At 63.2% G+C, this 54,603-nt stretch carries 55 protein-coding genes, 1 tRNA gene and 1 riboswitch (1 of these 57 only partly in view); of the genes, 26 read left to right on the top strand and 30 right to left on the bottom strand.

From position 1 onward, the window contains the following. Positions 1-45: the final stretch of a GFA family protein gene (locus tag ACQ5BM_RS00280; RefSeq protein WP_429806408.1), read on the top strand. 375 nt of this gene lie to the left of the window's left edge; 45 of the gene's 420 nt are visible here — the last part of the coding sequence; the start codon falls outside the window, past its left edge; its stop codon occupies positions 43-45. A gap of 25 nt (positions 46-70) precedes the next feature. Here ACQ5BM_RS00280 and ACQ5BM_RS00275 read toward each other — a convergent pair whose 3' ends face one another. Then, a complete protein-coding gene (locus tag ACQ5BM_RS00275; RefSeq protein ID WP_429806406.1) occupies positions 71-472 on the bottom strand; it encodes an ACT domain-containing protein in 402 nt (133 codons plus the stop codon). A 161-nt stretch (positions 473-633) separates the two neighbouring features. On the opposite strand from ACQ5BM_RS00275, the gene msrA reads away from it, so the two are divergent. Beyond that, a complete protein-coding gene (gene msrA, locus ACQ5BM_RS00270) occupies positions 634-1,350 on the top strand; it encodes a peptide-methionine (S)-S-oxide reductase MsrA (protein ID WP_429807635.1) in 717 nt (238 codons plus the stop codon). Between the two features lie 57 nt (positions 1,351-1,407). Here msrA and ACQ5BM_RS00265 read toward each other — a convergent pair whose 3' ends face one another. Then, complete coding sequence (locus tag ACQ5BM_RS00265) at positions 1,408-2,331, bottom strand: alpha/beta hydrolase (RefSeq protein WP_429806404.1); 924 nt, start codon at positions 2,329-2,331, stop codon at positions 1,408-1,410. 153 nt (positions 2,332-2,484) lie between these two features. Here ACQ5BM_RS00265 and ACQ5BM_RS00260 point away from each other — a divergent pair, with 153 nt between their 5' ends. The 10 genes from ACQ5BM_RS00260 (at position 2,485) to ACQ5BM_RS00215 (ending at position 12,607) form a co-directional block, all read left to right on the top strand. Continuing rightward, complete coding sequence (locus ACQ5BM_RS00260) at positions 2,485-3,393, top strand: LysR family transcriptional regulator (RefSeq protein ID WP_429807632.1); 909 nt, start codon at positions 2,485-2,487, stop codon at positions 3,391-3,393. A gap of 173 nt (positions 3,394-3,566) precedes the next feature. Beyond that, positions 3,567-4,727, top strand: coding sequence for an ABC transporter substrate-binding protein (locus ACQ5BM_RS00255; protein ID WP_429806402.1), 1,161 nt, complete (start codon positions 3,567-3,569; stop codon positions 4,725-4,727). A gap of 246 nt (positions 4,728-4,973) precedes the next feature. After that, positions 4,974-5,972, top strand: a complete 999-nt coding sequence (locus ACQ5BM_RS00250; RefSeq protein WP_429806400.1) for an ABC transporter ATP-binding protein — start codon at positions 4,974-4,976, stop codon at positions 5,970-5,972. Next, a complete protein-coding gene (locus ACQ5BM_RS00245; RefSeq protein WP_429806399.1) occupies positions 5,969-6,919 on the top strand; it encodes an ABC transporter permease in 951 nt (316 codons plus the stop codon). Before ACQ5BM_RS00250 ends, ACQ5BM_RS00245 begins: the two co-directional genes overlap by 4 nt. Further along, positions 6,909-7,724, top strand: a complete 816-nt coding sequence (locus ACQ5BM_RS00240; protein WP_429806397.1) for an ABC transporter permease — start codon at positions 6,909-6,911, stop codon at positions 7,722-7,724. The genes ACQ5BM_RS00245 and ACQ5BM_RS00240 overlap by 11 nt, the downstream gene beginning before the upstream one ends. Before the next feature lie 24 nt (positions 7,725-7,748). Further along, on the top strand, positions 7,749-9,176 hold the full coding sequence (locus ACQ5BM_RS00235; protein WP_429806396.1) for a gamma-aminobutyraldehyde dehydrogenase: 1,428 nt from the start codon (positions 7,749-7,751) through the stop codon (positions 9,174-9,176). A 62-nt stretch (positions 9,177-9,238) separates the two neighbouring features. Then, the gene (locus ACQ5BM_RS00230; protein WP_429806395.1) at positions 9,239-9,733 is read left to right on the top strand and encodes an ester cyclase; all 495 of its coding nucleotides are present in this window, start codon (positions 9,239-9,241) and stop codon (positions 9,731-9,733) included. A gap of 235 nt (positions 9,734-9,968) precedes the next feature. Then, complete coding sequence (gene fhuF, locus ACQ5BM_RS00225; protein WP_429806393.1) at positions 9,969-10,724, top strand: siderophore-iron reductase FhuF; 756 nt, start codon at positions 9,969-9,971, stop codon at positions 10,722-10,724. Positions 10,725-10,765: 41 nt separating this feature from the next. After that, positions 10,766-11,863 (top strand): ABC transporter substrate-binding protein, encoded by a 1,098-nt coding sequence (locus ACQ5BM_RS00220; RefSeq protein WP_429807629.1) that lies wholly within the window; start codon positions 10,766-10,768, stop codon positions 11,861-11,863. A gap of 219 nt (positions 11,864-12,082) precedes the next feature. Further along, positions 12,083-12,607 carry a hypothetical protein gene (locus tag ACQ5BM_RS00215; RefSeq protein WP_429806391.1) on the top strand — a complete coding sequence of 175 codons (525 nt, stop codon included), beginning with the start codon at positions 12,083-12,085 and terminating at the stop codon, positions 12,605-12,607. 118 nt (positions 12,608-12,725) lie between these two features. Here ACQ5BM_RS00215 and ACQ5BM_RS00210 read toward each other — a convergent pair whose 3' ends face one another. Next, positions 12,726-13,310: a cysteine hydrolase family protein gene (locus tag ACQ5BM_RS00210; protein ID WP_429806389.1), complete on the bottom strand. Its 585-nt coding sequence runs from the start codon at positions 13,308-13,310 to the stop codon at positions 12,726-12,728. 114 nt (positions 13,311-13,424) lie between these two features. Here ACQ5BM_RS00210 and ACQ5BM_RS00205 point away from each other — a divergent pair, with 114 nt between their 5' ends. Beyond that, positions 13,425-13,868: an Lrp/AsnC family transcriptional regulator gene (locus ACQ5BM_RS00205; RefSeq protein ID WP_429806387.1), complete on the top strand. Its 444-nt coding sequence runs from the start codon at positions 13,425-13,427 to the stop codon at positions 13,866-13,868. 51 nt (positions 13,869-13,919) lie between these two features. Here the strand turns inward: ACQ5BM_RS00205 and ACQ5BM_RS00200 are convergent, their stop codons facing one another. The 3 genes from ACQ5BM_RS00200 to ACQ5BM_RS00190 form a co-directional block, all read right to left on the bottom strand. Further along, complete coding sequence (locus tag ACQ5BM_RS00200) at positions 13,920-15,464, bottom strand: trimethylamine methyltransferase family protein (protein WP_429806386.1); 1,545 nt, start codon at positions 15,462-15,464, stop codon at positions 13,920-13,922. Positions 15,465-15,730: 266 nt separating this feature from the next. Beyond that, positions 15,731-18,178 (bottom strand): GcvT family protein, encoded by a 2,448-nt coding sequence (locus tag ACQ5BM_RS00195; RefSeq protein ID WP_429806384.1) that lies wholly within the window; start codon positions 18,176-18,178, stop codon positions 15,731-15,733. Beyond that, positions 18,175-20,622 carry a GcvT family protein gene (locus tag ACQ5BM_RS00190; protein ID WP_429806382.1) on the bottom strand — a complete coding sequence of 816 codons (2,448 nt, stop codon included), beginning with the start codon at positions 20,620-20,622 and terminating at the stop codon, positions 18,175-18,177. The genes ACQ5BM_RS00195 and ACQ5BM_RS00190 overlap by 4 nt, the downstream gene beginning before the upstream one ends. 124 nt (positions 20,623-20,746) lie before the next feature. Here ACQ5BM_RS00190 and ACQ5BM_RS00185 point away from each other — a divergent pair, with 124 nt between their 5' ends. Beyond that, positions 20,747-21,619: a LysR family transcriptional regulator gene (locus ACQ5BM_RS00185; RefSeq protein WP_429806380.1), complete on the top strand. Its 873-nt coding sequence runs from the start codon at positions 20,747-20,749 to the stop codon at positions 21,617-21,619. Here ACQ5BM_RS00185 and ACQ5BM_RS00180 read toward each other — a convergent pair. The 3 genes from ACQ5BM_RS00180 to ACQ5BM_RS00170 all read right to left on the bottom strand — a co-directional run bounded on the left by ACQ5BM_RS00180 (position 21,613) and on the right by ACQ5BM_RS00170 (position 25,413). After that, positions 21,613-23,298, bottom strand: coding sequence for an alpha/beta hydrolase (locus tag ACQ5BM_RS00180; RefSeq protein WP_429806379.1), 1,686 nt, complete (start codon positions 23,296-23,298; stop codon positions 21,613-21,615). The two genes, ACQ5BM_RS00185 and ACQ5BM_RS00180, sit on opposite strands and share 7 nt — an antisense overlap. Positions 23,299-23,444: 146 nt before the next feature. Beyond that, entirely contained in the window at positions 23,445-24,734 is a 1,290-nt protein-coding gene (locus tag ACQ5BM_RS00175; RefSeq protein ID WP_429806377.1) for a mechanosensitive ion channel family protein, read from the bottom strand. Positions 24,735-24,954: 220 nt separating this feature from the next. Beyond that, on the bottom strand, positions 24,955-25,413 hold the full coding sequence (locus tag ACQ5BM_RS00170; RefSeq protein WP_057253242.1) for an Lrp/AsnC family transcriptional regulator: 459 nt from the start codon (positions 25,411-25,413) through the stop codon (positions 24,955-24,957). Positions 25,414-25,538: 125 nt separating this feature from the next. Here ACQ5BM_RS00170 and ACQ5BM_RS00165 point away from each other — a divergent pair, with 125 nt between their 5' ends. Further along, positions 25,539-26,822, top strand: a complete 1,284-nt coding sequence (locus ACQ5BM_RS00165) for a cystathionine gamma-synthase family protein (RefSeq protein WP_429806375.1) — start codon at positions 25,539-25,541, stop codon at positions 26,820-26,822. Positions 26,823-26,956: 134 nt separating this feature from the next. On the opposite strand, the gene ACQ5BM_RS00160 is transcribed toward ACQ5BM_RS00165, so the two are convergent. The 3 genes from ACQ5BM_RS00160 to ACQ5BM_RS00150 form a co-directional block, all read right to left on the bottom strand. Continuing rightward, the gene (locus tag ACQ5BM_RS00160; RefSeq protein WP_429806373.1) at positions 26,957-27,547 is read right to left on the bottom strand and encodes a hypothetical protein; all 591 of its coding nucleotides are present in this window, start codon (positions 27,545-27,547) and stop codon (positions 26,957-26,959) included. Positions 27,548-27,870: 323 nt separating this feature from the next. Beyond that, positions 27,871-28,221: a VOC family protein gene (locus ACQ5BM_RS00155; RefSeq protein WP_429806372.1), complete on the bottom strand. Its 351-nt coding sequence runs from the start codon at positions 28,219-28,221 to the stop codon at positions 27,871-27,873. A 111-nt stretch (positions 28,222-28,332) separates the two neighbouring features. After that, positions 28,333-28,938 carry a TetR/AcrR family transcriptional regulator gene (locus tag ACQ5BM_RS00150; RefSeq protein ID WP_429806371.1) on the bottom strand — a complete coding sequence of 202 codons (606 nt, stop codon included), beginning with the start codon at positions 28,936-28,938 and terminating at the stop codon, positions 28,333-28,335. Positions 28,939-29,020: 82 nt separating this feature from the next. Here ACQ5BM_RS00150 and ACQ5BM_RS00145 point away from each other — a divergent pair, with 82 nt between their 5' ends. Further along, complete coding sequence (locus ACQ5BM_RS00145; protein WP_429806370.1) at positions 29,021-29,815, top strand: crotonase/enoyl-CoA hydratase family protein; 795 nt, start codon at positions 29,021-29,023, stop codon at positions 29,813-29,815. 58 nt (positions 29,816-29,873) lie between these two features. On the opposite strand, the gene ACQ5BM_RS00140 is transcribed toward ACQ5BM_RS00145, so the two are convergent. Both ACQ5BM_RS00140 and ACQ5BM_RS00135 read right to left on the bottom strand, forming a co-directional pair. Next, positions 29,874-30,353 (bottom strand): DUF1772 domain-containing protein, encoded by a 480-nt coding sequence (locus ACQ5BM_RS00140; RefSeq protein WP_429806369.1) that lies wholly within the window; start codon positions 30,351-30,353, stop codon positions 29,874-29,876. Then, positions 30,350-31,180, bottom strand: a complete 831-nt coding sequence (locus tag ACQ5BM_RS00135; RefSeq protein ID WP_429806367.1) for an NAD(P)H-binding protein — start codon at positions 31,178-31,180, stop codon at positions 30,350-30,352. The genes ACQ5BM_RS00140 and ACQ5BM_RS00135 overlap by 4 nt, the downstream gene beginning before the upstream one ends. A gap of 98 nt (positions 31,181-31,278) precedes the next feature. On the opposite strand from ACQ5BM_RS00135, the gene ACQ5BM_RS00130 reads away from it, so the two are divergent. The 3 genes from ACQ5BM_RS00130 to ACQ5BM_RS00120 all read left to right on the top strand — a co-directional run bounded on the left by ACQ5BM_RS00130 (position 31,279) and on the right by ACQ5BM_RS00120 (position 33,446). Then, positions 31,279-31,971: a TetR family transcriptional regulator gene (locus ACQ5BM_RS00130; RefSeq protein ID WP_429806365.1), complete on the top strand. Its 693-nt coding sequence runs from the start codon at positions 31,279-31,281 to the stop codon at positions 31,969-31,971. Next, positions 31,970-32,233, top strand: a riboswitch (cobalamin riboswitch). Its footprint overlaps the gene before it by 2 nt. Positions 32,234-32,275: 42 nt before the next feature. After that, entirely contained in the window at positions 32,276-32,452 is a 177-nt protein-coding gene (locus tag ACQ5BM_RS00125) for a CbtB domain-containing protein (protein ID WP_173517316.1), read from the top strand. A gap of 196 nt (positions 32,453-32,648) precedes the next feature. Continuing rightward, on the top strand, positions 32,649-33,446 hold the full coding sequence (locus ACQ5BM_RS00120) for a CbtA family protein (RefSeq protein WP_429806363.1): 798 nt from the start codon (positions 32,649-32,651) through the stop codon (positions 33,444-33,446). Between the two features lie 50 nt (positions 33,447-33,496). On the opposite strand, the gene ACQ5BM_RS00115 is transcribed toward ACQ5BM_RS00120, so the two are convergent. Continuing rightward, positions 33,497-34,342, bottom strand: a complete 846-nt coding sequence (locus ACQ5BM_RS00115) for a (2Fe-2S)-binding protein (protein ID WP_429806361.1) — start codon at positions 34,340-34,342, stop codon at positions 33,497-33,499. Further along, positions 34,343-35,650, bottom strand: a complete 1,308-nt coding sequence (locus ACQ5BM_RS00110) for a glucoamylase family protein (RefSeq protein WP_429806359.1) — start codon at positions 35,648-35,650, stop codon at positions 34,343-34,345. A 157-nt stretch (positions 35,651-35,807) separates the two neighbouring features. Between ACQ5BM_RS00110 and ACQ5BM_RS00105 the strand changes: the two genes are divergently transcribed. The 3 genes from ACQ5BM_RS00105 to ACQ5BM_RS00095 all read left to right on the top strand — a co-directional run bounded on the left by ACQ5BM_RS00105 (position 35,808) and on the right by ACQ5BM_RS00095 (position 37,771). Further along, positions 35,808-36,602 carry a DUF1194 domain-containing protein gene (locus ACQ5BM_RS00105; protein ID WP_429806358.1) on the top strand — a complete coding sequence of 265 codons (795 nt, stop codon included), beginning with the start codon at positions 35,808-35,810 and terminating at the stop codon, positions 36,600-36,602. Positions 36,603-36,692: 90 nt separating this feature from the next. Further along, positions 36,693-37,403, top strand: coding sequence for a GntR family transcriptional regulator (locus ACQ5BM_RS00100; RefSeq protein ID WP_429806356.1), 711 nt, complete (start codon positions 36,693-36,695; stop codon positions 37,401-37,403). 128 nt (positions 37,404-37,531) lie between these two features. Beyond that, positions 37,532-37,771 (top strand): DUF982 domain-containing protein, encoded by a 240-nt coding sequence (locus ACQ5BM_RS00095; protein WP_173517321.1) that lies wholly within the window; start codon positions 37,532-37,534, stop codon positions 37,769-37,771. A gap of 224 nt (positions 37,772-37,995) precedes the next feature. Here the strand turns inward: ACQ5BM_RS00095 and ACQ5BM_RS00090 are convergent, their stop codons facing one another. From ACQ5BM_RS00090 to ACQ5BM_RS00070, 5 genes are all read right to left on the bottom strand, one after another. Next, positions 37,996-39,012: a glycoside hydrolase family 26 protein gene (locus tag ACQ5BM_RS00090; protein ID WP_429806354.1), complete on the bottom strand. Its 1,017-nt coding sequence runs from the start codon at positions 39,010-39,012 to the stop codon at positions 37,996-37,998. A 168-nt stretch (positions 39,013-39,180) separates the two neighbouring features. Next, a complete protein-coding gene (locus ACQ5BM_RS00085; protein ID WP_429806352.1) occupies positions 39,181-39,534 on the bottom strand; it encodes a hypothetical protein in 354 nt (117 codons plus the stop codon). A 1,139-nt stretch (positions 39,535-40,673) separates the two neighbouring features. Next, positions 40,674-42,545 carry an ATP-dependent nuclease gene (locus tag ACQ5BM_RS00080; RefSeq protein WP_429806350.1) on the bottom strand — a complete coding sequence of 624 codons (1,872 nt, stop codon included), beginning with the start codon at positions 42,543-42,545 and terminating at the stop codon, positions 40,674-40,676. Between the two features lie 200 nt (positions 42,546-42,745). Continuing rightward, positions 42,746-43,204, bottom strand: coding sequence for a hypothetical protein (locus tag ACQ5BM_RS00075; protein WP_429806348.1), 459 nt, complete (start codon positions 43,202-43,204; stop codon positions 42,746-42,748). A 118-nt stretch (positions 43,205-43,322) separates the two neighbouring features. Then, positions 43,323-43,398, bottom strand: a tRNA-Ile gene (locus ACQ5BM_RS00070). Between the two features lie 257 nt (positions 43,399-43,655). On the opposite strand from ACQ5BM_RS00070, the gene ACQ5BM_RS00065 reads away from it, so the two are divergent. After that, positions 43,656-44,396 (top strand): SIMPL domain-containing protein, encoded by a 741-nt coding sequence (locus ACQ5BM_RS00065; protein ID WP_429806346.1) that lies wholly within the window; start codon positions 43,656-43,658, stop codon positions 44,394-44,396. A 620-nt stretch (positions 44,397-45,016) separates the two neighbouring features. On the opposite strand, the gene ACQ5BM_RS00060 is transcribed toward ACQ5BM_RS00065, so the two are convergent. From ACQ5BM_RS00060 to ACQ5BM_RS00040, 5 genes are all read right to left on the bottom strand, one after another. Further along, a complete protein-coding gene (locus ACQ5BM_RS00060) occupies positions 45,017-45,403 on the bottom strand; it encodes a hypothetical protein (protein WP_429806344.1) in 387 nt (128 codons plus the stop codon). Between the two features lie 364 nt (positions 45,404-45,767). Then, a complete protein-coding gene (locus ACQ5BM_RS00055) occupies positions 45,768-46,073 on the bottom strand; it encodes a hypothetical protein (protein WP_429806342.1) in 306 nt (101 codons plus the stop codon). Positions 46,074-46,176: 103 nt separating this feature from the next. Continuing rightward, positions 46,177-46,596, bottom strand: coding sequence for a ketosteroid isomerase-related protein (locus ACQ5BM_RS00050; RefSeq protein WP_429806340.1), 420 nt, complete (start codon positions 46,594-46,596; stop codon positions 46,177-46,179). 107 nt (positions 46,597-46,703) lie between these two features. Further along, complete coding sequence (locus tag ACQ5BM_RS00045; protein ID WP_429806338.1) at positions 46,704-47,126, bottom strand: secondary thiamine-phosphate synthase enzyme YjbQ; 423 nt, start codon at positions 47,124-47,126, stop codon at positions 46,704-46,706. Positions 47,127-47,354: 228 nt separating this feature from the next. Next, positions 47,355-47,708: a DUF1428 domain-containing protein gene (locus ACQ5BM_RS00040; RefSeq protein ID WP_429806336.1), complete on the bottom strand. Its 354-nt coding sequence runs from the start codon at positions 47,706-47,708 to the stop codon at positions 47,355-47,357. A gap of 151 nt (positions 47,709-47,859) precedes the next feature. Here ACQ5BM_RS00040 and ACQ5BM_RS00035 point away from each other — a divergent pair, with 151 nt between their 5' ends. Then, positions 47,860-48,312: a VOC family protein gene (locus ACQ5BM_RS00035; protein WP_429806334.1), complete on the top strand. Its 453-nt coding sequence runs from the start codon at positions 47,860-47,862 to the stop codon at positions 48,310-48,312. A gap of 49 nt (positions 48,313-48,361) precedes the next feature. Here the strand turns inward: ACQ5BM_RS00035 and ACQ5BM_RS00030 are convergent, their stop codons facing one another. Further along, a complete protein-coding gene (locus tag ACQ5BM_RS00030) occupies positions 48,362-48,931 on the bottom strand; it encodes a hypothetical protein (protein ID WP_429806332.1) in 570 nt (189 codons plus the stop codon). Between the two features lie 87 nt (positions 48,932-49,018). Between ACQ5BM_RS00030 and ACQ5BM_RS00025 the strand changes: the two genes are divergently transcribed. Next, complete coding sequence (locus tag ACQ5BM_RS00025) at positions 49,019-49,834, top strand: DUF2066 domain-containing protein (RefSeq protein WP_429806330.1); 816 nt, start codon at positions 49,019-49,021, stop codon at positions 49,832-49,834. A gap of 27 nt (positions 49,835-49,861) precedes the next feature. On the opposite strand, the gene ACQ5BM_RS00020 is transcribed toward ACQ5BM_RS00025, so the two are convergent. Both ACQ5BM_RS00020 and rpoD read right to left on the bottom strand, forming a co-directional pair. After that, complete coding sequence (locus tag ACQ5BM_RS00020) at positions 49,862-50,155, bottom strand: GYD domain-containing protein (RefSeq protein ID WP_429806328.1); 294 nt, start codon at positions 50,153-50,155, stop codon at positions 49,862-49,864. A gap of 234 nt (positions 50,156-50,389) precedes the next feature. Further along, positions 50,390-52,447: an RNA polymerase sigma factor RpoD gene (rpoD, locus tag ACQ5BM_RS00015; RefSeq protein ID WP_429806327.1), complete on the bottom strand. Its 2,058-nt coding sequence runs from the start codon at positions 52,445-52,447 to the stop codon at positions 50,390-50,392. Positions 52,448-53,128: 681 nt separating this feature from the next. Here rpoD and ACQ5BM_RS00010 point away from each other — a divergent pair. Continuing rightward, positions 53,129-53,587 (top strand): hypothetical protein, encoded by a 459-nt coding sequence (locus tag ACQ5BM_RS00010; RefSeq protein ID WP_429806325.1) that lies wholly within the window; start codon positions 53,129-53,131, stop codon positions 53,585-53,587. Between the two features lie 36 nt (positions 53,588-53,623). On the opposite strand, the gene tdh is transcribed toward ACQ5BM_RS00010, so the two are convergent. Further along, positions 53,624-54,603, bottom strand: a 980-nt coding sequence (gene tdh / locus ACQ5BM_RS00005) for an L-threonine 3-dehydrogenase (protein WP_429806323.1), incomplete at its 5' end; no start/stop codon positions are given.

Here is a 54,603-nt window from a genome sequence, read left to right as displayed (position 1 = left end):
ATCGACGACTATGTCAATCCGCCGGCCGACACGCGTTTCATGTGACCGTCTCGAAACAGGCGCCAGGACATCAGGCGATCGTGAGTGCGCGCAACGCCGCCAGCGCCCGCTCCGCATCGGCCTCCGGCACGAAGATATGATCGTGATAATAGGCCGCAATCACGTTGGCGCTGATGCCCTCGCGCGTCAGCGCCGCCGAGACGGCCGCAGTCAGGCCGACGGCTTCAAGCGCGGAATGCACGTTGAGCGTGATGCGCCGGAGCAGCGGACCGTAATCGAGCCCCGCCTCGTCCGCATCACTGCGGGCAAGCACCAGCGTCAACCCTTCATCCTCGCGATAGGTGGCCAGCGGTTCCAGCGCCTGATAGCGCGCAATATCCCGATAGGCGACCGTGCAATAGACGTAGGTCTGCGGAAACAGCACGGGGCTCATCGTTGCCAGCAGCTTCGCGAGATCCGTTTCTCCGGCCATGACGTTCCCCTGTTTCGAACCGCTGCTTCGAATGACGTGGTAGCGGATCGTCACGTTGGCGTGAAGCACGCGATCGCGATTTGACCATTGTCATTCCCGTGAAAACATGAGGTCATCAAGCGCCCGAAGCCGAAAACGGGTGGCGGAGGAAGATGAAAATGATGACCTACAGCAAGTCGAGACACACCTCGGGCGGACTCGTGATGCTGGCTGCTGCCTTCGCCGCGCTGCTGGCCTCAGCGCCGATCGCCGCCGCCCAGGAACCGGCCGTCGTCATCCCGCCGCCCTCGCTCGATGAGAAGGTCTCCGGAACGACGGAGATCGCCGTCTTCGCCGGCGGCTGCTTCTGGGGCGTCCAGGGCGTTTTCCAGCATGTCAAAGGCGTCAGAAACGCCGTCTCCGGCTATTCCGGCGGCAGCCGCGAGACCGCCGATTACGAGACGGTGAGCGGCGGCAAGACCGGCCACGCGGAATCGGTGGAAGTGACCTACGATCCGCGCGAGGTGACCTATGGGCGGCTGCTGCAGGTCTTCTTCTCCGTCGCCCACAATCCGACGCAGCTCAACTACCAGGGACCGGATCATGGCACCCAGTATCGATCGGCCGTCTTCACAGTTACCGCTGAGCAGAAGCGCCTCGCCGATGCCTATATTGCCGAACTCGGCAAGTCAGGCGCGTTCCCGGCAAGGATCGTCACGGAGGTCACGCCGTTCAAGGGCTTCTACGCCGCCGAGGACTATCACCAGGACTTTCTGACCCGGAACCCGACGCATCCCTACATCGTCTATAACGACCTGCCCAAGATCGAGAACCTGCGGGCGCTCTTCCCGCAAGCTTTCAGGGCAAATCCGGCGCTGGTGTTCAAGGCGAAGAGCTGAGCATCCCCGACAATCCTGAAGCGGTGGGCCGCAAATGCGTCGTACCGGATAGCGACGTCAGCGGGTACCGACGAGAACCGCAACGCCCTCGGCCAGCCGCCGGAACCCCTCGCGTGCGCCCTCGCTCATGTGTCGCGCCCGCAGCCAGGCATGGATCATCTGCGGTTCTTCGCGGAAGGTCACGTTGACGCCCGCCGCGATAAGGCGAGCCGCATAGATGCGGGCGTCATCGCGCAAGGGGTCGAAGAAGGCGCCGGTGATATAGGTGGGCGGCAAGCCAGAGAGGTCCTTTTCCGCCAAGGGCGCCGCGAAGGGATTGTCGATGGGCGCCTGCAGGATCTTGCGATAGTAGCGGGTGTCGGCGGTCGTCAGCCCCGGCGCCTCGGCCATTTCCACATAGGAGCCGGAGACCAGATCGCCGCCGAGCCCTGGATAGATCAGCACCTGGCCAACGATACCTTTGAGCCCTTCGGCCCGAGCCTTGAGCACGATGCCTGCCGTCAGATTGCCGCCGGCGCTGTCGCCGGCAACGACGACCGGGCGACCGCCGGACAGGAGCTCGCGGAGCACCGCGTAGCAATCCTCGAAGGCCGCCGGCCAGACATGCTCCGGCGCCAGGCGGTAGTCGATCGATACCAGTTCGGCCTGGGCAAAGTCGGCAAGCTCGGCACAGATGGCGTCGTGGCTGTCGAGCGAGCCGACGACGAAGCCGCCGCCATGAATGTAATAGATGCGCGTCTCAGTCGAGACCGTCGCCGGGCGGGAGCGCCGGATCGGGATGCGGCCGTCGACGAGTGTGTCTTCGCGCGTGAGACCGGCCGGGCTCGGCGCATCGAATTCGGCGCAGAGCGCATCGTACCATTTGCGCTGCTGCTCGATCGAGGCATCGACCGCGTCGGCGGGATAGAAGTCCTCGCAGCGGCGGTGAAACGCGAGGATCCCCTCCTCCGTCGGCATCGGCCGCTTGGTCGCCTGGTCCATGTCTTCCTCCCACTGATCCCGCTCTTGCGCGCAAGCTTATCACCGCCGCCCCGGCTCCCTGTCCGAAAACCGACATGGGCGGAAAAAATGGCCGATCGATCCGCATGCGTTTCGCCGCTTGCCAGCCCCGCCCCGCACCTATTAACTCGCGCCATGGCCTTCACATTTCGACAGTTGCAGTATTTCGTCGCCGTCGCCGAACAGGGTTCGATCACCCGTGCGGCGCAGAACCTTTCGATCTCGCAATCCTCGATCACCGAGGCGATCAAGGAGCTCGAAGGCGATCTTGGCGTCGAACTCTTCGACCGGCATCCGCGCGGCCTGTCGATCACCCACAACGGCCACCAGTTCCTGCGCCATGCCACCAAGATCCTCGCCAATGTCTCGGACGCCAGGCGCAGCTTTTCCGAGAGCCGCGAGGAGACCGGCGGCAAGCTCAATCTCGGCGTCACTTCGCTGGTCGCCGGCTATGTGCTCTCCGATCTCTTGGCCCGCTATCGCCGCGCCTGCCCCGGCGTCGAGGTCAGCGCCATCGAGGACAACGGCTCCTACCTCGAACATCTCCTGATCGGCGGCGAACTCGACGTCGCCGTCATGGTCATCTCCAACCTGCGCGACCGCATGGCGCTGCAGGCGGAAATCCTCGAAACCTCGCCCTATCGCCTGTGGCTGCCGATCGGCCATCCGCTGGTCAGCGCCGACATCATCTCCGTCAGCGATATCGCCAGGGAGCCGCTGATCATGCTGACGGTGGATGAAATCGAGGAGAACACCGGCAAGCTGCTGACCGCGCTCGGGGCCCGCCCGCATGTGGCCTTCCGCACCCGCTCGGTCGAAGCGGTGCGCAGCCTCGTCGCGACCGGTGCCGGTATCGCGCTGCTGCCCGATCTCGTCTACCGCCCCTGGTCGCTTGAAGGCGACCGCATCGAAAGCCGCGACGTCTCGGGCGCACTTCCCGTCGTGCAGGTAGGCATGGTCTGGCGCAAGGGTTCGAGCCTGCCGCAATCGGCCCGCGATTTCGTCGGCATCGCCGAGGCGCTCAGAAGCGCACGTCCGCGCTAATCATCTGCTTTTTCAAGAGTTTTACGCCTGGATGCCACACCTTCGGAATAAAGATATCGGAAAAACCGAAAGCGACATTCTGATTAATGAATTTGCGAATACGGAGAAATCAAGGCACGCTTCATCCTGGGAACGAAGCCGCAAAATGCGGCTCAAAAACTGGGAGAATTCAGATGAAGCAGATGCTCAAATCCTGCACGGCGTTGACCCTGTCGCTCGGCCTTGTCGCCCCGGCCTTCGCGCAGGAGCCGCTGAAGGAACTCGGCAAGGGGGAAGGCGAGCTCTCCATCGTCGCCTGGTCCGGCTACATCGAGCGCGGCGAAACCGACAAGAACTACGACTGGGTCACGGATTTCGAAAAGCAGACGGGCTGCAAGGTCAGCGTCAAGACGGCAGCGACCTCGGATGAAATGGTCGCGCTGATGAACGAAGGCGGCTTCGACCTCGTCACCGCCTCGGGCGACGCCTCGCTCCGTCTCGTCGCCGGCAAGCGCGTCCAGCCGATCAACACCGACCTCATCCCGAGCTGGAAGACGATCGACGAGCGGATGCAGAACGCACCCTGGCACACGGTCAATGGCGTTCACTACGGCGTGCCCTATGTCTGGGGCCCGAACGTGCTGATGTACAACAAGGATGCCTTCAAGGGCGAAGCGCCGAAGAGCTGGAACGTTGTGTTCGAGGAAATGACGCTCCCCGACGGCAAGTCCAACAAGGGCCGCGTTCAGGCCTATGACGGCCCGATCCATGTCGCCGATGCCGCCAACTACCTGATGAAGCACAAGCCGGAATTGGGCATCAAGGATCCCTACGAGCTGAACGAGGACCAGTACAAGGCAGCCCTCGATCTCTTGCGCACCCAGCGCACGCTCGTCGGCCGCTACTGGCATGACGCGATGATCCAGATCGACGACTTCAAGAACGAAGGCGTCGTCGCTTCCGGCTCCTGGCCATTCCAGGTCAACCTGATGGAAGCCGAGAAGCTACCGATCGCCTCGACCATTCCGGAAGAAGGCGTCACGGGGTGGGCGGATACGACCATGCTGCATGCCGAAAGCCAGCATCCGAATTGCGCCTATATGTGGATGGAGCACTCGCTGTCGCCGAAGGTCCAGGGTGACGTCTCCGCCTGGTTCGGCGCAAACCCGTCCGTTGGTGCTGCCTGCAAGGGCAACGACCTTTTGACCGATGCCGGCTGCAAGACCAATGGCTACGAAGACTTCGACAAGGTGAAGTTTTGGAAGACGCCGGTGACGAAGTGCGCAAGCCAGGGCGAATGCGTGCCCTATCACCGCTGGGTCTCCGACTATATCGGCGTGATCGGCGGCCGCTGAACCGTCGCGACATATCGCAAGCATCGCCCCTCACCCTGGCCCTCTCCCCGCACGCGCGGAGAGGGAACGCCTCCGGCCAAGCATCGCGTGACCTTGAGGCAAGACGCCGGCCACGAGTCCCCTTCGCCCCGCCTGCGGGGAGAAGGTGCTCGGCAGGCGGATGAGGGGTACTTCCCCTCACCGCGGGGATGAGGGGTGCTTCCCCTCACCGCGGGGAATGAGGGGCTGGAATCCTGGAGCAGTTTGATGACCACCGCCGTTCTCTTCGACAATGTTTCCCGCCACTTCGGCGCCGTGCGCGCCGTCGATGGCGTGAACCTCGAAATCGCCGAGGGCGAGTTTTTCGCCATGCTCGGCCCCTCCGGCTCGGGCAAGACCACCTGCCTGCGCCTGATGGCCGGCTTCGAGCAGCCGACCGGCGGCCATATCGAGATCTTCGGCGAAACGGCCGAGGGCGTGCCGCCTTATCGCCGCAGCGTCAACACCGTCTTCCAGGACTATGCGCTCTTCCCGCATCTCTCGATCCTCGACAACGTCGCCTACGGGCTGATGGTCAAGGGCGTCGGCCGCGAGGAACGCCGCAAGGCGGCCGAGGACGCGCTCGCCATGGTCAAGCTGCCGGGCTATGGCACCCGCCGCCCCGGCCAGCTCTCCGGCGGCCAGCGCCAGCGCGTTGCGCTCGCCCGCGCGCTGGTCAACAAGCCGAAGGTGCTGCTGCTCGACGAGCCGCTTGGCGCACTCGACCTGAAGCTGCGCGAGCAGATGCAGGAGGAACTGAAGAGCCTGCAGAAATCGCTCGGCATCACCTTCGTCTTCGTCACGCATGACCAGGGCGAGGCACTGTCGATGGCCGATCGCATCGCCGTCTTCAACGATGGCCGCATCCAGCAGCTCGGCCGCCCGGAAGATGTCTACAAGCAGCCGAAGACGCGGTTCGTTGCCGATTTCGTCGGCTCCTCCAACGTGCTGCCGCAAAAGCTTTGCCAGCGGCTGGGGCTGAAGACGCCCTTTGCCAGCCTGCGGCCGGAGGCGATCGCCATCGCAGCACCCGCCGATGGCGCACTCAGCCTCTCCGGCACCGTCTCCGCCCATAGTTTCCTCGGCGCCGTCAATCGCGTCGTCGTCGATGTCGACGGCGCCCGTGTTGCTGTCGCCAGCCCCGCAGCGCTCGCCGTGCCTGCGGTCGGCAGCCCCGTCACCATCAGCTTCGCCGCTAACGAGCTGCACCCGATGGAGGACGCATGACCGCCTTTGCCGAACCCCTCGTGCTGCCGGAACGCCGCGGCCCCGCCGGTCGCCTGTCGGACTTCTTCTGGCGCCACCCGCATCTGCTTCTGATGGTGCTGCTCGCCCCGCCGCTGCTCTGGCTCGGCATCGTCTATCTCGGTTCGCTCTTTGCGCTGCTTCTCCAGAGCTTCTTCTCGATCGACGACTTCTCCGGCCTCATCAATTACGAGTTCACGCTGGCGACCTATCAGCAGCTTCTCAGCGAAACCAATCTCGACATCATCCTGCGCACCGTGCTGATGGCGGCGACCGTCACGCTCGCTTCCGCCGTCATCGCCTTCCCGATCGCCTATTATGCCGCCCGCTATGCGCAGGGAAAATGGAAGGTGCTCTTCTATCTCGGCGTCATGCTGCCGCTGTGGTCGAGCTATCTGGTCAAGATCTACGCCTGGAAGCTGATCCTCGCCAAGGAAGGCATCCTTACCTGGATCTTTGAAAAGCTGCACCTGCTCTGGCTGCTCGACGGCTGGCTGTCGCTACCCGTGGTCGGTGGCAACTCGCTCTCGGTCAGCTACACCGGCACCTTCATCGTCTTCGTCTATGTCTGGCTGCCCTTCATGATCCTGCCGATCCAGGCAGCGCTGGAACGCGTGCCGGGCAACCTGATCGAGGCCTCCTCCGACCTCGGCGGCACGCCGGTGCAGACCTTCCGCTTCGTGCTCTTCCCTCTGGCTTTGCCCGGCATTGTCGCCGGCTCGATCTTCACGTTTTCGCTGACGCTCGGCGACTACATCATCCCGCAGATCGTCGGCTCGTCGCGCCTGTTCATCGGCCAGGCGGTCTATGCCCAGCAGGGCACGGCCGGCAACATCCCGCTCGCCGCCGCCTTTACCGTCGTGCCGATCGTCATCATGGGTGCCTATCTCTTCATGGCCAAACGCATGGGGGCCTTCGATGCGCTCTGATCGCCTGAACCGCTCGCCAATGGGCCTGAAGATCGCGGCCGCCGCCGGCCTCGCCTTCCTGCACCTGCCGATCCTCTTGATCTTCCTCTATGCGTTTACGACGGAGGAGAAGAGCTATCAGTTCCCGCCGCCGGGACTGACGACGCAATGGTTCGCCGTTGCCTGGAACAGGCCCGATGTCTGGGCGGCGCTGACCCTTTCGGTCAAGGTCGCCTCGATCGCCACCGCCATGGCGCTGGCGCTCGGCACGCTCTGCGCCGCAGCCGTCAGCCAGACGCGCTTCTTCGGACGGGAGGCGATCTCGCTGCTCGTCATCCTGCCGATCGCCCTGCCCGGCATCATCACCGGCATCGCGCTCCGCTCCGCCTTCTCGATGGCCGACATCCCTTTCTCCTTCTGGACCATCGTACTCGGCCACGCGACCTTCTGCATCGTCGTCGTCTACAACAATGCGGTTGCCCGCTTCCGGCGGATTTCCGGCTCGCTGATCGAAGCGTCGATGGATCTCGGCGCCGACGGCTTCCAGACCTTCCGCTACATCATCCTTCCGAACATCGGCACGGCGCTACTCGCCGGCGGCATGCTCGCCTTCGCGCTGTCCTTCGACGAGGTGATCGTCACCACCTTTACCGCCGGACAGCAATCGACCCTGCCGATCTGGATGCTCGAAGAGCTGATCCGCCCGCGCCAGCGGCCGGTGACCAATGTCGTCGCCATGGTCGTAGTGCTCGTCACCTTCCTGCCGATCCTCGGCGCCTACTACCTCACCCGCGACGGCGACCAGATCGCCGGTGCCGGCAAATAACTCGACTTTCAAGGGAGAACAGACATGGACACCCAACTGCTGATCGGATCGCGCTTCGAGGCCGGCACCGAGGCCGACGAACACATCCTGAACCCGCGGACGGGCGGCAAGATCGTCGACCTGGCGGAAGCCTCGCACACCCAGGTCGAGGCGGCGGTCGACGCCGCCGAAAGCGCCTTCACCGCCTGGTCGCAGACGACACCTGCGGAGCGCTCCAACTATCTCTTGAAGATCGCCGACGCGATCGAGAAGGAGGCCGACGGCTTTGCGGCGCTCGAAGCGCTGAACTGCGGCAAGCCGATCAACGCCGTGAAGAACGACGAGCTTCCGGCGATCGTCGACTGCTGGCGCTTCTTCGCCGGCGCCGTGCGCAACCTGCACGCACCGACCGCAGGCGAATATCTGCCCGGCCACACCTCGATGATCCGCCGCGACCCGATCGGCATCGTCGGCTCGATCGCACCCTGGAACTACCCGTTGATGATGATGGCCTGGAAGCTGGCGCCGGCGATCGCCGGCGGCAACACGGTCGTCTTCAAGCCTTCCGAACAGACGCCGCTGACGGCGCTGAAGCTCGCGCGCCTGCTCGCCGATATCCTGCCGGAAGGCGTCGTCAACGTCATTACCGGCCGCGGCGAAACCGTCGGCAATGCGCTGATCAACCATCCGAAAATCTCGATGGTCTCGATCACCGGCGACATCGCCACCGGCAAGAAGGTGCTGGCGGCGGCCGCCAAGACCGTCAAGCGCACCCATCTCGAACTCGGCGGCAAGGCCCCGGTCATCGTCTATGACGACGCCGACCTTGAAGCCGTCGTCAACGGCATCCGCACCTTCGGCTACTACAATGCCGGCCAGGACTGCACCGCCGCCTGCCGCATCTATGCCGAAGCGGGTATCTACGAGAAGCTCGTCGCCGACCTCACATCGGCGGTCTCGACGATCCGCTACAACCTCGCCGACGACACCGAAAACGAGATCGGCCCTCTGATCTCGCGCCGCCAGCGCGACCGTGTCGCGAGCTTCGTCGAGCGCGCCGCCGACCAGAAGCACATCGAGATCACCACCGGCGGCAACGCCGGCAGTTCGGACGGCTTCTTCTTCCAGCCGACGGTGGTCGCCGGCGCAACCCAGGACGACGAGATCGTCCGGCGCGAAGTCTTCGGCCCGGTCGTCTCGGTCACCCGCTTTGCCGGCAAGGACGATGCGATCGCCTGGGCGAACGACAGCGATTACGGCCTCGCCTCCTCCGTCTGGACCAAGGATATCTCCAAGGCGATGAAGGCCGCCTCGCGCCTGCAATATGGCTGCACCTGGATCAACACCCACTTCATGCTGACCAACGAGATGCCGCACGGCGGCGTCAAGCAGTCGGGCTACGGCAAGGACATGTCGGTCTACGCGCTCGAGGACTACACCGCTGTTCGCCACATCATGATCAACCACGGCTGAGGCTCAGCGCATCGCGAGCCACGATTCCGCATGCAAACAAAAACAAACGGGAGGAGTTTGCCATGTACCGTCGTCAATTGCTTCTTGCCGCTGGGGCCCTCGGCCTCAGTACCCTCGTGCTCACGCCGGCGGCCCTTGCCGCCGACGCGGCGCCGGATGTGGTCGCGGCCTATGTCGCAGCCTGGAACGCCCACGACCCGGGCAAGGCGGCCTCCTACTTCGCCGATGACGTGACCTATTACGACGCGTCCGTCGGCAAGCCTATAACTGGGAAAGATGCCGCCAAGACCGGCGTCATCGACAATTTCCTCAATGCGGTTCCGGACGCTGTCTGGACCATGAAGGGTGACCCCATCGCCGCCGGCGACAAGGTGTCCTTTGAATGGGAGTTCTCCGGCACCAATTCGGGCGCCTGGAGCGACGGCACGGCTGCGACCAACAAGAGCTTCAAGCTCACCGGCGCCTCGGTGTTCACCGTGAAGGATGGCAAGATCGCTACCCAGAGCGACTATTACGATGCGCTCGGCTTCTACAAGCAGCTCGGGTTGATGCAATAGGCGGGCCTGCGTCTCGACGCCTCGACGGCCGCAAGCTCCGGCTTGCGGCTTCTCGCATCTTTTGCCGACAAATCATGACTGCAAAACTCATAAATGACTTGCGCCGGCAAAAATCTTGAGTAACACGATCACCTTATGAGTTTCTGACTGCGCTCATAAGGTGTCGCATGCTTGCAGGACGGCGTTCTTTCACGGCTGTGTTTCCGATCGGGCGTACCCGTGCGCGGGTGGCGCCATGACGGGTGGCGTTTGCGAACCGGTCGTCGCGACCGGCGGTCCCAAGGCGCTGTCGGCGGCCTTTGCCGGCACCCATGCCTGGTGCAACGAAAAGATGGTGCTCTCGGACGAGCTCTCCGACGGCATGGCGCTGCCGGACTTCTTCGCCTCCGGCGCCTTCGACAGGGCGCTCGACGTCTACACCGAAAAATCCGGCGCCAGCGATAGGCGCGCCGTCGCCTCCATGTGGTCGCTCTATTATTTCTCGAGCCTCACCATCCCCTATCTGGTGGCACGCGTGCTCGATCATCAGGTGCTGCCCGTTGCTTTCGACGAGATGAAGATGGCGCTCGCTGAGGATGGCCTGCCCCGGACTTTCGGCGTCGCGGCATCTGGCAATTGGCAGGAAGCTGACGATAGCGACGTTTTCGCCACGCTTGGCCCCCTGATGCACGGACATTTGCGCGAGGTGGTCGGCTACCTCAAGTCTGTCGGCGGCATCGCCCCGAAACTCGCCTGGAACAATGCACTCGTCTATATCGACTATGCGCTGCGCGCCTCCGGCATCGAACCGCTGAACGCCCAGGCCGACGCGCTGATCGGCAACAAGTCGATGCCGGATGGTTCGCCCAATCCCTTCTTCGATTGCCTGCGCCACGAGGAGGAAGACGGCGCCCGCGTCTGCCGCCGCAAGATCTGCTGCCTGCGCTACCTGCTGCCCGGGGTCCCCAGTTGCGGCAGTCTCTGCGCCCTCCCCAGCCAAAGGAACCAATAGGCTTGCTTCATCGCTGCATTCTCCCGGCCGCCCGGCGGCTCATGCTCGTTCTCTTCGCCGCTCTGGCCGCGACTGCAGCCCGCGCTGAAGGCCAGTGGCCGATGACCGTCACCGATGCGGTCGGTCGCGAGGTGACGATCCCGGCAAGGCCGAAGGCGATCCTTCTCGGCAGCGGCTTCAACCTCGTGGCCCTGTCGCTGATCCATCCGGATCCCGTCGGCCTGCTCGCCGGCTGGTCCGGCGACATGAAGGGCGACAATCCGGAAATCTACGAGAGCTTCCGGCGGAAGTTCCCAGCGATCGCCGACGTGCCGCAGATCGACGACGGCACCGGCCCGGGCCTCTCCTTCGAGACCCTGCTGACGGTGAAGGCCGATCTCGCGCTCCTCAACAACTGGCAATCCGATACCGAGTCCGGCAAGCGCGCCATCGAATATTTGACCGGCATCGGCGTGCCGGTGATCGTCGTCGACTTCAACAACGACGCCCTGACCGGCACGCCGCGCATGATGCGCCTGCTCGGCAGGATCCTCGAACGGGAGGAACAGGCCGAAGCCTTCGCCCGGTTTTACGAGGACAAGCTGGCGCTGATCCGGTCACGCATCGCCGCCAAGCCGGAGCCGCGCCCGCTGGTGCTGATGGACGCCTTCCCCCAGGCCGACCGCTGCTGCTGGGCCTATGGCACCGGCGGCCTCGGCGAGTTCCTGACGATGGCGGGCGGCCGCAACATCGCCGAAGGCGTCCTGCCGCGGCCGGGCGGCACGGTCAACGCCGAGGCGATCATGGCGGCAAACCCTGATATCTACATCGCCACCTCCTCGCCCGGCGGCAAATACGGCACGCTGTCGATCGGCCCCGGCGTCAGCGAAGACGAGGCGCGTGAGACGCTCGCCCGCACCATCGAGGCGCCGGCGCTCGCGAGCATCCGCGCCGTGCAGGAAAAGCGCGTTCACGGACTTTGGAACTTCTTCAACGCCATCCCGCTCAACATCGTCGCCGCCGAGGCCTTCGCCACCTGGATCCGGCCGGACCTCTTCGGCGATCTCGACCCGAAGAAGAGCCTTGCCGAAATCAACGAACGTTTCGCCGCGGTGCCGTTCGAGGGCAGCTACTGGGTGGACCTGAAGCCGGCGGACTAGCATCCGCTTTGTCCTCCCCCGAAACATGACCCATCCCTGGTTCGCAGGAACCGGCGGCTGCTGCCTATGGTCGCGTGTTGTCAGCCGTCGGGCACCTTATATAAGTGTCGTCACGGCCTTGCCTCGTCACGGCAAGGCCGTCTAACGCTTTGATCGGCTGCATGGTTTCCCTCTTGCATCGAACCCGATTCAAGGAATGATGCGGTGAGGAGGATCTGGATGCTTTGGTTGGTCGCGTTACCGCTGTGTCTTGTCGTTGTGTATCTGGCCGCGCGCTTCAGCCGTTTTCGCCAATGGGCGGAACCCATCCTCTCGGTTGCCGTGGCGGTCGGCCTGCTTGTCGCCTTCATCATCTGGTTCGGCGATCGCGACGGCCGCAAGCCCGTAGCACCCGAGCCGACCCAGACGGCGCAGCCCGCGAGCCTGACCACCACCGACATTGCATTGGATGGACTGACCTTCGAGCAAAGCCAGCCGGAACGAAGCTTCCGGCTGCGCGGTACGGTGACGAACAAGGGCCAAACGCTGCTCGAATATTTCCGCCTCTCCGTCACGCTGGAGGATTGCCCGGGTGACGCCTGCCAGACGATCGGCGACGATGCGGCCCTCATTCTCGCCCGGGTGCCGGCCGGCCAGAGCCGGCCATTCGAGACCTTCCTCACCTTTCCGAACCGCGAAGGCCAGAGCCTGACGGCGCCGAAATGGACGACCGAGATCGTCGAGGTCCGCGGCACAAACCGGTGAACAGCGCGTCCGGTGCCCGGAATGCGACACAATTCCGGCGGAAACCCGCTTCACAGTTTTTCAGGAATCGCTTGTGAACAGCGCGCGCTCGGCGATTTCGACAGGAGAGTGGGATATTCTAGGCGGCGTCCGGGCGGCGTAAGGCTTCGACGAAGGCAACCGTCGACGTCACCTCGGCAAACTCGGCGCGCAGGGTCGCGACATGGGCCCGGTGAATGTCCCGGGCAGCGATTACCGTTCCGTCTCCATCCGGTTGATCGAAGCAGTCGCACGCATCCTCGACGAGGATCATGCGGTAACCGAGATTGGCGCCGACGCGCACGGAGGTGGAGACACACATGTCGGTCGAAATGCCGAAGGTAACGACTGTATCGACGCCGAGACGCCGAAGCCTGAGGTCGAGATCGGTACCGATGAAGGCTGCGTTGACGCTCTTGGTGACGAGCGGTTCGCCGGCCTGTGGCTCGAAGCCGGGCCTAAAGGCATTGCCGGATGCACCGGGTCCAAGCGTCGAGCCCGGCATGACGCTGTCGTGGCGGACATGGATCACCGGCCGGCCGGCCGCGCGCCAGGCGGCAAGCAGGGTGAGACCGTTCCGGTCGATATCGGCATTCCAGCGTCGCGGCCAGGGGGCACTGTCAAAAGCCTGTTGCATGTCGATCGGCAGCAGCACAGCATTGTCGGGCACGACTGGTATTTTCATGGCAAAGCTCCTTCGTTGCGAGAAGGAAGCTATCTGTCCTGTCGTCCGGTTTCACTGGACAAAATGGCGCCAAACCGGACAATTGTCCGGACTTGGCGCAAAAGGAGATACAATTTGACGGAACTCGACGACAAGGATCGGCTGCTGTTGGCAGCGCTTCGCCAGGATTCGCGCCAGAGCCTGGTAGCGCTCGCCCGACACGCCGGCCTCTCGCGCAGCGGCGTGCACGAGCGCCTGCGGCGGCTCGAAGCCAAGGGTGTCGTCGCCGGCTACACGATCCGCCTTGGCGTCGAGGACAAGAACCCGACGGTCAGGGCGCTGGTCGCCATCTCGTTTCAGTCCGGCAAGAATTGCGACCATATCGTGCCGCATCTTTCCGCCATGACGCCTGTCGTCACCTGCTGGTCGCTCGCCGGTGCCACCGACCTGATGGTGCTCGTCGAGTGCGCCACGAACGGCGACCTCGACACGATCCGCCGGCAAATCTCCTTGATCCCGGGGGTCGCCACGGTGCAAACGCATGTGGCGCTCCGGACCCATTTCGACCGGCGGGATTAGGCGAACCCCCTCGCCCCGAACCGGTGCGAGGATTGGGCCTCTCGACGAAACTCAGCAGTAGATCTGGAATTTCTCCCGGATCGCCCGATCGATCTCCGGCGCGATCACCGAGGGTGCAGCTTCCGCGAGAATGCGGTTCTTCTTCTCGATCGCCTTTGCCACCAGATCCGGGCGGCCGATCTCCACCCATTCCTTCGGGCTCGTGCGGTCGGCGACGGCCGGATAGATGTATTCCGTCTGCATCAGCCCCAGCGTCTGCGGATGGCCGAGATAGTGGCCGGGGCCATCGAGGCAGACCGAGCGCATGGTATCGAGCGAGACCGAGTCCTCGGTGACGTCGATGCCGCGGATGCAGCGCTGCACTTGTCCTAAGAGATCGTCGCCGAGCACCAGCGACTCCAGGCAGAAGCCGAGCAGCGAGGCGTGCATGCCGACGGCCTCGTAGACCATGTTGAGCCCCGAGAGACCGGCCATGACGTTGGAGATCGCCTGTTCCCAGCCGGCCTGCATGTCCGGCAATTTCGCATCGGCAATGCCGGCGGCGGCGCCACCCGGCAGACCGTAGAACTGGTGCATCTGCGCGCAGCCGGCCGTCAGCAGCGCCTGTTCGCCGGAGCCGCCGGACATCGCCCCGGTGCGAAGATCCGAGACGAAGGGCCAGGTGCCGAAGACCGCCGGATGCCCCGGCGCCATGGCATTGACATAGACGACGCCCGCCAGGCATTCGGCCACCGCCTGCACGATCGCGGTCGCAAGCGGCGCCGGTGCGGTGGCCCCCGCCTGGCCGGCCGAGAGCAGGAGGATCGGCATGCCGGCGCGGATGCACTTCTCCATCGTGATGCAGCTTTCCTCGGCGAACTTCATCGGCGGAACGACAAAGCAGTTCGAGTTGGAGACGAAGGGCCGCGCCCGCCACTTGTCCTCGCCGCCGGCGATCATGTGGATGAGATCGAAGCAGCCATCGACATGCGATGGATCGGAGAAGCTCGTGCCGACATGTTTCGTCGTGCCGGCGCAGCAGGCATAGAGCGTGTTGACGTCCATCAGGAAGTTGTCGGCGACATCGCGGCAGACCATGGCGCGCTGGAAGAAATGCACATTGTCGAGATGATGCACGAGCTGCGCGGCGTTCAACAGGTCCTTGGCGGTGGATTCCCGATACTCGCGCTTCTCGACGTCGACGATGTGCACCGCCGCACCAGCGGTGCCGTAATAGACGCGGGTGCCGCTGAGTTCGAGATCCTGCTTCGGGTCGCGGGCGTAAAGCGTGATGTCGCGCGCGGCGATCGCAAGCATGTCCTCCACCAGCGCCCGCGGAAATCGGATGCGTCCGTCATCGCCGAGGACGGCGCCGGCGCCGGTCATGATCTCGATGCCCGATTTCGGCGCATTGGCAAGGCCGATCTGTTCCAGCGCATCGAGCGCGGCCTCGTGGATGCGCCTCACGCCTGCTTCCGTCAGCGGCTTGTACTGCCCGCCGGAAAGACCGGGGCGGACCGGCCGGATATTTTCGGCAAGCGGTGCGGCGCGAAGCGCCACCCGCGCCGCCCGTCCCCCGGACCGTCTCGAAGCCACAACTGCGCAATCGTCAGCCATTGTCTTGTCTCCCAATGGGGCGGGTGTGTTTTTCGCCCCTTATCCGCGCGGTGAGAGAAGCGCCCCTCATCCGCCTGTCGGCACCCTCTCCCCGTTTTGACGGGGAGATTCGCCACTCCCGCTCGTTCCCACCGCTCAGGGAACGAGACCGTTGTTCATTCAGATTGCCGCCTCGCCCAGCTTTGGGCTGGAGGCCGGCCCCGTCTCCTTCTCCCCGTCCGGCGGGAGAAGATGACCGGCAGGCCGGATAAGGGGCAACTCTCGCCCTACATTCGCACCCGCTCGGCCCGCGGGTCGTACATCGGCTTTAGCGACGCCTCGGCCTTCACCCGCGTTCCGGCGATCTCGATCTCGAAGCGCGAGCCGAGCACGTCGCCTGCGCTCTCTCCTTCCGAGGGCACGTAGCCGAGGCCGATTGCGCCGCCGAGGTGATGGCCGTAATTGCCTGAGGTGATCGTGCCGACGATCTTGCCGTCGCGCACGATCGCCTCGTTGTGGAAGAGCAGCGGCTCGGGATCGGCCAGCCGGAACTGCACCAGCCGCCGCGAAAGCCCGCGATTGTGCTTGGCGAGCACCGCCTCGCGGCCGATGAAATCGCCCTTGTCAGCTTTGACCGCGAAGCCGAGCCCGGCTTCGAGCACGTGATCCTCGTCGGTGATGTCGTGACCGAAATGGCGGAAGGCCTTCTCGATCCGGCAGCTATCCAACGTATGGATGCCGCAGAGCCTCAGCCCCAGATCCTGCCCCGCCGCTTCCAGCGCCTCGAACACATGCGCCGTCTGGTCGGTCGAGACATAGAGCTCCCAGCCGAGTTCGCCGACATAGGTGACACGGTGCGCGCGGGCGAGGCCCATGCCGACCTCGATCTCGCGCGCCGTACCGAAGGGATGGGCGGCATTCCCGAAATCGTTGGGGCTGACCTTCTGCATCAGCTCCCGCGCCTTCGGCCCCATGACGCAGAGCACGCTTTCGCCGGCGCTGACATCGGTGATCACCACAAACTCATCAGTGAGATGCTTGCGCAGCCAGGCAAGGTCGCGCTGCAGGGTCGCACCGGGCACGACCAGCAGGAAGGCGGTTTCCGAAAGGCGCGTCACCGTCAGGTCGCTCTCGATGCCGCCGCGGGCGTTCAGCATCTGGGTGTAGACGATGCGGCCAGGCTCGACATTCATCTCGTTGGCGCAGAGCCGCTGCAGGAAGGAAAGCGCATCGCGTCCCTCCACCCGGATCTTGCCGAAGGAGGTCATGTCGAACAGGCCGACGCCATTGCGAACGGCGAGATGCTCGTCCCTTTGGTTCTCGAACCAGTTCTGCCGCTTCCAGGAATAGCGGTACTCGCGCTCCTGGCCTTCTTTGGCAAACCAGTTGGCGCGCTCCCAGCCGGCGACTTCGCCGAAGACGGCGCCGCGGGCTTTCAAGTGCTCGTGCAGCGGCGAGCGGCGCACGCCGCGAGCCGTCGCCATCTGGCGATAGGGGAAGTGGTCGGCGTAGAGCAGTCCGAGTGTTTCCGAGACGCGATCTTTCAAATAGGCGCGGTTCTTCTGGAACGGCTGCGCCCGGCGGATATCTACCTCCCAGAGATCGAAGGGCGGCTCGCCATCGTTCATCCATTGCGCCAGCGCCATGCCGGCGCCGCCGGAGGAAACGATGCCGATCGAATTGTAGCCGGCCGCCACCCAGTAGCCCTTCACCTCGGGCGCTTCGCCGAGATAGTAGCGGTCGTCGGGCGTAAAACTTTCCGGGCCGTTGAAGAAGGTATGGATGCCTGCCGTTTCCAGCATCGGCATGCGGTTGACCGCCATCTCCAGGATCGGCGCGAAGTGGTCGAAATCGTCAGGCAACTGGTCGAAACAGAAGTCCTCGCGAATGCCCTCCATACCCCAAGGCTTGGCCTTCAGCTCGAAGGCGCCGACCAGCATCTTGCCGGCATCTTCCTTGTAGTAGGTGCATTCGTCCGGCACGCGCAGCACCGGCAGGCGCGTGAGGTTCGGGATCGCCTCGGTGACGATGTAGAAATGCTCGCAGGCGTGCAGCGGCACGGTGACGCCCGATTGCCGCGCGAACTCCCGGCCCCACATGCCGGCGCAGTTGACGACATGGTCGGTCTCGATCGTATAGGTCTCGCCGTTCTGCTCGCAGGTCACGCCGGTCACCCGGCCATCCTTCTTCAGAACGGACGTCACCTTGACGCCCTCGATGATGACAGCACCGTTCTGGCGGGCACCCTTGGCAAGCGCCATGGCAATGTTGGCCGGGTCGCACTGGCCGTCGAGCGGCAGATGCACCGCCGCCTTCACATCCGAGGTGTTGAGGTGCGGATACATCGCCTTCACCTCGTCGGGCGTGATCTCGCGTACGTCGACGTTGAAGGCGCGCGCCAGCGAGGCCTGACGATAGATCTCTTCCTTGCGCTCTTCCGTCAACGCGACGGTGATCGAACCGTTCTGGCGCATGCCGGTGGAAATGCCGGTCTCAGCCTCGAGCTTGACGTAGAGGTCGGCCGAATATTTCGCCAGCCGCGTCATGTTCTGCGAGGCGCGAAGCTGGCCGATCAGGCCGGCCGCATGCCAGGTGGTGCCCGAGGTCAGTTGCTTGCGCTCCAAGAGCACCACGTCGGTCCAGCCGAGCTTGGCGAGGTGATAGGCGACCGAACAGCCGGAAACGCCACCGCCGATGATGACCGCACGGGCTTTCGAGGGAATGGGCTTGGTCATGCGCGCAGTCTTTCGTTGGAGGGATCCCAGAGCGGCTGATCCGCCTCGACCGTCGCCTTGAAGCGGTCGCCGAAGATCTCGACCTCGATTTCCTTGCCCGGCACGGCAAGATCGGCGCGCAGCATGCCGAGCGCGATCGACTTGCCGACGCGGTAACCCCAGTTGCCGGAAGTCGTCTCGCCGACAACCTGGCCGTCGGACCAGAGTGTCGACATGTAAGGCGCGTCGCAGCCGTCGGCGGCGACCGTCAGCGTCACGAAGCGCTTGGAAACCCCCTGCTGCTTCTCGCGCTCCAGCGCCGCCTTGCCCTTGAAGCCGGGTTTCGACCAGTCGACGAAGCGTTCGAGCCCGCCCTGCAGGATGGTGTAGTCGGTGGAAAGATCGCCCTTCCAGGCACGATACCCCTTCTCGATGCGCAGACTATCGAGCGCCTCCATGCCGAAAGGCTTCAGCCCGTGCTTCTGCCCGGCCGCCCACACCGCGTCGAAGATCGGGGCCGTATCCTTCACCTTCGTATGGATCTCCCAACCGAGTTCGCCGGCGAAGGAGACGCGCACGAGCTTTGCCCAGCGGCCCGCAATCTCCGTCTCCTGGTGGGTCAACCACGGCATGGAAAGGTCGGCTTTACAGACGTCGGCGAGGATCGCCCGCGACTTCGGCCCGGCGAGGATCTGTGTGGTGTATTCCTTCGTGCGGTCGATTAGCTTGAAGGTGGCATTGGCGGGCATGTGCTTCAGCAGCCACTCGTAGTCATGCCACTGTGCGGTCGCCGCGGTGATCAGCGTCATGAGGTTGTCGTTGTGGCGGACAATCGACATCTCGGTAACAATCCGGCCCTTGTCGTCGGCGAAATAGGCAAGACCGATGCGCCCGGGCTTCGGCACACGGCCGGTGATAAGCGTCGCTAGCCATTCGGCGGCACCCGGACCATCGAGATTGAAACGCGAGAAGCCCGGCAGGTCGAGAATGCCCGCGGCATCGCGCACGGCGAGGCACTCTTCCTCGATGCGCTTGGCCCAGGGCCCTTCGCGTCCCCAGGTCTGCGTCGCTTCCTCGGAGGTATCGTCGCCAGGCTTGGCGTACCACATGGCCCGCTCCCAGCCGTTATAGGGCTTGAACTGGGCGCCGAGAGCGGCAATCCGGTCGTGGATCGGCGAGAGTTTCTTGTCGCGCCCGGCCGGCCAGTAGTGTTTTGGGAAATGCATCGCATATTCGTGGCCGTAGATCTCCATGCCCTTGGCGATGCAGTAATCCTGGTCGGTATAGTCGGTGTAGCGGCGCGGGTCGCAGGACCACATGTCCCATTCGGTCTGGCCCTCGGTGATCCATTCTGCCAGCACCTTACCGGCGCCGCCCGCCTGGCAGATGCCGAAGGTGAAGACGCAGGCCTCGAACGCGTTCGGCACGCCCGGCATCGGGCCGATCAGCGGGTTGCCGTCGGGCGCATAGGGGATCGGGCCGTTGATGATCCGCGACAGCCCAGCCGTACCGAGGATCGGTACGCGTTCGACCGCATCGTTCAGGTACCATTCCAGGCGGTCGAGGTCGTCGGGGAAGAGCTGGAAGGAGAAATCCTCCGGCATCGGATCGTCGGGCGTCACCCAATGGGCGCGGCAGTTGCGCTCGTAGGGCCCGAGATTCATGCCGTTCTTCTCCTGGCGGAGATAGTAGGAGCTGTCGACGTCACGGAGCAGCGGCAGCTTGTGGCCAGCCTCCTTCGACCAGGCGGCAAGCTCCGGAATCTCGTCGAACAGGATATACTGATGGCTCATCACCATCATCGGCACGTCGCGGCCGAACATCTTGCCGACCTCGCGGGCATAGTAGCCGGCGGCATTGACGACATATTCGCAGCGGATCTCGCCCTGCGGCGTCGAAATCACCCACTCGTCGTTCTCGCGCCGCGCCCCGGTCACCGGACAGAAGCGGATGATCTTCGCGCCCATGTCGCGCGCGCCTTTCGCCAGCGCCTGCGTCAGCTGCGCCGGGTCGATGTCGCCGTCATAGGGATCGTAGAGCGCACCGGTCAGCTCGTGGGTTTCGAGGAACGGATAGCGGGCGCGCATCTCGTCGGGCGAGAGAATGTCAAGGTCCATGCCCTGGTAGCGCCCCATGCCGACGACGCGCTTGAATTCCTGTAGGCGCTCTTTGGAGTGGCCGAGCCGGATCGAGCCGGTGACGTGGTAATTCATCGGGTAATCGACGAGCACGCCAAGATCGCGATAGAGCGACGCCGAATAGCGCTGCATGTTCATGATCGACCAGGAGGACGAGAAGGTCGGCACGTTGCCGGCCGCATGCCAGGTGGAACCCGCCGTCAGCTCGTTCTTTTCCAGAAGCACGCAATCGGTCCAGCCCGCCTTGGCAAGGTGGTAGAGCGAGGAAGCGCCGACCGCTCCCCCACCGATGATCACGACACGCGCGTGCGACGGCAAATTCGACATCAATAGTTCCCTCGTTTTGGCCAAATTCTTGCCGGTGAAGCGAGGCGCCATCAAGCGAAGGAAACAGGCTTTATTGATCGACGAATTCGATTAGATTGGAGCAACTGCAACGGGAGAGAATGGCATGCAGGTAGAGCTGATCGAAACCTTCCTCGACCTGATGGAGAGCCGCTCCTTCAACCGCACCGCCGAGCGGCTGAACGTCACCCAATCGACCGTCTCGCATCGGGTGAAGGCGCTCGAAGCGCAGTTCAACCGCAAGCTCTTCACCCGCAACAAGGGCGGCACGGTGCCGACGGCTGCGGGCCTGCGCTTTCTGGATTACGCAAAAGCCCTGCAAAACCAATGGCATGAGGCAACACGCGCGGTCACCAATGCCGGGGCGCTGGAGCGCTCGATGCGCCTCGGTATCCAGCACGATCTGGCGGAGGCTTTCGCCGGCGAATGGATGGCGGCGATCCGCCGGGAAATGCCCGGCATCGAGGTCTACATGGAGGCGGATTACTCCAACCAGATGAACCGCGATCTTGGCGCCGGCAACCTCGACCTCGCGATCCTCTACACCCCCCACTACCTGCCCGATCTCTACTATGAACGGATCGGCGATCTGCATTACGTGCTGGTCAGCACCGAAGCGCGCACCCTCTCCGAAGTCCGCTCCGAGAGCTATATCCGCTCGAGCTATTCGCCGACCTTCGATCGCGCCCACCGCCTGGCCTTGCCGCACCTTTCCGCAGCCCTCCTCTCCGCCGGGCAGAACATGGCGATCACCCGGCTGCTCGCAGCCCTCGGCGGCTCGGCCTATGTGACGGCGGCAGCGGCGGAGCGGATGGCGGCGGATGGATCTGCCGCGCGGGTACCGGATGCGCCGGTCATTGCCCAGACGGTCTATGCCGCCACCAGCCTTCGTACCCGTCACGCTCACCAGCATCGCAAGATCATCGCCGCGATGGGCGCACTGCTATCCGCTCTGCCGGTGCCTTCCGAGCCTCAGTAACGGCCCTTGAGCAGCACCTTCAAGCGCTCGGCGTCCGCCTCGGTGACACCAGGCGGCGCCACCACCTGCATCCAGGCGTCGATGTAGTGTTCCGGCGCATAGACGTGGCCGTAGCCGATCGGCGAGGTTGTCGCGAGCGCCATGTCGGCGAGCAGCTGGAACATCGTGACGACCGGGAACCAGCGCAGCGCCGGAGAGACATCGGCACCGCGCGGCGCCTTCATCCAGTCCGGTTCGCGGTAGAAGGAATGGGGATCGAAGAAGGTGATCGGGTCGCTCGCATATTGCAGGTAGACGATGCGGACATTGCCCCACGCCACGCCGGGGAGGTTCAGTGCGTTCTCCTGGTTGGTGAAGCGGATAACCGAACCGTCGCGATAGAGCGGCCGCCACTCCGGCGAGCCCGGATTGCGGTTGCGCGTGATCTGCAGCCAGGTCTTTGTCGGAAACGGCGAGCCGACCCAGAGGGCCCCCTGGAAGGGATCGCTGATGATGTCGAAGGGATCGACCGACCCTTGCGAGTTCATCGAGCCGAGGCTGAGGCCATAGAGGTAGAGCCTCGGCCGCTTGTCCTTGGGCAAGGTCGTCCAGTAGCCATAGACGGCATCGAACAGCGCGTCCGCGGTCTCGGCGCCATATTCCGGCTCGACCAGCAGCGACAGCCAGCTCGTAAGATAGGAATACTGCACCGCAACGCTCGCGACGTCGCCCTTCAGCAGATATTCGAGCGAATCGAGTCCCGGTGGGTCGATCCAGCCGGTGCCGGTCGGCACGACGATCAGCAGGTTCGATCGCTCGAATCCACCGACGCGCTTCAGCTCTTCGAGCGCCAGCTTTGCCCGCTCCGTGGCGGTCTCGGCCGAGTTGAGGCCGGCATAGACCCGCAAGGGTTCTTTCGCCGCGCCGCCGAAAAAGGCGCCGATGTCCTTGGCTCCTGGGCCGGAGGCGATGAACTGGCGCCCCTGGCGGCCGAGCGCGTCCCAGGTCATCAGCGAGGCGCTGCTGCCGGTCTTTGAGGGATCGGTCGGCGGGGCGACGTCCGGGTCGATCAGGGCGTCGAGCCGCTGGAACGAACTGTCGGCCGCATGCAGCGCGAAGCGGAAGATAACGCCGTCGGCGGCCGACCAGAAGAGCGCCAGCGCCGCGACCACGCCGGCAACCTTCGCCAGCGGTCGGGTCAGCACATATTCGAAACGCCGAGTGAGAAACCGGAAGGTCAGCCGGAACAGGCGCGCGATGAGCACGATTGCGACGAAAACGAGGGCGGCGATCAGCCCGAGCTTGAACGGCTCGGCGCTTTCGACCGGAGCAAGCCCCATGATCTGACGCACGGTGTTCTGCCAGTAGGCGGTGCGCCAGAGGAAGGTGAGTGCGACGGCGATGCAGCCGAAAGCGGCGAGCACCTTCACCATGAGCCCGGCGCGCCCGCGGATTTCCGGCAGGTCGAACAGGGACCAGATCCAGCGCAGCAAGACACCGATCGCGTAGCCCGCGCCGAGCGACAGGCCGGAGATCACCGCCTGCACGACATAGGGCCGCGGGATCAGGCTCGGCGTCAGCGACATCGCGAAGAAGAAGACGCCGACGATAAGACCTGTCGTCGAGAACGATGCCGCGAGCGCCAAAAGAAAACGCGGCACCGGCAATCTCGACAGATGTGTCTCATGAAGATGTTCCATGGCGTCGGGTCCCACTTGTACTGACACAGTCACCGGAACGGCCGTGGGTCGTTCCGCCGGCGGCAATGTCGCCTTCCACTCGTGTCCAGTCAATCGCCGCAACCGGAAGACGCGCGGACGCAAGCTGGTCGTGGCCGGTCGCCGCCTCAGGCCCGGGTGACTTCTACGGGTGTCTTCATGATGATTTCGCGGTGCGGGAACGGGATCGAAATACCCGCCGCCTTGAACGCGTCCCAAAGCGCGATCAGCACCTGGCCGCGAATGTTGGTCAGCCCGTTGCTCGGATCGGAAATCCAGAATCTGAGCTTGAAATCGAGCGACGACGAACCGAAGCCGGTCATCCAGCAGACCGGCTCCGAGTGGCTGCTCGCAACCCGTGGGATCGATTTGGCCGTCGCGATGGCGATGCGAGCCACCTCGTGCGGGTCGCTGTCATAGGAGGTGCCGAAACTGACCTCGATGCGGACGAAGTCGCTGGAGAAGGACCAGTTCACCACCTGCTGCGAAATGAAGTCCTCGTTCGGAATGAGGTATTCCTGGCCGTCCCTGGTGATGACGGAGACGAAGCGGGAACGCAGGTCACGCACGGAGCCGAAGGTATCGCCAAGCGTGATCGTGTCGCCCGGCTTTATCGATTTGTCGAGCAGAATGATGATGCCGGAGATGAAGTTGGAGACCACCTTCTGCAGACCGAAGCCGATACCGACGCCGACCGCCCCGGAAAAGACCGTCAGCGCCGTCAGGTCGATACCGGTTGCTGAAAGCGCAATCGCGCCGGCAAAGCCGATCAGCACGATCTTGACCAATTTGCTGATCAGCACCTTGAAGGAAGGCGTGAGATCCGCTGACCGCTGTATCCAGTGCGCCGAGACGTTGCCGATCAGCACTGCAAGCCAGATCAGGGCGGAAGAAAGCACGATCGCTTTCAGGACGAGCAGCAGCGAAAGACGGACCGCGCCGAGATTGACCGCAACGCCATCAAGCGTCGTCAGGATCACGCGGTCCAATCCGACTGCGTAGAGAGCAAAATAGATCCAGCCCACGACAGCGGTAACACGCGCCAGCATCTGGTTGCGGATGATCCGCGTGAGGACCGAGATGACAAACCACGCCGCCGTCAACGTCAGCGCGGTCGACACCAGCCAGCGATAGGAAGGCCAGCCGAAGCGCAATATCATCCCGTCGGCGATCCAGAGCCAGACGATCAGAAAGAGCCACCGCAGCCGCCGCATGAAGGCGATGATGACGCGCAGCAAATCGGGATTGCCCTTGATCATGCGGGCACGGGCTTCAACCAGCGGCTCTACCCGCCTTGCCAGCGCGCCGCAGACCAGGTAGCCGGCAACGATGATGGCAAGCTGATAATACGTCCATTCGTTCAGCAGGACCGTCCGCAACCAGGAAGCGGCGGCGTCGAACGCCTCTACGAGATCCATCGTCTCTCTCCGAGAGAGCCAGGCGTCCGACCGAGCGTATGGAGGACGCCCTAATCCCTTGAATCTAGGGCGTCCTTGACACTTTCAAAGCCGCCAGGCGCAGCCGTTGCGTCGGGATCCCTCGAGCCCGAATGCCCCCGCAAGAGCCGTCGTAACCGCAACACCATGGCGGAAGCTGGAGAAAGTCGAACGTCTTCAAAGATTTATTGCGGGGTGGACGTTAGATCCGCCGCTCCTTGATCGTGTTCATGACGAAGCTCGTCTCGATCGAGGCGACGCATTTGAGCCGCGCGATCTTTTCCTTGATGAAGCGCTCGTAGTGTTCGAGCCCGGCGCTCATCACCTTCAGCACATAATCGCGTGAGCCGGTGACCAGATGGCATTCGAGCACCTCGTCCCAGCCGCGCACCGCCTCCTCGAACATGACGATCTCGTCCTCGTGCTGGCGGCTGAGCCTGACGGTGGCAATCGCGGTCATCGTCCAGCCGTCGATCGATGGATCGATCAGCGCCGTATAGCCCCTGATAACGCCGGTTTCTTCGAGCCGCCGCAAGCGGCGCAGGCAGGGCGAAGCCGAGAGCCCCACGCGCTCGGCAAGCTCGTTGTTGGTGAGACGGGCATCGGCAACAAGTTCCTTCAAAATCCTGCGATCCGTCTCGTCGGCAATTTTCTGCGCCATATCTTTTCTTTCCAGCCAAATCTTTGCTCAACTCAAGGCGATCCGGCCGGAAATAGCAAGGATCGGTCCAAGCATCTGATATAATTTGCCTGTCAGTCGAGTCCGCTTCCTTCAGGAGACAAGTCATGACCGCACCGCATCCCTCCAAGACCCACATCGGAAACCACAAGCTGCATCCCGAAACGCTGATGCTGAACTATGGCTACGATCCGGAACTGTCGGAGGGCGCCGTCAAGCCGCCGGTGTTCCTGACCTCGACCTTCGTCTTCCGCTCGGCCGAAGAGGGCCGCGACTTCTTCGATTTCGTCTCCGGCCGCCGCGAGCCGCCCGCGGGCGTCGGCGCCGGCCTCGTCTATTCGCGCTTCAACCATCCGAACAGCGAGATCGTCGAGGACCGCCTCGCCGTCTACGAACGCACCGAAAGCTGCGCGCTGTTCTCCTCCGGCATGTCGGCGATCGCCACCACCCTGCTCGCCTTCGTCAAGCCGGGTGACGCGGTGCTGCACAGCCAGCCGCTTTATGGCGGCACCGAGACGTTGCTCGCCAGAACCTTCCTCAATCTCGGTGTCTCGGCCGTCGGCTTTGCCGATGGCGTCAACGAGGCGGCCGTCAGCGCCGCCGCCGAGGAGGCCATGGCGAAGGGCCGGGTCTCGGTGATCCTCGTGGAAACGCCGGCGAACCCGACGAACAGCCTCGTCGACGTCGCCATGATCCGCCGCGTCGCCGATGCGATCGGCAGGAAGCGGGGTCACACGCCCATCGTCGCCTGCGACAACACGCTGCTCGGGCCGGTCTTCCAGCGGCCGATCGAACACGGCGCCGACATCTCGCTCTATTCGCTGACCAAGTATGTCGGCGGCCATTCCGACCTCATCGCCGGTGCTGCACTTGGTTCGAAGGCCGTGATGAAGCAGGTGAAGGCGCTGCGCGGCGCGATCGGCACCCAGCTCGATCCGCATTCCTGCTGGATGCTCGGCCGTTCGCTGGAAACGCTCTCGGTGCGCATGCAGAAGGCCGACGACAATGCCCGCATCGTCGCCGAATTCCTGCGCGAGCACCCGAAGGTCGAGCGCATCCACTACCTGCCCTTCCACGACGAGACCTCGCCCGTCGGCCGCACCTTCAAGGCGCAATGCACCGGCGCCGGCTCGACCTTCTCCTTCGACATCACTGGCGGTCAGGAGGCGGCCTTCCGCTTCCTCAATGCGCTGCAGATCTTCAAGCTCGCCGTCAGCCTCGGCGGCACGGAATCGCTTGCCAGCCACCCGGCGGCCATGACCCATTCCGGCGTGCCGATCGAAGTGCGCCACCGCATCGGCGTGCTCGAATCGACCATCCGCCTGTCGATCGGCATCGAGCATCCGGACGATCTCGTCGCCGATCTCGCCAACGCCCTGGCGGTCGCCTGACATCCATGGCCTTGCCGCCGGTTCTCCGGCGGCAAGGCGTGATCGATTCTAATAGTTGAAACACGGGCGAGAACGTCGGCATTCGCGCGGGGTCGGATCCGGTGCCGGAGTCGCCTCCAACGAGTTTCAAGTCCCTATAGGCCCGCAAGGGCCTGAGCCGTGAGTAGCCGAGCTATCAAGCGGTACTGCTCGACGACGAAATCATCATTTGTGAACCATTCGGCATAGGGTGCCATTCGAACTCCCTTCGCTTCAGAATCCTTGATCTGGCTCTCGCCGGCGAACATTAACCGTTTGCCGTCCGATGAGCGAACCATCTCAGCGCTGACGGTCATTGCAATCCCTCGCCCATCGCCAATGGGAACGCTCAATGCGTGGTACACGTTGATCTTCAGCTTGGCGGAAGCGCCTGATGCAGCGTCTGTTACACGATATCCCTTGGTAATGAGGTCTTGCCTCGCCTGACTCTCGATGAGTTCGCGGAGGTTTGTGCGCGTGTCCACTATCTCTTGAAGACGAGAGGTAGCCTCTGCCACCGTGGTGGGCACTTTCCCAGAATTTGCATTTGCCTCACTTAAATTCGGCCCAAAGACAGAGGCTTTTGATAACTGCACAGGCTCCAAATAGACGGAGCCCAGGGCAGCCTTCCTCTGCGGATCGATGGTGGATGTGGCGCAAGCGGTAAGAGCCACCGCGACAAGGGCGATAAAACTGCGGCGAAGCAATGGAATCTCCAAATTTCCAGAGTTGATTCGCAATATTACTGAACAGGTTAGTCGGGGAGCACCGCAAATCACGCACGTTAAGATGAACTGGTTGAATGGTGAGTCGCGTGCACTCGATCCGACCGACGCCAGAACTGCGAACCTCAGCGATAACGTTGATGGTTAAGCGACAAGCGGGAGCCGTTCAGGCGGCGTAGTTCAGGAGCATGAGCGCGTCGATGTGCAAGCCCAGCCGCCCTGGCATGCGCTCAAGGGTCTGAGTGGGCTAGGCAAGGGGTGCGCGCAGAAAACTGCACGCACTTTTCCTCGTCCCGCTCTAGATTTTAGTGCGTGAGAATGTTGACGACGTTGCCGAAGGGGTCGCGCATGAAGAAGCGCCGCACACCCCAGGGCTCGTTGGTGATGTCGTAGACGATCTCGACGCCCGCGGCCTTGGCGCGCGCGTAGATCTGGTCGACGTCGTCGACTTCGATCGAAAGCACCGGCACCGGCGTATCGTTGCCGCCCTCACTGGCGATGCTTACCTGCGGCATCGCGGCCTTGCCCTTGGCGGCGAAGGTCAGGATCCAGCCGTGATCCATCACCACGTCCAGTTCCAGCAGGTCGCCATAGAAGGCGCGCGCCGCCTGCGGGTCCGGGGCGTAGAGGTTCGAGACGATACGCTTGACGGTCATGGTTTTCCCTTTTTCGCGGCGTGCCCGCGCGCATAGGTTGTTCGTCCGTTGATGATGCAGCCTATACTGCCCGCCAATTGCGCCCGTTTGAAGCGGAAACCGCGTCTCGCCTTACAGCACCGACAACGCCTTTGGGTTGGCGTGGGCAAGCGCCACCCGCACCAGCGAGGCCGCCGCCTTGCCGGCTGCCTCCATGTAGCCGGCGTCACGATGCAGCAGCACCACGGCAAAACTGCCGTCGAGAAGCAGCAGGATCTGTTTCGCCAGCAGGGCGGGTTCGGACGCCCCGGCATCCGCAAGGGTCTCGGCCATCCAGACCTCGAACTTCTTCTTGTGAGCGGCACCGATACGGATCGCCGGATGCCCCGGCATGTTGGCAAGTTCGGCGGAGGTACGCAGGAAGCCGCAGCCTTTCCACTTCGGATGACGCGCCGCCCGCGCCAGGTTGACGAAGATCGCGTCAACCTTCGCCGCCAGTTCGCCTTCGGCCTCGGCGAACCATTTCTGGAAGAGTTTAAGGTTGGGCTGGTCTCGGCCTTCGAGATAGGCCGCGATCAGATCGTCCTTGCTGTCGAAGTGGTAGTAGAGCGTGCGCTTCGTTACCCCCGCCTCTTCGGCCACCGCGTCGACGCTGACGGCACGGATGCCCTCGGCATAAAAGAGCTTTGCCGCAGCGGCGACGATCACATCCCGGGTCGATTTCTCTGCTTTCGCCATCACGATGTATACCGACTAGTGAATATACATGACATCTTCTCTCACCTAGCCTCCCCGCGTCAACCACTGCCGGAGAACAACCATGTCCAATACCGTGCTGATGCAGATTTCCGAGGGGATCGCCCACCTGACCCTCAACCGCCCGGAGAAACTCAACGCGCTGAATTACGAGCTGATCGACCACCTCATGGTCCTTCTCGACTCGATCGAGGTGAACGACAATGTCGGCGCCGTGATCATCACCGGCGCCGGCGACCGCGCCTTTTCCGCCGGCGGCGATATCCATGAATTTTCCGAAAGCGTGGCCAAGGGCGTGAACCCCGCCGTGCGCGATTTCGTCCGCCGCGGCCAACGGCTGACGGCCCGGCTCGAAGCCTTTCCAAAGCCGGTCATCGCCGCCGTCAACGGCATCGCCTATGGCGGCGGCTGCGAGATCACCGAGGCCGTGCATCTGGCCATCGCCAGCGACAGGGCGCGCTTTGCCAAGCCCGAGATCAAGCTCGGCATGCCGCCGACCTTCGGCGGCACCCAGCGCCTGCCGCGCCTTGCCGGCCGCAAGCGCGCGCTCGAACTCCTGTTGACGGGAAAGGATTTCTCGCCCGAGCACGCACTGGAGATGGGGCTCATCAACCGGGTCGTCGCCCATGAGGCGCTGATCCCTGCGGCCCGTGACCTGGCCAGGCGCATCATGGGTTATTCGCCACTTGCCGTCCGCTCGATCATCACCGCCGTCACCCGCGGCCTCAACATGTCGATAGCGGAGGGGCTGCTGGTCGAGAGCGAACAATTCGCCCAGATGGTGCCGACCGACGATCTCTCGGATGCGCTTGCCGCCTGGAAGGGACGACGCATCCACGAGGACGGCCCGACAGGCTGAGCGTCTCGGCAGCACGGCAAACGGCGGCAGGGCGCAACGGCCTTGCCGCCGCTATCCATCAGGCGCGGGCGAAGCCGAGGATGAAGAGCGCCAGCGAGCCGATCGAGGCGACGGTGCGCACATGGTTCCACCAGACCCAATCGGTAAGATAGCGCTGCTGCCAGAGATCGGCCGCCGCCTGGCCGGGTGCCGCAGCGGCGAGCGCATCGTTCATCGGCACGTTGAAGATGATCGTTACCAGGAGCACGCCGACGACATAGGCGATGCCACCGGCCGCGAGCAGCCAGCGGCCTTCACCGCCCGAGAGGAAGGCCATGACCACCAGCGCCAGGCCGATCAGCGCCGTGCCCATGAAGGCGCTGAGGAAGATCGGGTTCTGGATGACGACATTGATCGCGTTCATCGCGGCGATCCCCTGCTCCGGCGGCAGCCGCGACAGGGCCTGCATGATGCAGACCGAGAAGATGAAGAACAGGCCGGCCATCAGGCCGGAACCGATGGCGGCGACGAAGGCCAAAGCGGGAATCAGCGGGATCATGCGGCGATACTCCAGACACCGGTTGCTGCGGTTTCCCGGGCATAGACGGCGAAGTCGCGCGGCCGGCGCAGAAGCACGTGCTCGATATCGGACGTCAGGCTGGAATTGCGCCCGTCGAGCACGGACGAGAAGAGATAGCGGATGAGTTCGACATAGTCATCCGGCAGCCCCTCGGCTCGCATCTGCGCCACGAAATCCGCAAGCGGCACGGACCGGTAGCCGATGGGCCGCCCCGATGCCGCGGCGATCTCCGCGACGGCCTCGGCGAAGGTCAGCAGCCGCGGCCCTGTCAGTTCATAGATCTTGCCGACATGCGCGTCGTCGAGGAGCGCAAGCACGGCGACATCGGCGATGTCATCGGCGCTGACAAACGGTTCGGTGACCGCGTCCGGCGGCAGGTAGACCATGCCGCTGCGAACCGCATCCATCAGGAAGGCTTCGCTGAAATTCTCGAAGAACCAGCTCCCCCGAATGATCGTCCAGTCGGCGCCCGATGCCTGCAATTCGCGTTCGGCCGCCTGCGCCGCGTCCTCGCCGCGCCCCGAAAGCAGCACGAGGCGCTTGATGCCGGAACGGACCGCAAGCGCGGAAAAGCGGCGGATCGCCTCGACCGCGCCGGGCACGGCGAGATCCGGCTGATAGCTGACATAGATGCGCTCGACATTCTCGAGCGCCGGCGCCCAGGTCGTCTCGTCGTTCCAGTCGAAGGACGGCGTGGCCGAGCGCGCGCCGATGCGCACCGTGACACCCTTGGCGCGCAGCCGCTCCGCAATGCGGCGCCCCGTCTTGCCCGTACCACCCAGCACCAACGTAACCTTGCCAGACATGATCTTTCCTCCCGATTAAAAACATGAGCAACTCTCACATTTGCAAATGTGATAAATCCTCGTATTTTGGGAGTCAAGACAAAATGTGAGGATTATTCATGATTGAGCCGACAGGCACCCTGCCGATTGCAGGCGACGACGACACTGCGCTGCGCCGCACGCCCAGCCAGAAGCGCAGCCGGGAGCGCGTCGAGCACATCCTCACCTGCGCCTCCGTGCTCATCGCCGAGAAGGGCAGCGATGCCATGCGCATGAGCGAAGTGGCGGAAAAGGCAGGGATTTCGATCGGATCGCTGTACCAGTATTTCCCGGACAAGGCTGCGATCGTGCGCACGCTCGCCGAGCGCTACAACGCCTATTCCCGCGAATGCATCGAGGGCGAATTCGCCAAGGTGACGTCGATGGCAGAACTGCGCGACGCCTTCGGCGCGCTCTTCGATACCTATTACGACATGTTCCTCGCCGAACCGGTGATGCGCGACATCTGGTCGGCGATGCAGGCCGACAAGACGCTGAGGCAGATCGAACTGGAAGAAAGCCGCATGACCGGCCGTCTGCTCGCCGATGTCCTTGCCCGGCTCCAGCCGCAACGCCCACGCGCGGCGATCGACGAGGCCGCGTTCCTGATCATGTATCTCGGCGAATGCACGATGCGGCTCGCCATCTCGGTCGACCGCGCCGAGGGCAACCGCATCGTCGAGGCCTACAAGCAGATGATCCTTCGCGATTTTGTCGCTGATGAAGCGGCCGGCGGCGCAGGCTCAATTGACAACGCCATGACACACTCATAATCATCAGGGATCGATTGGTTCCCGAGACGCGAACGTGTGTCGGGAGTAAACGGGAACGTGACGGATGGACCCAAGCTGGGCATTCAAATCACGGCCGACCCCGCGACTGTAGAGCGACGTCGATCTTGCCGTTCCGGAGCGATCCGGGAGAAGCCACTGGAAGAGACCCCGAGAGGGTGGTCGGACTGGGAAGGCGAGGCAGATCCCGGGCATTACGCCCAGCGCCGTGAGCCAGGAAACCTGCCACTCGATACGGGCATAGGGCCCACACCGGGAATTTCCCGATGCCATCACGGAGGTTGTCATGGCTACGTCTACTATTTCGAGCACCCCGCTCTCCCTCAGCGATCGTCTGACCGCTGGCGTCATCGCACTTCTCATCGGCGCATTCCTCGTCTTCGGCGCCGGCCTTGCCAATTCGGCCGTGCTGCACGACACCGCACACGACACCCGCCATTCCTACGGCTTCCCCTGCCACTAAACGATGTCTCGGAACGTAGCTCACGTTCCGCATCGACGTGTCTGCGGACCTGAACGCATCCGGCCTGTGCCGGATGTCGGTGTTTGTGCATACCGGTTCGTCCGGCACACCAGGTTCATCCGCACGGCAGAAAGAACGAAAGGCTTGCAAACCACGCCAGAGTGCGTGGCTTTTGTCGCTATCGAGGGAATTCGACATGATTGTCAGAACGCTTCTGGCCGCGATCGTGGCTGGACTGATTGCCGGCGTCTTCATGACCGGCGCCCAGGAACTCAGGGTTACGCCGCTGATCCTGCATGCGGAACAATTCGAAGGCGAGGCTCCGGCGACCACCGAGCAGCCCGCCGGCCAGCCGGGGGCGGCGCAGCCGGCCGCAGAAGGGCACGATCAGCATTCGTCGCTGAAGGCGGTCTCGCCGCTCGGCGCCGTGCTCGATGCGCTGTCGCCGATCACGCCGGCCTATGCCCATGAGGGCGAACACGAGGAAGGCGGCATCATGTTCGGCCTCAGCCGCTTCTCGGGCACGCTGATGGCGAACCTCGTCACCGGCTCCGGCTTCGGCCTGCTGCTGGCCGGCGTCAGCCTGGTGATCGGCTATCCGATCACGCTGAGGAACGGTGCGCTCTGGGGCGCCTGCGGCTGGCTCGCGGTGCACATGTTGCCGGCGATCGGCCTGCCGCCGGAATTGCCGGGCTTCCCGGCCGCCGAACTCGGCGATCGCCAGACCTGGTGGCTGGCAACCGTCGCCCTCTCAGCCGTCGGCCTCTATCTCGTCGTCCTGCGCGAGGAGATCGTCGCAAAGGTCGTCGGCCTCGCGCTGATCGCCGCGCCGCATGTCTACGGCGCACCGCAACCGCTCGACATTTCCAGCAACGTCCCGGCCGTGCTCGGCGCCGAATTTGCCGTCGCCGCCCTCGCCACCACGCTTGCCTTCTGGATCGTGCTCGGCGTCGTTTCCGGCTTCATCAACGAGCGTTTCGCCAGGGCGAACTGATCCGGCCGATCCCATGCTCCATGGGAACCTGAACAAGCAGGCGGCGGGGTTCAGCCCCCGCCGTTTTGCATGAGATGCGCTGCCAGCCTTTCGCGACGATCGTTCGGCTCGAGCAGCACGCAGGTGTCGCAGAAGCTGCCGCCTTCCGTTCGGAAATAGAGGCAGCAACCGCAGCGTATCCTGTACTGGCGCGACAGCCGCTTGCTGCTTGCCGGATCGATTGCCGAGATCTCCTCGTAGCAGAGTTCTTCCGAGAACAGCGGCGACCCGGGCCTTTTGACGATGGCCAGCGCCTCGGCCATGCAGCGCGCCTCGTCGCCGATCGCGCGCCCGATCTCCAGAAAGGCACCGGCAAGCGAATCTGCCGCCAGCCGCCACTGCGCTCCGGAGGAAAGCCCCGTCCGCCGTTTCAAGACTGCGACGACCGGCGCCAGATGGGCCGTGAAGCCGCGCTCGAAAGTGCTGCCGCCTTCGCTCGCCTGCGGCACCGCGGTCAGCCGACCAAGATGGAAACGATAGCGCTTGCCGGCAATCTCCCGCCCCTCGTGCAGCCGAGCCCAGTCCTCGAAGCGAATGCCGGCGATTTCTGCGTGACGCCCCGCCCCGAGATAGAACGCGCCGAGAACCACACTCAGTTGCCGGCTATAAAAGGCGATGAGATGCGCCGCCCGGATCCGGTCCGTCATGCCGATTGCGAAAAAGTCCTGATAGGCAAGGCTCTGCTCTACCCCTGCCCCGCCCATGGCCCAGAAGGCGCCCGGCGTGCTGAAGGCGCTTTCGCCCACCTCGAGCGAAACGCCGGCGTCAGGAAACTGCGCGCGCAACCGCTCGACCGCCGCCAGCACCAGCGGCGGATATTTCCCTGCAGTTTCTGCTGTCTGCCGGCGCTCGCCCATTCATGCCGTCTCCGTCGCCAGCCAACCACCCTCAAATCCCGCGCGTTCGAGACCGCGCCGGATCGCCGGCAGGCTGCGTGTCAGCTTCCAGACGAAGCCGCTCCGCCAATTCTCGATCATCATCACGACGAGCCCCTGGTCAAGGCCGACGACGCGATCGTCGATCCAGCCTTCCGGTCCATCGCCGGGAAGGCTCGGATTGAAGCCGCCCGGCAGGCGCCCCTCTTTCAGCAGTCCGGGATAGCTGGCTGCGATATGGCTGAGTGCCGCGCGTGACGAGTCCGGATCGAACGGCAGGCAGGCGGGCGCTGCCCAGGGCACGAGCGTGCCGTCATCCAGTCCGAACGGCGCGCCCCGGTTGGCGTAGCCGAAAAGCCGCTGCCAGCGTCCGTCCGCAAGGCGCAGCCGGCCGCGCGGCGCGTGACAGGCACTGAGCCCCCAGAGCTGTTCGCCATAGCCGGCGAAGCGGCCCGAATTCCGGCGCGCATGGTCGCGCTGCAACGCAATGGCGCGCCGGGCGTTCTCGAAATAGTCCGTCCTCCTCTCCCGCATCGGCCGATCGCCGACTGCGCGAAGATCGAGCCAGGCCTGCGGGAACAGGTGGATGAACAGTGGCGCCGCATGCAGATGCGGCTCCCCGTCAACCGGGATCCAGTCATAGCCCTCGGTGAAGGCGTCGTAGTGCTCGGGTCCGATCGCATGATCCGTCGCCCCAAGTGCCAGCACATAGAGGAGCAGCGCTTCGCTATACCCCCGCCAGCGATGTTTCAGGAACCGGCCGGGCGGGCGCCAGCCCATCGTCAGCGTGTCACTCCGGTTCAGCGCCCAGTGCCAGTCAACGCGCGCATAGAGCCTTTCGGCAAGCCTGCGGATCTCGCCTTCATCCGCGTCCCTGCCGGAGAAATAGGCGCAAGCCGTCAGGCACCCGGCGATCAGCAGCGCCGTGTCGACGGTCGAGAGTTCGCTGCGCCAGGTGCGCTCGCCGGTCCGCATATCGAGGAAATGATAGTAGAAGCCGCGATGGCCGCTCGCCCGCTGGTCGCGGGACTGCGCGCTCTCGCTCAGGAAGCGCAGCGCGGTCAAGACCCGCCGGCTTGCCTCGTGGCGCGAGATCCAGCCGCGCTCGGCGCCGATAGGATAGCAGGAAAGGCCAAAACCCGTCGCCGCGATGCTCGAGGGCGCGCCGGGAAGCGACGTGTCCGCGATCAGCCCGGTGGCCGGATCGGCATGGTCGAGAAAATACCCGAACGCCGCCCGCTGCAGGCTATCGATCTGAAATAGCTCGGCATTTTCCGTCGGCGTCAGCATTCCGCCTTTCCAGCCCCGTCCCCGGCGCGCAGGCATTTCGGGGCGAGCCCCGGCAAATCACTCTTTGTTGAAGGCCAACTACACCCAAATGGTCGCCGAAAGCCAATCCTGTGTTACATTCTTCTCATCTGACCGCGCGCAATGACTGGTTGAAGCGATGTTGAGCGTGTTGGCGTTGATCCTCTCATTGAGCGGCGGCCCGAGCCCATCGACCGCCGCGCCGACGGATGTCGATGTCGAATTGATCCTGGCCGTCGACATGTCCGGCTCGATGGATCTGGATGAGGCGCGCATCCAGCGCGCCGGTTACGTCGAGGCGCTCCGGCACCGCGACTTCCTCGATGCCGTCGCAAGCGGGCAACTGGGCAAGATCGCCATCGGCTATTTCGAATGGGCCGGGACGGTTAACGAATCCTCCGTCGTCGCCTGGCAAGTGATCTCCACCGCCGCCGACGCCGATGCCTTTGCCAAGCGGATCGAGGCCCGTCCGGTGGGCACCCGGCGCGGCACGTCGATCTCGAACGCAATCATCTACGGTACGGCGCTGATCGATTCGAACGCCTTCAACGGCATACGCCGGGTGATCGACATCTCCGGCGATGGCCCGAACAATATCGGCCCGCCGGTCATTCCCGCCCGCGAGACGGCGGTCGCCCGCGGCATCACCATCAACGGGCTTGCGATCCTCATCCGCCCCTCGGTCTCGACCGGTCCACTCGACCAGTATTATGCCGAATGCGTCATCGGTGGCCCCGGGTCCTTCGTGCTGCCGGTACACGAGCCAGAAGATTTTTCCATCGCCATCCGCCAGAAGCTCGTGCTCGAAGTGAGCGGCCTGCCGCCACCGCCAACCGTGCGGTATGTCGATGCCCTCCCGACGCCCGATTGCCTGATCGGCGAGAAACTCCGTCCCGGCTTCCTCGACCGCGTCTATCCCGAGCTCGACAAGTAACCCCTCGGCGCGCAACCCATGCGCGACAGATTGTCGTTTCCCTTCGCCCCGCCCGACGATAAGATGAACCATTGCTTCGCGGATCGATTCATGTCCTTGACCACTACGCCCCCACCGGCCGAGATGGCCACAGACACCGGCAGCCAGCATATCCGCGATACGTTGCGCGATGCGATCGTCGAACGGCGGCTTGCGCCTGGCACCAAGCTTTCGGAAAGCGATGTCGGCGAACTCTTCAATGTCAGCCGCACATTGGTGCGCGCAGCCCTTCAAGCGCTTTCCTATGAAGGCCTCGTCAATGTCGAGAAGAACCGTGGCGCCTTCGTCGCCCATCCCTCGATTGACGAGGCACGCCAGATCTTCGCAACCCGCCGGCTGATCGAGCCCGGTATCGTGCGCGCCGCAGCGGTGAATATCGGCAAGACCGAGCTCGCCGAGCTCCGGCGCATGCTTGCTGCCGAACGGCAGCTAACCGAACAGCGCGGCCATTCGGCCAGGCGCGCCGAGATCAAGGCGTCGGGCGACTTTCACCTGGCGCTCGCCGACCTCAGCGGCAACGCCATTCTCCGCCGCTTCATGGACGAGCTCGTCGCCCGCTCGTCGCTCGTCATCGCGCTCTACGGCCAGTCGACCGTTTCGAGCTGCGGCCACAGCGAACACGACGAGATCGTCAACGCGCTGGAACGCGGCGACATCGACGCGGCCGCCAGACTGATGATCCATCATATCGACCACATCGAAGCCGACCTCGACCTTCGCACCCACAAATCGACCGACCTCAAGGCTGCACTCGAACTTTAGAATCCGCTCCAGCGCCCCGGGAATCACAAAAGGGTTATGTGCCGAAAAAAGTCGGCGATCCCGCGGAACCATTCCCGCACGACAGCGTTGGCCTCGCGCTCGAAAAAGACTGAGAACGAGGAAAGCAAATGAGCGAGAAATTCTTCGCCACTCCCATCCCCCTCCGACTATCCGCAAAACGGCAGACCGTCGTCAGAACGGTCTTCGAAGCCGTCGAGTTGCTGCGGCAATGGCCGGGGCGTCGCGGGCGGGAGTATCGCGCGGCTCTCAGGCGCTGCCTGGACGCGCTGGACGGATTGACGAGTACCGAACGGGCCAGCCGCTGCTTTGCGGCGGCTGCCCGCGAATCGGGCCTGCTTTTGACCTGACGCGGAAATCCCCAAGGTCCCGTGGACCAGTCTCTCACGATGCGCCGAAGGACGATCGGCGCATCGCCCCACAGCGCCGCGCGTCTTGCCAGACGTGCAAAGGTCGCTGCAGCACTTTGATTTGCTGCATGTCTTTGTCCTTAAATCGAGATCGATTTAAGGAGTCATGCACTAGGGCGCCGCAGATCCCCAAGCCACTGCATTTTGACGAATGAAACAGACGATCAGTCGGTGAGTTCGGCCGCTTCCTTCGTCTGACGGCCGGCAAGCGCCTTCAGCGCTTCCTTGTCGAGCCGCCAGTCCGGCGAGCCATAGTCGAGCGGCCACTTGTAGGGCTCCTTGTCGTTGAAGAACACGACGGTGGTCAGCAGCGGAAAAGCCCGCCGATAGGTCCGCTGATCGAGGATTTCCTTGTACCAGGCGCGCTTGTAATCGGCCGAGCCCGAGACGCCGAGTTCGGCGATCATGATCGGTTTGCCGAAGCCGGCGACACGCTGGTATTTTTCGTTCAGCGCCTCGCTGAAGCGGCGCTCGCGCCCCCAATAGTCGACGTCCATCTTCTGCAGGCCCCAGACGGGGATGCCGACGATATCGACGACATCGTCGCCCGGATAATAGCCGGCGAGATTGCGCTGACCCTTCGGCGACCAGACGAACCGCACCTTGGGCGCGAGCTCCCGGCATCTCGCCACGAAATAGCGGAATGCCGTCTTGTAGCCGTCCTTGTCGCGGCGGGCCCAGGGATAGCGGCCATCGGGATCCTCCATCTCGTGGCCCCAGCGCACATAGACCGGGCCTTCGAAGGCCGCGGCCCGGGCGCAGACGTCGCCAATCTCGCGATCGAACCGGCCCTTGCCGATATCGGCAAAGAGCCTCTCGCTGCCGGCACGCCAGTCGGCGGCGTGGGTATAGGGCTCGACCGAGAGCATCAGCGCCCGGCCATGCCGCGCGGCGATCGCGATCTTGCGCTTTAAGAGCGCCCGGTCCGGCTTCTGCCAGTAGACGAAGACATGTTCGAGCTCCAGCGCGTCGCTGTCGGCAACGGCGTCGTGCGGGTCGTAGACGCCGATGGCAACCGCCCGCTCCGTCGCGGCCTTCGCCTGCGGCTCGATCGCCGCCGTCGTCAGCCTTCGGTCGATGCCGTCCGCCGGATCATCCGCGCGCGCCGCCGGTGTTCCGGTGACGGCGAGAAACGCCAGGGTTCCCGCGGCAAGGACTGATCTCAAAACTCTGGCAGACAACGAACATTCTCCGGCGGATCGTCCGCAGACGTCGCAAATGAAACCGGACACGTCACGCATGCGGCGGTCGGAAGGTCACCGTCAAAGAGGGAACCGGCCGATCGCCAGACGATCCCCCGGCGGCCTCACAGCCCTGGAATTACGCAAACTCGCAAGGAGACAGTCCCGTTAGAGCGACGCTCTCAGGAAGCAGTGCGACGTACGGCCGAAGCCGCTCGGCGAGCAGATATAGGGAGCGCGGCCCAGATAGGCGGCCGTGCTCTTCCGCACGGGCTGCGGCGCGACCACATCTTCATCGGCCTCGGCGACCCGCAACTGCTTCTCCTCCTTGCGGAGCTTCACCGAAGGGCTGGCATAGGCGCTGGAATGGCTCGAGGCGAACAGCGGCGTTTCACCGATCACCGTCGACGAGCAGCCGGCGGAAAGCAGCAGAAGGCCAAGAATGGAAGCGGTCGGTACGAGATACTTGAAACCCGAAATGGTGGTGCGGCGCGCGCCGGCACATGCGGTCTTATCTCGCATAAGCATCCTTTCGAATTAGCGGCCACGACCGCCCGGTGCGTCCTTTGGGCTATATGACGGCAATGTTCAACCCCTACTCCATTATAAATTGCTTAAATTAATACTTTCTTTCTTAGTGAATTCTTCCGGAAGTTGCAGCCAAGGGCACGGACCCAAGTGCCAATGCGGCTGGCGATTGGCCGCGCACCGCGCTCGCGCGTCGGCACGAGGATCGGCAAGACAAAACAGGAAAACCAAACGCTTGCCTGATAGCAGGCACGAAGGCGAACCCGCCCGCCATCAGCCACCCGCCCACTCCGCCGGCCACCACGCCCGGTGGTGGATGCGGGAGCGGCATCGCCGAATGGTTCATACGGAAAAATTTCGAGCGAAAGCGGAAAATCGCCGGCAAAGCCGCCCCATCCACCGCGCCGACCGGTCAAGCGGCACGGTATCGGAACGCTAGTACCGCCCCATTCCTCATTTTTAGCCACCGCGCATTTACAGTTCGTTGACCTCTGGCAGCCACCTTGGTGCCAGGCGCAACATGTTTGAGCGTATGCGCCCACTCCAAAACTGCCCGCGTCCTGCGGGCATTTTTTTGGTCAGCGCCAAGCGGGCGGGACAGCAACGCGCCGGACCAGGCTGACACGCCTCGCAATCGTAAGGCACTATTTGCTCGGCCAAACCGGGCGCCCACCGCTCACGCGGCGCATTCAACATCATTGATGTTTCCAACGCCCAGATTGTGAAATCGAGGCGGTCCACGATGTGGTGACGGACAAAAATGGTGGGTCCCGAGCCTGCGAAGATCAAACGAAATCAATGGGCTATCGAAACAGTTAGCCAACGCGGTTCGACGAATGTTCTCGGTTTTTGGCGAACCGTAAGAATGGTAGCGCCTGGACCGTCTCACGTCATCCCCCGCTTCTCGATCCGCCGGCACGTTGCGTGAGAACCCCCACGTCCCGAACGGAGGAGGCTTCGCGAAAACCCATGTTTTCCGGGCTAAGCGGTCCCCCTCCGTTCTAATTTGTTCTCATTCTGTCCATTGAAACGGTCCGCAAACGGTCCGCAGAAGGGCAATATTCGAGAAAGCGTACCGAACCTTCGACCCCTCAATTTCGTTGCCGGAGAATCCCAGAAACTGCACCCGCTGGTTAGGCCTTCCCGATACCAGGCAATTTTTTAGGTACGATGATGTTGGGGTTGTCGCTTGGCCCGACTTCAAAGGGGAAAGTATCGCGAGGGAACAATGCCGAAGCCATCTGGACCTCGATTCTCAACTCCTCTCCAGAACGATTGCACAATCGAAAAACTTCGGCATCGGCCCCGATAGTTGTTGCGGCGATTGTGTTTAGCTGCGCATCCGAACTTTCCCGATCCATTCCAAGAAACGCTGCACTCAATACCGCGCCTAGCTTTGGGCGCAGCAGTCGATCCTCGTCGACGCGCTGGTTCGGTGCGACATGCAGCAGCGCTGCTACGACGTTCGCGTAGTCTCGCTTCAGGTCCTCGGGAGCGCTTGCATCGAATCCTGCTGCTTCCACAGCGGCAAGATCGGGCTTGCCGCGCTCTTTCGCCGTCGTTCGATAGTAGTTCTCAATCGCGCCTCGCCGCAGAAAAAAGCATCCTAACTCCGCAAGTGCATCGAGCAATACGCCATATTGGGTAGATAAGCTGACGGCTTTGGCGGCTGCTGCACCGCCAAAGCTTGCCGGATCGTTTAGCACGCGTGCTAAAGTCACCCGGAGCCTTGAGAGCTCACTTGACTCCTTGCTCGACCAATCAGGATAAGTACGCGCTGCCTCGTCAACGGTAGCACGATGCTTGTCCATGAACGTGGCGATAGCATTCCGCAAATCACCATCGAGATCTGCGAGATTCGAACGCCCGCGGTTGTTGGCAAGCTCGACAGCCTCGGGCAGATCGCTGAAGTATTTCACAAGACCGCTGTCATCTGCGAGCGCATCAAGGTCGGCCAGCAACGCGACCTGTTTATTCATCAAACGAAACAGCTTGGCGGCTTCGGCAAACTCACCCTTTCCAGTAAGGGGCAGTACTTGAGCATTCCGAGCGAGAAGCCGCAGATCCAACCGACGCGCAAGCTGCGTTGCGATGATTTCGTCGCTAGGTCCCTCAACGAGCAGCACTCGCTCGGCAAACATCGCAGTCCGATGGGTGGCGCCGAGACGCGCCACCATCGCCGCCAGTTTGGTCCGCTTTAGGATTTCGGCATCAGCAGCAACTTGCATCGGTGGTTGACTGACCGAGTTGAAAAAGACCACAGATGGCAGTTGTTTTATGTTCCGCAGCGGCAACAGAGACGCTGAGTGGGTGGCTATTACAATCACCTTCCGCGTTGGATCGGAGGGGTCGCCGGCAACATTTTCCATCTCTTCAAGTAAGAAGGCCTGGTGCTGTGGATGCAGCGAAATTTCGGGCTCATCGATCAACAGAGCGCCGATTTCGTCGTTGTGAATGGCGGCGAGTAGAGCGACGAGCTGAAGGATTCCACTGGCTTCGTAATTGGCGGCATAGCGAGCACCTCCGGACATCGGAGAAATGCGAACGTTAAGGCCCTCTTGAGACCAAGAAAGATGCACGCTTCGATCGAACAACTGTTGCAGGCGCGCCTCAACTTTCAGACGCAGATCCGCGCGGCTGTCGAGGGCAAGCAGGCTGCCCGTCATGCTTTCCAGTTCCCACCACTTCCCTCGGTACGAGATGTGGCCCACCGCTGCGTCGGAACTCCTGGACGCGCCCGGAGAGTCGATTGCGGCACGATAAGCTTCGAGCGGACTACTGCGTCCGGCAGCGAGGAAGTGTACTTTGCGGCGGCCGCTCAACGCACTGGCGCTTCTCAAAGCAATCTTAATCGCGCGAAGGGCCCGAGTTTTGCCGCTACCGTTTGGCCCAACCAAGGTCGTTATTCCGGGCCGGATTTCAACCACCGCTGACGCTTCCGCTTCGCCCAGCAACGCGATGTTGACCCTAATAGGCCATGCTTGTTGGTTTTCTTCGGTGATCATGCGCCCCCCCAGTTACAACCAATAAAAGTACCCTCCTTTGTGTAGTACATCATGAGAGGTTTTCGCAAAGGCACGTTCAATGATCGCTATTTGGTGACGAACTAAGCCAGACGGGAAAGCCTCAATTCAGTTCCGCCGTCGTCGCAGGCTAAGACCACCTTGAATGGTGCCCCATGCCGAAGCAAGGTAAGCGGCCAAAATCAACCGCTTGCCGTTTTGCGGGACATGCCGGCAGATCGTCGTTTCGTTATCTTTTTTGGCGCTCGTGTCTCACCATTGGCCGGACGGATCTCATAGACCTCCGACGGCTCTTCCATCTCGCGAACGCCTTTGAAGGAAGGATGCCGCAGCTTCCCGTCTTGCGTCCATGCGCGATACTCGATGTCGGCAACGAGCATTGGACGGGCAAAAAACGCTCCCTTGCGAGTGAGTGCGACCGCTGGCTGCTCGGCCGGTATCGCGTTTAGGACCTCGCGGAGCATTGCAGATTCCTGATAGTTCCAGCCGGTACCGCAACCACCGACATAGACGAAGGCATCACCTTTCCTCGCCGCCAGCAGCAGCCGGCCGACCGCACCGGGAACGAGAGAGATGGGCCAAAACGTTGGCGGCGTCCCATCCTCGCTGCCCGAGAAGTGGGATCTGCCCCCAAGACTCAAAAAGCCGGTCGACTACCGCAGATACAGCGCCGATTGAATGGGGGTAAATGCCGTTGGCTAACCCTTTGGCTAACCTAACTGGATAACCACCATATAACTAATTGAAATCATTATATTTTGGTGGGCCCGGAGGGACTCGAACCCCCAACCAAGCGGTTATGAGCCGCCGGCTCTAACCATTGAGCTACAGGCCCACTCTGGATCTGCAGGCTTCCTCAAATCGCAATGATCCGAGGATGAGACATGCAGCAACTCTAAGTGCTGCAGCGACCGTTCCCGTCTCAGATAAAACGTGTGGCGCTGCAGCGATCCAGCTTCGCGAACCAATGGCAGTTCGCGGATGGCAAAGGCTCTAGCGGAAAACCTTTTTGCGGACAAGCCATTGCCGCAATGCTCACACAATCGCTAAGCATGAAGGCGCAGGGACGGAACAACCGGAGAGACATAGACCATGATTTCCACACGCACTGCCCGCACGCTTTCGATCGCCGCCTTCGCCGCCGCTTTTGCCGGCGTGGCCGCCGCTCAGGCTGAGGAGTCGGACAAGGACAAGGCAACCATCGTCGTTGCCGGCGAAGGTCGCGCGACGGCCGCGCCTGACATGGCGGTCCTGCAACTCAGCGTCGTCAAGGACGCCAAGACCGCCCGCGAAGCGCTCGACGCCAACAACAAGACCATGGCCGAGGTGCTGAAGGCGTTGAGGGCCGACGGCATTGCCGATCGCGACCTGCAGACGAGCGGCTTTTCGGTGAACCCGCAATACAACTACCCGACCAACAATGATGGCGGCAATCGCCCGCCGGAGCTGATCGGCTACCAGGTGATAAACGGCGTCAGCGTACGCGTGCGCGATCTCACCAAGCTCGGCGAAATCGTCGACAAGTCGGTCACCCTCGGCGTCAACCAGGGCGGCGGCATCCAGTTCACCAACGACAAGCCGGAACCCATCATTACCGAGGCGCGCAAGGCCGCCGTTGCCGATGCCATCGTCAAGGCGAAAGTTCTCGCCGAAGCCGCCGGCGTTTCGCTCGGCAAGGTCGTCAACATCAGCGAACAGGGTTACCGCCCCGAGCCGGTCCCGATGATGCGCGCCGGCATGGCCAAGGAATATGCCGCCGACGCCGTGCCGGTTGCAACCGGCGAGAACAGCTACAACGTGATGGTCAACGTGACCTTCGAAATCAAGCAGTAAGACTGACTTGCAAGCCCGCCGCGACCCGTGCGGGCTCTCACCCTTCTCGCCCCCGGTGCCGGAGATCGGCGCCGGGGGCGATGTGTTTTGGGCGGCAGGCTTCCTGCATGTCTCCTTGAATCGACCTCGATTTAAGGACGAAGACATGCAGCAAATCAAAGTGCTACAGCGACGTTTGCGCGTCTGATAGGACGCGCGGCGCTGTAGATGCCGGTCCGCGAACCCTGGCGGAAGCTGCGAAGCCGGCCGCTGCCGTGGCTGCGGCGGCCCGACGCTCTCATCGACACCTCTTGCCAGGGACCGATCTCCTCAAGACCAAATCCAGCCCGTGATGTGTCCGCTATCTCCCCGAACACCTGTCAGGTGTCCCCCCGGACCGAACACGTGAGGCCAGGATCCATATTCTGGCCGCTGTCGACACAGGTTCTGAGGTCGAACCCAAGGATGCCCGTGAGCAGAAGCCTTCCCCCGAGACAAACGGCGTCGGGGACGGTCTCGGAGTGCACGTTGCGAGCACGATCCGATTTCTCACAAACGAAAAAGCCCCCCATGCCGAAGCATGAGGGGCCATTCTTCCGCCGGCCGGGGGAGACAAGGCGGGAAGATCTCAGGATCGGAGCTTACCAGCGGCCGATCGTCGGGCAGCCGCGGGCATTGGCGAAGACGATCGTCTGGCGGTAGCCGTGGCGGCGGCCCTCGACGACGACGCGGCGCGGCGTGACGTCGGCGACATAGGCGCGACGCAGGCCGTGGTCGCGTGCCTTGTCGACGGCGATCCACGGCGCGCAGCGGCCGCGGCGACCCCGATCCCAGTGGCGGTCGCGGCCACGGTTCCAATCACGCTCGTCGCCATAGCCGCCGTTATAGTCGCGGTACTGCACGTCGATGCCGTCAGCCGGGCCGAAGCCGAATTCGATCGAGTCCGCCGAGGCGGTGGAGGCTGCGCCAAGCAGGCCGGTCAATCCGATGACGGCGGCGGCAGCAGCGTTAAAAAAGCGGTTCTTCATGACATCTCTCCAGGCTTGAAGGGTTCAATGGGCAATCACCGTCCCAAGCGATTGAGCAGAGGATAGGTGGCCCAAGCTGAACGACAGCGGAACCTGGTATTCATGGAAGGTTCAGATAGCCGGTGCGTGATTCCCGATGCTCGCCTCCGGCGAGATTCGGCGCGCGGCAGGTTGCACCCAGCAAAGCGGGAACGCTGTAACATTTTGATAACGCTGAATTTCTAAAGGCGGAGGCACCGGCACACCGTGTTGGACACTGCCGGACATTCATCTCGCCGACGCTTCCCCTGTTTGACAGATCGAGTGCAGCCGTCGCCGGCCGCGCCCGAAAACCACCCGGGATTTGCTGGCCCCAAGCGCGCGATCAGCCGATCCGCGGGCAGCCATAGGCGTTGGCGAAAACGACCCGGCTCAGGAAACCGCGGCGCCAGCCGACGACGACAACGCGCGAATGCGTGACGCGCTCGACGCGGGCGCGGTGAAAGCCGAGACGCCAGGCCCTGCGCAACGCCTCGCGTGACGAACAGTAGCCGCGGTGGCGGACGAGATCGACATCCGTACGGTCGACCATCGGCACCGGCATCGGGGCCGCAGCCTCCGCCGGCAGGGTCACGAAACTCGTCACGGCGAGCGCAACGCCCAGAACCGAATTGCGAAGCATGGCTTTCATGCATCATCTCCCGATCAACGCGAAACAAGAACCCGGCCTGCAACCGCCAGCATACGATAGGCGGGTCGCAGGGCGGCGTCATCCCCGGCCCCCGTCCTCCCGCTTATCCGCCGGAAGGTCCGCCGGCGAGCAGGCGCTCGAAGACGCGGATGTTGCGATAGTGGCTGAGGCGGGTAATGACGCCGTCCTCGATCTCGAAGACGAGCACGCTCGGAATGGAATAGCCCTGGCCCGATGCGGCCGGGAAGCCCTCCATCGTCTCGCGGTAGGTGCCACGCGCCGTCAGGTCCGCCGCCACGCGCTGGCCGAAGGCGTCGCGCATCAGCACGACGTCGCCGAACTGCTCGTCGAAACGGCGCAGATAGTTCATCAGCCAGGCGCGCAAGGGCCCGGCGCCGACGGTGCGCTGGCCGGTCATCGAATCAAGCTCGATATCCTCATGGACAAGCCGCGCCAGCGCCTCGAAATCACGCTGGTTCAGCGCTTCGATGAAGCGATTGGCAATGGTCTGTGCATCCGTCATTGCTGCTCCTCTCCGGCGCCGCGCGAGAGCCCCGCTGATCTCAAAGCTCTAACTAGAACGGATCCCGCTGCGGTCAATTGCGCCGTGTTGCATCCATCGGACGGCGGTCAAGCGCCAAGGTGCAGCACGACCTCGCGGCGGTGCGGCCGGTCGCGATGTTCGAAGAGATAGATCCCCTGCCAGGTGCCGAGCGCCATGCGACCACGGGCAACGGGAATGCCGAGCGAAACCGACGTCAGCGCTGCTTTGATATGCGCCGGCATGTCATCCGGCCCCTCCTGTGTGTGCACGACCCAGCTCATCGAGGGATCGGAGGACGGCGGCACCAGGCGGCGGAAGAAGGTGTCGAGGTCGCGCCTCACATCCGGGTCGGCGTTTTCCTGGATGAGAAGCGAGCAGGACGTGTGCCGGGCGAAAACGGTCAAAAGCCCCTCGCCGTCCGTGTTGGCCCGCACGAAGGCGGCCGCCTCGTCGGTGAATTCGTAGAGCCCCTGGCCGCGCGTGGAAATGGTGATGCTCGTCTGCGGCATATCGATCTCCGACGGAAAGCTGCACCCGCTGCTACGGCGGCGCGTGTCTATCAGACGCGCAAAAGCCGCTGTAGCACTTTGAAATGCTGCATGTTTTGTCCCTTAATCGGCAACGATTAAAGGCAACATGCAATAGGCAGGTGCAACACGTTGATTTGCCCAACGCTTCTATCCCCGGACCGTTCCCGGTCCAAGGCAGTCCGTCGCAAGAAAAGCGCCATGCGCCGGCTACATCTCGAGAAAGGTCTGGAAGCCGCCGTAAATCATGCGCTTGCCGTCGAAGACTTCCTTCCAGGCATCGCCCTGCAGCCGCGGGTCAGCCATCACCTTGGCGACGATCGTGTCGCGGTCGGCGCGGGACTTGTAGGCGATCCACGAGAAGACCACCGTCTCGTCGTCCTTGGCCTGCACCGCGCGGGGGAAGGACGTCACCTCGCCATAGGGCACGTCGTCTGCCAGGCATTCGTTGTAGGAGAGCGCGCCATATTCCATCCAGACGTCGCCCGCCGCCTTGGCCATCGCCTTGTACGCCTCGATATTCGCCTTCGGCACGGCAACAATAAAACCATCGACATAGGTCATTGAGAAATCCTCCTTGGTTCTTTCGACCAGCATAGGACGTTCGGGGCGCAAAGGTTCCGACACCCCCTTCGATTTTTTTCAGGCGGCGCCTGTCGGAACGGGCGTCGCCCATTCGTCCTCGTTGGTACCAATGACCACGGGAGACATATCCATGCAGAAGATCACGCCCTTTCTCTGGTTCGACGACCAACTGGAGGATGCCATCGGCTTCTACACCTCCATCTTTCGCGACGCCCGCGTCACCGACATCAACAAGGGCCCCGATGGCAAGGCCTTCACCGCAAGCTTCGAACTCGAGGGGCAGCATTTCATGGGCTTGAACGGCGGCCCGCATTTCAAGTTCAGCGAGGCGGTATCGTTTTTCGTGCGCTGCGCCGACCAGACGGAGGTCGACTATTATTGGAACCGATTGCTCGAAGGCGGCACGCCGCAGCGTTGCGGCTGGCTGAAGGACAAGTTCGGCCTTGCCTGGCAGATCATTCCCGACGCGCTGATGCGGCACCTTAGCGATCCCGATCCGGCACGCGCTGCCCGCGCCCAGCAGGCGATGATGGGCATGGTCAAGATCGATGTCGCCGAGCTCGAGCGGGCAGCGGCGGGTTAGCGCCATTCCCACCCGCGCGGTGCAACAGGTGCTCGGTCCGTGGAGCTGGTCAGCTCCCGCAGCCGCGCAGTTGCTGGCTATAGACCGAGGCAATGCCGGCCGCCCGTTTCGCTCCGGTCTTGGCCGTCTCGCTCCAGTTGCCGCGGGCGTAGCCGGCGTGGCCGTGGTAATAGGCGATATAGAGCCGGTAGGCGTCGTTGAGCGCGATGCCGTTCTGTTGTGCGCTTTCGCGATGGTACCAGGCGATGAAGCGGATGGCGTCGCCGAAGTCCGAGCGTCGCGCCGCCCAGCGGCCGGTCTCGCTCTGGTAGCGCGCCCAGGTGCCATCAAGCGCCTGGGAGTAGCCGTAGGCGGTTGAAACGCGCGTCCAGGGAATGAAGCCGAAAAGCTTGGTGCGCGGCGGCCGCGCATTATGGCGGAAGCCGGACTCGGTATAGATCGTCGCCATCAGGATCGGCACGGGCACGCCATATTCGCGCTCGGCGCTGTAGGCGGCACGGCGCCAATTGTTGAATAGGCCATCTCGCTGCTCGAAAACCGCGCAGGCATTCCGGGTGTCTCTCGGCACCGTTCCGCAGCCGGCCAGCAACAGGAGGACGACGACAAAAACACAACGCATCGTAGAACCTCGGGTTTCCGAGAGATTGATAAAGTGTAAACGTTAAGGATCTCTTTTGATTCAAAGACAAACGATCGGGAGAACGGCATGACGAAGTCACAAGTGCTGCTGCCGATGCTGTTTGCCGTGAGCCTTGGCGGTGCGGCAAATGCCGCCGACATCGGACGGCTTTATCTAAGCGATGCCATTGTCACCGGCACCGGCGAGGTCAACCGGCAGATCGGCTTTCGCGCGTGCCTGAGTGAAGTTTTGGTCAAGCTGTCGGGTGATCCGACGATCCTCGACGCGCCCGGCTTCGCCGCGCTCGAGGCGGAAGCCGGCAGCTTCGTCTCGTCCTTTTCCTACCGCGACCGGCTCGAAGGCGTTCCGATCCATGACGAACAGGGCACTCACGACCGCCCGCATGATCTCATCTGCCGCTACGACCCGGCGACGCTCGACCCGCTTCTTGCAAAGCTCGGACGAAAGCCATGGCTTGAACCTCGCCCGGTGATCACCGTTTTGCTGGCAGTTAAGGATCAGAAACGCCGTTTCGTTCTGGCGAGCGACGGCGACGAAAGCCCCTACATGGCCGACTCGCTCCGCGCGGCCGCGGCACCGCTGGCGCTTTCCGTCATCCTGCCGGACAGGGCGGCCGTCGCCGGTGGAGCGCTGGACTTTGCCGCGATATCGCAAGCGAACCCGGAAAAATTCGCCAGGCTCGCGGTGCTCGGCAAGGGGGATGTGACGCTTGCCGGCACACTGGCCTGGTCCGACCAAGCCCGCGGCTGGATCGCCAACTGGCGGATGGCGTCGAACGGCAAAAGTCACGCGTGGCAAATCAGCGGCGTCAGCTTCGACGACGCTTTTCGCAACGCGCTACGCGGTGCGGCCCGCCTCCTCTCCGGAAACGGGTCGCCCTGAGCACTTCCGCTGTCCCTGCCCTTCAGCCTATCCGAGCGAGGCAATCAGTTCGCGATAGGCCGCCTCGGGAAACGCCTTGAGTGTGGTCGAGCGCACATTGCCGGCCATGCCGAGCGTCAGCGCGAAGCGCGCGGCGACCGCGTCATCCGGCGCCTCCACGACGGCCACCATGTCGTAGTCACCCATGGTCAGGAAGAAATGCTTGAAGGAGCCGCCCATCTCACCGAGCACCTGTCTTGCCGCGTCGAGCCGCTTCGGAGACTCGCGCACATTCTTGATACCCTGCTCGGTCCAGTTGAGGAGCATGACATAAGTGGTCATCCTACACCTCCACGGGGCACGCTTCACGCCCGCGGTGCGATTGCTCCCGCGTCTTAGACGAGGCGCCCCAATTGCTCCGAAAGCGCGAATATACTCCTGGGCGCAGAGCCTCACAATAAATCACATGGGTTAGGCAGAAACGGGGTGAGGCAGAAACGAAAAAGCCGGACACATGGCCCGGCCTTTCTGATTTTCAATGTTGCCCGACTTTAGCGAGGAACAAGCGCAGCTTGCTTAGCTGTCGAGGAAGCTTCTGAGCTTCCTGGAGCGGCTCGGATGCTTGAGCTTGCGAAGCGCCTTCGCTTCGATCTGGCGGATACGTTCGCGGGTGACCGAGAACTGCTGTCCAACCTCTTCGAGCGTGTGGTCGGTGTTCATGCCGATGCCAAAGCGCATGCGCAGCACGCGCTCTTCGCGCGGCGTCAGCGAGGCGAGAACGCGGGTCGTCGTCTCGCGCAGGTTTGCCTGGATGGCGGCATCGATCGGCAGCAGCGCGTTCTTGTCCTCGATGAAATCGCCGAGGTGCGAATCCTCTTCGTCACCAACAGGCGTTTCGAGCGAGATCGGCTCCTTGGCGATCTTCAGGACCTTGCGGACCTTTTCGAGCGGCATGGCGAGCTTTTCGGCCAGTTCTTCCGGCGTCGGCTCGCGGCCGATCTCGTGCAGCATCTGGCGAGAGGTGCGGACGATCTTGTTGATCGTCTCGATCATGTGCACCGGAATACGGATCGTGCGGGCCTGATCGGCGATCGACCGGGTGATCGCCTGACGGATCCACCAGGTGGCGTAGGTCGAGAACTTGTAGCCGCGGCGGTATTCGAACTTGTCGACCGCCTTCATCAGGCCGATATTGCCTTCCTGGATCAGATCGAGGAACTGCAGGCCGCGGTTGGTGTACTTCTTGGCGATGGAGATGACGAGGCGCAGGTTCGCTTCGACCATTTCCTTCTTGGCGATGCGCGCTTCGCGCTCGCCCTTCTGCACCATGGAGACGATACGGCGGAACTCGGCGATCGAGATGCCGGTTTCGGTGGCGAGATTCTGGATCTCCTGGCGAATGTCGCGGATCGTCTGGTTTTCGCTCTTGGCGAATTCCTTCCAGCCCTTGCCGGCGAGGTTGCTGATCGACTTCATCCAGTTCGGGTCGAGTTCGGCGCCCGAATACTGCTCCAGGAACGAGTCGCGCTTGACGCCATAGGATTCGGCAAGCCGCAGCAGGCGGCCTTCGTTCTGCATCAGCCGCTTGGAGATGTCGTAGAGCTGCTCGACCAGGCTGTCGACGCGGTTCTGGTTGAGCGACAGCGACTTGACCGCCTTGATCAGCTCGTCCTTGAGCTCCTTGTAGCGGCGCTCCTGGGCGGGCGAAAGCGTGCCGGTGGCAGCAAGACGGGCTTCCACCTGCTGGTCCTGCAGCTTGCGCAGCTTCTTGTAGGTCTCGGCGATGATGTCGAGGGTTTCCATGACCTGCGGGCGCAGTTCCGCTTCCATGGCGGCGAGCGAGAGGTTCGACTCGTCGTCGTCTTCCTCTTCCTCCTCGACCGGCATGGCATCGCCGCCGACATTGGTGATGTCGTCGTCGTTGGCGGCCGTGCGCACCTTGCGGGTCTTTTCCTTTTCCTCGGCAGCCTTGCGGTCGGCCTCGATCTTTTCCGGGCTCTGGAACTGCGGTGCAGCCTTGGCCTCGGGACCGGAATAGGTGGTTTCGAGATCGATGATCTCGCGCAGCAGCGTCTGGCCTTCGTTCAGTTCGTCGCGCCAGATGATCAGCGCCTGGAAGGTCAGCGGGCTCTCGCAGAGACCGGCGATCATCGTTTCGCGGCCAGCCTCGATGCGCTTGGCAATCGCGATTTCGCCTTCGCGGGACAGGAGCTCGACCGAGCCCATTTCGCGCAGGTACATGCGGACCGGATCGTCGGTACGATCGGTCGGTTCCTTCTTCTTGCTGGTCGCGAGCGCCGTGCCGCCGGAAGGCGCGAGTTCGCCGCCTTCGCTGTCGCCGTCGTCATCGCCGGCCTCGTCGTCACCGCCACCGGCCGCCTCTTCGGCTTCCTCGTCCTCGATCACGTTGATGCCCATGTCGGACAGCATCGCCATCGTGTCTTCGATCTGTTCGGAGGTGACTTCCTCGGACGGAAGGACGGAGTTCAACTCGTCCATCGTCACGTAGCCGCGCTTCTTGGCGGCCTTGATCATCTTCTTGACAGCGTCGTCGGAAAGATCGAGAAGCGGACCGTCCGGAGCACCTTCGCGTTCTACGTCGGCTTCTTCGTTTTCTTTGACTTTGGTTGCCATTTAGTTCGTCGCTTTCCTTGTCGCAACCGGCGTTAAGTCCGGTGCCAATGCCGCTCGAAGGTTCGGGCACGCCGCGTACCCGCCACCGAATCATTTCCCCTGACGTAACGGGATGATGTTTAATTCCTGTTTAACCACGAGTGCGATCGTGGCAAGCGGGCAAGCTCCGACAGTCCTGCCACTGAAACGCCTCTGGCATGATTCCCTAACCGCCGTGTCACTTCGCCATTTCTTATTCGGAAATGGTGATTCCCATAATTTTCGATCCCGTCAAGCATTTCCGCTGAAAAACCGGCTGATTCGGCAAAAATCGCCGTTCCTATCGCTTTTTGGGGTTTATCAGCTTCCGCTGAAGATGTAGGCGCTGCCCGCCAAAAGACAAGGGTACCGGGAATTTAATCGGCAAGGTCCCGTTGTGCCATATCCGCACCCGCAACCAGGGCTCCATCTTCCCTTTGTTGCCCAACCGAACGGCCGTCGCATTTGACGATCTTGGCCGCCTCCAGATCGAATTCCGACAGGCAGCGCCTCCAGGCAAGCGAGGGGCGGAGTGGCGACGCGCACGCAAAACAATTTCCCGAACGACCCGTTTCTGCCGAAAGTTCGCAAGTTTATTCCGGATTCTTGCTTGCGCCCGACCCGATCGCAGACGACCTTCGCCGCCGATTTATGGAGGCTCAGATGCTCATCAAGGAAACCGACGCCATGCGCGTGCTATCGATCGCACGGCGCCTCACCATTCCCGACGTCAAAGATGAAAGCGCCGCACTGGCGCCTGTCATCGAAGCAGAGATTGAGCGCGCCGGAATGGCGCCCGCCGGGCCCTGGATCTTCATCGCGCAGAACCTGCCGAAAAACGCCAAGACCCGGTTCGACTGGCGCATCTGCCGCCCGGTGACGGGCGGCGAGAACTATCGCGGCGAGCTCGAACTGATAGAACTGGCGCCGATCATGGTCGCGTCCGCCCTGCATCAGGGGCCGATGCGCAGCCTTTTCACCCAGGGCTACGCGCCGCTCGTCGAGGAGATCGAGATGAGCAGGCACAATTTCTCCGGCGAAAGCCGCGAGATCTATCATCGCTGGGCGGGCCAGGGCGCCCGCTACCACGAGATCGAGATCCAGTTCGGCCTCGCCAACTGAGCCGCCGCGCATCACGTGCACGACGGCCCATAAGGCTCACCAGTCCATGACGACCTTGCCGGAGTTGCCGGAGCGCATGGCCTCGAAACCGTCGCGGAATTCGTCGATCGTGATGCGGTGGGTGATGACCGGCGACAGGTCGAGGCCGCCCTGCACGAAGGCGATCATCTTGTACCAGGTCTCGAACATCTCGCGGCCGTAGATGCCCTTGAGGTTGAGCATCTTGAAGATCACCTTGTTCCAGTCGATCTCGAAGCCGGCCGGCGCGATGCCGAGGATGGCGATCTTGCCGCCATTGTTCATCTTGTCGATCATGTCGCGGAAGGCCGGGGCGGCACCGGACATCTCCAGCCCGACGTCGAACCCCTCGGTCATGCCGATCGCCTTCATCACGTCGGCAAGGTTTTCCTTCGAGGCGTCGACGACATGGTCGATGCCGACGCTTCTCGCGAGCGCCAGCCGTGTCGGGTTGATGTCGGTGATGACCACCTTGCGGGCGCCGGAGCGCTTGGCGACCAGCGCCCCCATGATGCCGATCGGCCCGGCGCCGGTGACGAGCACGTCCTCGCCGACGAGATCGAAGGACAGCGCCGTGTGCACGGCATTGCCGAACGGATCGAAGATCGCGGCGATCTCATCGGGCACGTCGTCCGGGATCGGCACGACGTTGTATTCCGGCAGGCAAACGAACTCGCCGAACGAGCCCGGCCGGTTGACGCCGACGCCGAGCGTGTTGCGGCACAGATGCCCGCGGCCGGCGCGGCAGTTGCGGCACTTGCCGCAGACGATATGCCCCTCGCCCGACACCCGTTCGCCGACATGGTATTTGGTAACGGCCGAGCCGACCGCGGCGATCTCGCCCATGAACTCATGGCCGACCACCATCGGTACCGGTATCGTCTTCTGCGCCCACTGGTCCCAGTTCCAGATGTGCACGTCGGTGCCGCAGATCGCCGATTTCTTGACCTTGATCAAGACGTCGTTCGGGCCGATCTCCGGCACCGGCACGCGCTCCA

The sequence above is a fragment of the Ensifer sp. B1-9 genome, from assembly GCF_050474445.1.
GTDB lineage: Bacteria > Pseudomonadota > Alphaproteobacteria > Rhizobiales > Rhizobiaceae > Ensifer.
This window is presented reverse-complemented; position numbering and strand designations above follow the sequence as displayed.

Bases quoted from the DNA above. Each gene is read 5' to 3' on its own strand.
- ACQ5BM_RS00275 (WP_429806406.1), bottom strand. From the start codon at position 472: ATGGCCGGAGAAACGGATCTCGCGAAGCTGCTGGCAACGATGAGCCCC.
- msrA (WP_429807635.1), top strand. From the start codon at position 634: ATGACCTACAGCAAGTCGAGACACACCTCGGGCGGACTCGTGATGCTG.
- ACQ5BM_RS00265 (WP_429806404.1), bottom strand. From the start codon at position 2,331: ATGGACCAGGCGACCAAGCGGCCGATGCCGACGGAGGAGGGGATCCTC.
- ACQ5BM_RS00260 (WP_429807632.1), top strand. From the start codon at position 2,485: ATGGCCTTCACATTTCGACAGTTGCAGTATTTCGTCGCCGTCGCCGAA.
- ACQ5BM_RS00255 (WP_429806402.1), top strand. From the start codon at position 3,567: ATGAAGCAGATGCTCAAATCCTGCACGGCGTTGACCCTGTCGCTCGGC.
- ACQ5BM_RS00250 (WP_429806400.1), top strand. From the start codon at position 4,974: ATGACCACCGCCGTTCTCTTCGACAATGTTTCCCGCCACTTCGGCGCC.
- ACQ5BM_RS00245 (WP_429806399.1), top strand. From the start codon at position 5,969: ATGACCGCCTTTGCCGAACCCCTCGTGCTGCCGGAACGCCGCGGCCCC.
- ACQ5BM_RS00240 (WP_429806397.1), top strand. From the start codon at position 6,909: ATGCGCTCTGATCGCCTGAACCGCTCGCCAATGGGCCTGAAGATCGCG.
- ACQ5BM_RS00235 (WP_429806396.1), top strand. From the start codon at position 7,749: ATGGACACCCAACTGCTGATCGGATCGCGCTTCGAGGCCGGCACCGAG.
- ACQ5BM_RS00230 (WP_429806395.1), top strand. From the start codon at position 9,239: ATGTACCGTCGTCAATTGCTTCTTGCCGCTGGGGCCCTCGGCCTCAGT.
- fhuF (WP_429806393.1), top strand. From the start codon at position 9,969: ATGACGGGTGGCGTTTGCGAACCGGTCGTCGCGACCGGCGGTCCCAAG.
- ACQ5BM_RS00220 (WP_429807629.1), top strand. From the start codon at position 10,766: ATGCTCGTTCTCTTCGCCGCTCTGGCCGCGACTGCAGCCCGCGCTGAA.
- ACQ5BM_RS00215 (WP_429806391.1), top strand. From the start codon at position 12,083: ATGCTTTGGTTGGTCGCGTTACCGCTGTGTCTTGTCGTTGTGTATCTG.
- ACQ5BM_RS00210 (WP_429806389.1), bottom strand. From the start codon at position 13,310: ATGAAAATACCAGTCGTGCCCGACAATGCTGTGCTGCTGCCGATCGAC.
- ACQ5BM_RS00200 (WP_429806386.1), bottom strand. From the start codon at position 15,464: ATGGCTGACGATTGCGCAGTTGTGGCTTCGAGACGGTCCGGGGGACGG.
- ACQ5BM_RS00195 (WP_429806384.1), bottom strand. From the start codon at position 18,178: ATGACCAAGCCCATTCCCTCGAAAGCCCGTGCGGTCATCATCGGCGGT.
- ACQ5BM_RS00190 (WP_429806382.1), bottom strand. From the start codon at position 20,622: ATGTCGAATTTGCCGTCGCACGCGCGTGTCGTGATCATCGGTGGGGGA.
- ACQ5BM_RS00185 (WP_429806380.1), top strand. From the start codon at position 20,747: ATGCAGGTAGAGCTGATCGAAACCTTCCTCGACCTGATGGAGAGCCGC.
- ACQ5BM_RS00180 (WP_429806379.1), bottom strand. From the start codon at position 23,298: ATGGAACATCTTCATGAGACACATCTGTCGAGATTGCCGGTGCCGCGT.
- ACQ5BM_RS00175 (WP_429806377.1), bottom strand. From the start codon at position 24,734: ATGGATCTCGTAGAGGCGTTCGACGCCGCCGCTTCCTGGTTGCGGACG.
- ACQ5BM_RS00170 (WP_057253242.1), bottom strand. From the start codon at position 25,413: ATGGCGCAGAAAATTGCCGACGAGACGGATCGCAGGATTTTGAAGGAA.
- ACQ5BM_RS00165 (WP_429806375.1), top strand. From the start codon at position 25,539: ATGACCGCACCGCATCCCTCCAAGACCCACATCGGAAACCACAAGCTG.
- ACQ5BM_RS00155 (WP_429806372.1), bottom strand. From the start codon at position 28,221: ATGACCGTCAAGCGTATCGTCTCGAACCTCTACGCCCCGGACCCGCAG.
- ACQ5BM_RS00150 (WP_429806371.1), bottom strand. From the start codon at position 28,938: ATGGCGAAAGCAGAGAAATCGACCCGGGATGTGATCGTCGCCGCTGCG.
- ACQ5BM_RS00145 (WP_429806370.1), top strand. From the start codon at position 29,021: ATGTCCAATACCGTGCTGATGCAGATTTCCGAGGGGATCGCCCACCTG.
- ACQ5BM_RS00140 (WP_429806369.1), bottom strand. From the start codon at position 30,353: ATGATCCCGCTGATTCCCGCTTTGGCCTTCGTCGCCGCCATCGGTTCC.
- ACQ5BM_RS00135 (WP_429806367.1), bottom strand. From the start codon at position 31,180: ATGTCTGGCAAGGTTACGTTGGTGCTGGGTGGTACGGGCAAGACGGGG.
- ACQ5BM_RS00130 (WP_429806365.1), top strand. From the start codon at position 31,279: ATGATTGAGCCGACAGGCACCCTGCCGATTGCAGGCGACGACGACACT.
- ACQ5BM_RS00125 (WP_173517316.1), top strand. From the start codon at position 32,276: ATGGCTACGTCTACTATTTCGAGCACCCCGCTCTCCCTCAGCGATCGT.
- ACQ5BM_RS00120 (WP_429806363.1), top strand. From the start codon at position 32,649: ATGATTGTCAGAACGCTTCTGGCCGCGATCGTGGCTGGACTGATTGCC.
- ACQ5BM_RS00115 (WP_429806361.1), bottom strand. From the start codon at position 34,342: ATGGGCGAGCGCCGGCAGACAGCAGAAACTGCAGGGAAATATCCGCCG.
- ACQ5BM_RS00110 (WP_429806359.1), bottom strand. From the start codon at position 35,650: ATGCTGACGCCGACGGAAAATGCCGAGCTATTTCAGATCGATAGCCTG.
- ACQ5BM_RS00105 (WP_429806358.1), top strand. From the start codon at position 35,808: ATGTTGAGCGTGTTGGCGTTGATCCTCTCATTGAGCGGCGGCCCGAGC.
- ACQ5BM_RS00100 (WP_429806356.1), top strand. From the start codon at position 36,693: ATGTCCTTGACCACTACGCCCCCACCGGCCGAGATGGCCACAGACACC.
- ACQ5BM_RS00095 (WP_173517321.1), top strand. From the start codon at position 37,532: ATGAGCGAGAAATTCTTCGCCACTCCCATCCCCCTCCGACTATCCGCA.
- ACQ5BM_RS00085 (WP_429806352.1), bottom strand. From the start codon at position 39,534: ATGCGAGATAAGACCGCATGTGCCGGCGCGCGCCGCACCACCATTTCG.
- ACQ5BM_RS00080 (WP_429806350.1), bottom strand. From the start codon at position 42,545: ATGATCACCGAAGAAAACCAACAAGCATGGCCTATTAGGGTCAACATC.
- ACQ5BM_RS00065 (WP_429806346.1), top strand. From the start codon at position 43,656: ATGATTTCCACACGCACTGCCCGCACGCTTTCGATCGCCGCCTTCGCC.
- ACQ5BM_RS00060 (WP_429806344.1), bottom strand. From the start codon at position 45,403: ATGAAGAACCGCTTTTTTAACGCTGCTGCCGCCGCCGTCATCGGATTG.
- ACQ5BM_RS00055 (WP_429806342.1), bottom strand. From the start codon at position 46,073: ATGAAAGCCATGCTTCGCAATTCGGTTCTGGGCGTTGCGCTCGCCGTG.
- ACQ5BM_RS00050 (WP_429806340.1), bottom strand. From the start codon at position 46,596: ATGACGGATGCACAGACCATTGCCAATCGCTTCATCGAAGCGCTGAAC.
- ACQ5BM_RS00045 (WP_429806338.1), bottom strand. From the start codon at position 47,126: ATGCCGCAGACGAGCATCACCATTTCCACGCGCGGCCAGGGGCTCTAC.
- ACQ5BM_RS00040 (WP_429806336.1), bottom strand. From the start codon at position 47,708: ATGACCTATGTCGATGGTTTTATTGTTGCCGTGCCGAAGGCGAATATC.
- ACQ5BM_RS00035 (WP_429806334.1), top strand. From the start codon at position 47,860: ATGCAGAAGATCACGCCCTTTCTCTGGTTCGACGACCAACTGGAGGAT.
- ACQ5BM_RS00030 (WP_429806332.1), bottom strand. From the start codon at position 48,931: ATGCGTTGTGTTTTTGTCGTCGTCCTCCTGTTGCTGGCCGGCTGCGGA.
- ACQ5BM_RS00025 (WP_429806330.1), top strand. From the start codon at position 49,019: ATGACGAAGTCACAAGTGCTGCTGCCGATGCTGTTTGCCGTGAGCCTT.
- ACQ5BM_RS00020 (WP_429806328.1), bottom strand. From the start codon at position 50,155: ATGACCACTTATGTCATGCTCCTCAACTGGACCGAGCAGGGTATCAAG.
- rpoD (WP_429806327.1), bottom strand. From the start codon at position 52,447: ATGGCAACCAAAGTCAAAGAAAACGAAGAAGCCGACGTAGAACGCGAA.
- ACQ5BM_RS00010 (WP_429806325.1), top strand. From the start codon at position 53,129: ATGCTCATCAAGGAAACCGACGCCATGCGCGTGCTATCGATCGCACGG.